Origin of the sequence: Desulfosporosinus sp. OT, assembly GCF_000224515.1 — a bacterium.
GTDB lineage: Bacteria > Bacillota > Desulfitobacteriia > Desulfitobacteriales > Desulfitobacteriaceae > Desulfosporosinus.
Map to the genome: position 1 here is coordinate 57,672 of NZ_AGAF01000278.1, position 47,303 is coordinate 104,974.

The window sequence follows — 47,303 nt, forward strand, 5'->3', positions numbered from 1 at the left end:
CTTCGATTATTATCACCATTTTAGTTGCGAGTGTTGATGCCGCGACATCCAAAGCAATTACTGCTCAAATCATTTCTCCCATTAAGGAATTGAGAGGTTGGGCCTTCATTTTTACTTTCCTTTCGATTGGCTTAACCACTCGCTTTAAAGATCTTACCTCTGTGGGTTGGAAACCTTTTGCAGCGTTTACCACAGGTGTCTTCGTTAACGTACCTCTCGGTTATCTCCTTTCAGTCGTAGTGATGGGCGGTTACTGGGCTTTAGTAAAATAGCAAATTCGGTTTAATCCAATATCATTAAATTTGATCTGATCTAATCGCAAGAAGCCCTCCCAACGTCTGGGGGGCTTCTTGTTGTCTTTCAGCGAACTCATCTTACCCAACAACCTAAATCCGACATAAACTTGAACAGTCTTGTTATATACTTATAAAGAATTCAGTTATATTTTATAGGCGATTATTTACAGTATGAGGAGGAGCTAGAGTTGAACATTTTTGACCCTAAGAATCCTATTATCAATAGAATCCTCGACTTTTGCTTTCCTGTATTGGTCACCTATTCTATTGCAATAATACTGCTAATAATATTAGATTTATTATCACATCGGTAGTCCGTAATGGTATTGTAATGTGAATATTTCAATACTGTCCAGGGAGTAGACTGAGTAAAAAAGTCTACCCTCTTTTTTATTGAAAACTCTATTTAAGGGAACAAAAAATAGTAAGCTCGTGCTACACTAAGAGTACACACGTCGTCATTTGTGCCTATGCGATGAAAAACAGCGGATGGGGGCCAAAAGTTGAAAAAAAGCTCAATTCCTTGGTGGATGCGCATTAAAGTCCATTTTCTTTTGTTTGGAGTCACTATGTCCATTCTTCCTCTGTTCTTTCTTGGGTATCTAGGTTTTACATCGGTGCGACAGAATCTACAAAAAGACATCTATGAACAGAACTTTGAGCAAGTAACCGTTCTGGCCGATGAAATGCGGGACCTCCTCGCCAATATTGAGAACAGCTTGACCCTTACGAAGGCAACAAGCGCCTACGCTCTGATTGGGAAGGATGAAACCGCACGTCAGATTATTTTGGAAACGCTTTTACAAAAAGAGTCCTTTATCGAAGAAATAAAGGTTTCAGATAAAAATTTTAACGTCATCGATCAAATCGCTTTCCAAGAAGGTATTTCCTCTTATTCCTCTGCTGCGAAAATTGAAAACCCGATCTCCCCGGAAAAGTCCTCTGCTCTGAGTGACGTGTTTTTCTCGAATGACGGACGCCCCGAGATCTACGTAACTACAACCGTTCAAGACCCCAAGACTAGGGACAGAATCGGATATTTGCAAGCGAAAGTAGACTTAAAAGGGATCATCGGCCGATATCTTAATCTACGGTTGGGTGAGGGGGAGTACGTATTTTTAGTTGATCATGACGGCAATTTAATAGGCAATACCGACACTAGTCTTGTTTCGCATCATGAGGAGATTCGTCAAAATCCTGCAGTTCAGAGTTTTCTGGAGGGGGAGGCATCTTCTCCGGGAAGTGAGTACAAAAATCTTGACGGCGTGACCGTCATCGGAGCATTCGCTTCAGTGGGTGCCCCGAATTGGGCAGTATTTATCGAACAGCCGGCCCGTGAAGCGAATAGACCAATCTTTGAATTTGCTTTGCGACTCATCGTAATTGCTATCTTAATCATGGCTCTTGTCATGATTTTAAGTATTTCTTTTGGTTTAAAGGTGGTTCATCCGATTGAAAATCTTGAGGCTCAAGTCCGACGAATCATTTTAACGGGTGACTTGGAATCCCATATTCCAATGGAGAGTTGGGATGAAATCGGGAGGCTAGTCAAATCCTTTAATCAATTATTGAATTCATTGGATCAAAAGAATGAAAACCTAAAAGACGAAAAAGAGCTGTTAACCACTGTTGTTGACGGCGTTGGTGTCGGAATGGTGCTTTTAAATCCTGAAAAGAAGATTATTTGGTGGAATACGAAGTTTGCTGAATGGTTTGGCGGTCATTTAGCAAATCTCCCGTGTGACCAAGTTGTTAACGGAGAAAGAATGGAGAGTATTCACCCCGAAAATGTCCGTAATATTTCTGTTTTTGTGAATGAGGAACGCCGCCACTTCCGTAAGATGTATTATGAGTTGTCACCTGATAATCCAGAGAATGCGGCTTACTTGTTACTACTTGACGATGTAACTCAAGAAGTCGAAATGGAAGCCCGCATGATTGAGACAGATAAAATGGCAGCCCTTGGACTTTTGGCCTCGGGAGTAGCTCATGAAATAAACAATCCCTTAGCTGTCGTTGCAGCCCATAGTGAAGACTTACTGGACCGCTTGAATGAAGAAGAGCAAGAACCAACCCGAGAGGAAATCAAGACTGGTTTTAAGATCGTCTTAGAGCAAATCGTCCGCTGTAAGCAGATTACAAATCGATTACTTGGTTTTGCCCGCAAGCGCAGCAATGGAAATGACCTCATTGATATTGGTGTTGCCAGCGTGCAAACACTTGGACTTTTAGATCACAAGACAAAACAAAAGCAGATCAAAATTGAGCTTGAAATGGGAAATAGTCTCTTTGTTCTGGGAAATGAAAATGAGTGGCAGCAAGTGGTTCTCAATCTAATCAACAACGCTTTAGATGCCTCCACAGCAGGAGGAGCGATCGAAGTTAAAGGCTATTGCGAAGGTGAAAAAATTCATTTTATGATCAAGGATTATGGCGAAGGAATTCCACAAATCAATCTCAAGAAGGCTTTCGACCCGTTTTTTACAACGAAATCCGTGGGACAAGGAACAGGCTTGGGATTATACGTAAGTTATGGAATTGTTCAGAAAATGCAAGGCGATATGGCCTTAGATAGTACGGAAGGTCAAGGAACATGTGTAAAGATAACCTTACCTCTCCATAAGGCAGGAGATTACAGCAAATGAAGCACTATCCAAAGATTCTAATCTTAGACGATGAGGAAGCTTTGCGCGCGATTATCGCTCAGCGCTTGAAGCGTAAAGGCTATGAAATAGTGGAAGCCGGCACAGCTGAAGAAGGGTTATCCCTTCTCAAAGAAACTTTAATCGATACTGTCCTGTTAGATATTAAGCTACCTGACGGTGACGGACTTATCCTTTTACCAAAGATCAAACAACTCCAACCTGATCTCCAAGTCGTGATGTTAACAGGAAATGGGACGATTGAGTCAGCCATTGAAGCCATGAAACATGGCGCATATGATTACTTGACCAAACCTTGTAACTTGTCTGAGCTGGAAATTACGTTGCAAAAAGCCCTTGAAAAACGGATGTTACTGTTGGAAAATACAGGGCTCAGACAGGTTGTGAACCGACAAACTCCAGAATTAAAAATCATCGCTGATAGCGCACCCATGGGAGCACTCCTGGAGATGACCCGTAAGGTTGCTCAAACGGATACATCAGTCCTTATCCAAGGCGAAAGCGGCGTGGGTAAGGAATTGATAGCTCAAGCAATCCATCTTTGTAGCTCAAGGGTCAACCACCCCTGCGTTCCTGTAAACGCTGGCGCAATTCCAGAGTCATTAATCGAGAGTGAGCTTTTTGGCCACGAAAAAGGAGCCTTTACAGGAGCAGGAACTCAAAAAATCGGGTTAGTGGAAATGGCTGATAATGGCACTCTCTTTCTCGATGAAATCGGTGAAATGCCCTTATCTATCCAAGTAAAGCTGCTCCGGTTTTTAGAAAGCGGGGAATTCCGACGTGTTGGAGATACGCGACTCCGCCGAGTAGATGTTCGGATTGTCGCAGCAACTAATAGAAACCTTCAGCAGGAGATCAGCCAAGGACGTTTTCGTGAAGATTTGTTTTATCGCTTAAATGGCTTAACCTTAATCGTCCCCCCGCTGCGCGAACGGCGGGATGATATCCTTCCACTTGTAAATCATTTCCTGAAAAATCAGAGCAAAAAGAAATTACTTCATCATGATTATGTTTTATTACAAGAAACGCAAGAACTATTGCTAAATTATGATTTTCCAGGTAATGTTCGTGAACTCTTTCATCTCATCGAGCGCGGACAAATCTTGTCTACAGGTGGAAGGATTGCTCCTCAAGATATTTGGGGGAAATTAGAGCAAGCTCTGAAGGCCTCCCCCTCTTTAGATTCCGACGAAGGTTTTTTTGATCTATTCCGAGACAATCGTTATCCATCCTTAGAAGACGTTGAAAAGCACTATATTTTAGCTACTCTAAAAAAAGTTAAGGGCAATAAAACCCAAGCAGCAAATTTATTAGGAATCAGTGTACGGAATCTGTATCGTAAGATACAAGGTTATGAGAACAACGATCTTCTCTAGGACCGTAAAGAAAACTTGGCTGGCGCCCACACTAAGACACTGTCTTCGCAGGGATTAGCCCTTCTTGCAGCATATAACGTAAGTTTATGCTTTCTGATAGTACAATAAAAAGGGCTCCTCCTAATTCTTGTTATTTAAATATCGGTGGCATTTTTCTAAGAAAGTTATTATGCCTTTCTCCTCAGCCAGCTTTTTATCAAGGGTCATATCCCCTCTTCCTAAGCGATCGCATAATCCAAGAAGTGCTATCTCGTCAAGGGAAACCTCAGCAGCCATTCTTTTAATATCTGCAAAAGGTAATCCCTTAGTAACGAAGAGTATTTGCATATGCCACCTTACCATTTTGGAAACTTGATTTATAAATTCCTTGTCATCACTAAGTTCCGCAAGAAATTTAGCAGAAAGCCTCTCCCCCAATTTATCATGATCGTATGCGGTTATTCTTCCTTTCGTCATCTTTGTGGTGGCAGCTTTGCCCAAATCATGGAGTAAAGCTGACCACATAAGTACTTTGGGATTTTGGCTGAGATTTTTCCGTTCCGCTGCATTATCTAAAACTAACATTGTATGGTTCCAAGCACTCCCTTCTGGGTGATGCTGCGGAGATTGAGGTACTTCCTTTAAGTCGCCCAGTAAGGTGTAAGGGTATTTTAATTCGAAGATGCCTGATTTGCTTAATTCGATAAAGTACTTTGAAGGCTTTTTGTCATTCAGCAAATGCTCATTAATTTCAATAAATATTTGCATCTATTTTGCTCCAATTAAACAGTATTTTAATCTATGGTTTCCCAAACTTCCTGTATTTAATGCAATCATTCTCTTGTCCCCCTCTTATTCTCGTACATCCACACTTACACACGAATCATCTATTGACTTGTCTATGGCGATGGTTTCAACAGATTTGTTTTTGAGAAGACTGTCAATTTAGGATGAACAGTAATACTTGACTATTTAATCATTCTAACGTACAATATGCTTAATCGCATAGTTGAAGGGGAGTAGCTCTCGCAGCAAAGTCGTCATTTCGGGATTAAAAACCCCCGGCTTTGTTGGCAACTATTAAGTTGTAAGCAAGACCTTTACCAGAATTAACTGGTAAAGGTCTTTTTTTATATATTTTTATGACTTTATATTGACCAAAAGAGAGGAGCTTAGGACATGGAATTTTTTTCACCAGACTTTATATCTGCCCTATTGTCCGTAATCATGATTGATTTAGTTCTCGGCGGCGACAACGCCATAATTATCGGCCTGGCCGCCCGTAATCTTCCCCAAAATAAGCAAAAAAAAGCAATCCTCTGGGGCACACTTGGAGCAGTGCTCATCCGAATAGTCGCTACCCTACTGGTTGTCTGGCTTCTGAAAATTCCTGGACTTTTGCTGGCTGGAGGACTTTTACTGATCTGGATGGCTTACAAACTTTTAGTGGAAGAAAAGAAAGAGCATCAAACTAAAGAATCTACCAGTCTATGGGTAGCTATTCGTACTATTATGGTCGCAGATGCAGCTATGGGTATCGATAACATGTTAGCCGTGGCTGGGGCCGCCCACAGTAATTTTCTCATCGTCGTGTTTGGTCTGCTCGTTAGTATTCCAATTGTTGTTTTAGGCAGTACTGTAGTTATTAAACTCATTGAACGTTTCCCTTTTATTATCTATCTGGGTTCCATGGTAATCGCCTATACCGCTGGGAGCATGATTGTAGAAGAACCGATCCTGCATTCCTTCTTTGCTACGAATGCCTATTTGGAATGGTTAGTTATCTCAGCTATTGTGCTGGGTGTCATCATTTCCGGCAGGCTGAAAATGCATGTTAAATTACAAACCAATCATTAAACTCATTTGATCTTTTATTATTTGAGAGGAGAAATGAATAAATTATGACTGGATTCGGAAATCAAGCCAAAACTGTCATGCTCATGAGTTTGTTAACCATTTTAGTAGTCCTAATAGGCCAAGCTTTAGGTGGGGAAAGCGGCATGGTGCTTGCTTTCCTGCTTGCCCTCGTAATGAACTTCGGAAGCTATTGGTTTAGTGATAAAATAGCTCTGTCGATGACCAGAGCCCAGTTCGTCACTAGGGAGGAAAAACCTCAGCTATACGCGCTAGTGGAAAATCTAGCTCAGAATGCCAACCTGCCTATGCCAAAGCTCTATCTAACCCCTTCTCAACAGCCTAACGCGTTTGCTACCGGACGGAATCCGGCTCACGCAGCGGTCGCAGTGACTGCAGGTCTTCTTACTCTCCTGGATCGGAATGAGCTAGAAGGCGTAATCGCCCATGAATTAGCCCATATCAAAAACCGGGACGTTTTTATCGGTACGATCGCCGCAGTAATGGCCGGTGTGATTACGACTCTAGCTAACTGGGCCCAATGGGCTCTAATGTTTGGCGGACTTAATGGTAACGATGAAGAAGAAGGTGGCGGTCTGGCAGCCCTGCCGCTTATTATCTTAGGACCGCTTGCAGCTTTACTCGTACAAATGGCTATTTCACGTTCCAGGGAATACTTGGCAGATGCTACTGCAGCCAAAATAACAGGTCAGAGTACTGGTTTGACCAATGCCCTTCTTAAATTAGAACGCGGATCGCAAATAATTCCCATGGATGTTAATCCCGCAGCCAGTCACCTGTTCATTGTTAACCCACTTAATACCAAAAGACTGCTCTCTTTATTTAGTACTCACCCGCCAATTGAAGAGAGAGTTAAACGGTTAAACAGTCTATGAACCTCGCGAACCTATACTTCTTTGAGAAATGGGGGTTACCAACTCTGTGAACTCGCTTACGCTAAAGCTGAACATCGAATAAGGAACACCCACTGATAGAAGTGGGTGTCTGAGAATTGATTAATCAAGTTATAATCACGAAGTAAGCAGAAATGATAATCTAAGCTTAGCAGCTATCATAACCAATAAAAATAAGGACGTGATCATGTGAAATTAAAACAAATGGCTGGGACTATATCGATTATTGTAATGTTATCAACACCTACATTGGCACAAGCGCAGGTTGCTTCAGGTAAGTCAGAAATACTTCTTATGGATCAGTCCCTTGTGGACGGAGTAAACCTGAAAAGTGAACAAGCAAACGTTCTCCAAGCCAAGGTTGAAACATCAGATATAAATACAACCGGCTTAACCAATGATGAAATTAAAATACAATTTAAGGCAGCGGGTAGAGAAAAACACCTCATAACTCTTCAAGAACGTGCTAAGTCGCTCGATATTGATATTACTGACCTAAGCAATGATCAAGCAAGAAAAAAGATTAAGGCAGCAGAAAGAGCAAATACTCTAACCCGCCTTTTAGCTGACGCCAAAACACTTGGCATTGGTATTGAGTCAAAGCAGTCCACCAGATGAGATTAGCTGCATTTTGTCACCTTTTTCAAAGCTGGACGAAATAATCCAGACTGCTGTAAGGATTCTCGCGTCAATCACCATTGCTTGGGAAGCAGCATTGCCAGTATCCTTCCTACCAAAGGAATTCTTATAATATTGTTGCGGTGGATCACCTTCAAAAAAACCAATAACAACATATAAACAAATGCAGAAAATAGGATTCCAATCCCCATGGTCAATCCAATTCCCAATTTTGATGTACAATTATTGAGATAAGAAAATACCGCCCTTCCCAGGTATCCCATCGCAACCCCTGCTGCTAAAATTTTGGTTATCTTCTGGACGTCGAGAAAAAAACCAATTAATTTTATAACGGAAGAGTAATGTAAGATCGTTTCCAAGATAACACCCAGGCTAATAGCTAAGATTACGCCATTTATGGCCAGCTTCGGATTAGAAGCCAACGGATAAATAAAAGCAACCGTCGTGCATTTAGCCATGATATTGTTAAGCATCGCTGTTTTCGCTTGCCCCATTCCGACTAAAACCGATTGGAGTGGTGACTGTAGATAATTCAACAAGAAAAAGGGCGCAATCAATTTTAGGAGTGGCGCCGCTGTCGGCGCGTGGTAAATCAACGTCATTAATTCCTGCGCATACAGATACAGTACAATAGTGCTCGGTGCGCCCACGATCAGAGCAACCCCGCTAGCTTGATTTAACCGACGTTTGATTAGCCTAAGATTGTTTTGAGCATTTGCTTCACTAATAGCAGGAACTAAGGTAACTCCAAGCGACTGGTTGATAAAGCCAGGGAAAAACAACAAGGGCATGACAAAGCCTGTCAACATTCCATATTGTCTTGTAATCAGGGCAGAACTGACTCCTGCCAGAGCCAGACTTTTAGTAATCACGATCGGTTGCATAGCCCGAGAAACCGAAATCACAAAACCATTACCCGTAGTAGGCAATCCGGTCTGTAATAGTTCGATTAGAATATTTTTTCCGCGAAATACTCGACTCCATCTAGGACGAGAAACCTGAAATTTCCTATGTGATATTCTGAACAGAACAATAAAAACAAGTAAGGAACATGCTTCGCCCAATACGCTGCTAAGCACTGCTCCGGCAGCCGCATATTCAATACCCCTAGGAATCAACCACTGTACCAATATATAAGTAAAACTTACCCGCACAATTTGTTCGATAACTTGCGCAAAGGCAATCGGATTCATAGTTTGTCTTCCTCTAAAATAGCCTTTGAGCACCCCAGATACTGCTCCAATAGGTATAATCGGGATCATTGCCATAAATGAATAATACGACCGCGGATCGGTCAAAAAGTAGCGTGAAAATACCTGGCCACCTAAAACCGAGAGAAACACTACAAGGACACTCAAACTTCCCGTTATGACTAAGGATATAATGAGTATCTTTTTTACTTTTGCCCCATCTCTTTGGGCATCTGCTTCCGCGACTAAGCGAGAAATAGCCACCGGCAACCCGATGGTCGTTAAGGTCATCATCAAACCCATAAAGGGCATGACCATCTTTTTTAACCCAATTCCTTCGGGACCTAGAACTCTGGAAAGAACAATTGAATTGCTGAAAACTAAGATCTTGGTTATGAAAGAGGCTACCGTTAAAACAAAGGCCCCTTTGACCAAACTTTGTTTCTTCATAAGGTTAACCTTTCTAAAAACAATGTTTGATCTATGTCTATGTAAGCCTAGGGCATTTCAAAACTATTTTCCGCCAAGTTCTCTAGGAACTCCTACTTACTCGCTTTAATATAGGTCCTATGGGGAGTTGACTAAGCCCCAGCCCCCATAGGAGCCAGACTGCAGGCCAGCTTTTGCGCAAGAAATAGATTAAAAGTAGGATACCAATAATTCGTCCGATATTCAGTGGTATCTCACGAAAGCATAGAAATTCAACTTGATAATCAGCCGTTTTCCTGCAATTGCGGATAACATTGTAAGAAATTGTGGTTAACGGTACAAAGACCAGTGGGAAAAACAAACTATTCGCGATTCCAAACAACCAAAAAGATTTTAAGTTAGGTTCCCAAAGCACAATTGTCGTGAAAAGCGTCAAGAAAACCCCACCAAGGAGCATCGAAAGAAAGCGACGCTCCCTCTTAATATATCGTCCAACAAAATAGTAACTTAGCAAGGTTATTATCGATAGAACAAAATTAAAAAACCCTAACTGAAGTTCATTTTGAGAAAATTCATAGTAGATAAGTATCAACAAAAAGGACATCACGCCTTCCCGCAAGCCACGAAAGAACATAGACCAACTCACTTGTCGCCACTCTGCTCCGATCAAAGCTCTAGCTTGAGTGAAATTACACTGAGGTTTGCGTGTATTAACTACAAATGTTCTCGTAACTGTGGTCGCTAGCATAAAGCAAATTACCATGATGCTGAATACGGCGATATACCCAGTAAAAGTCCCCAAACTTCCAATGATGGCTCCACCGAGTAACGGAGCCACCATGCCCGCTAATGCGCTCGCAACACCATTTAAACCGGAAAATTTATCTCTATTTTGATTATTGGTCCAATCATATGTGGACACGTTATAACCGAAATAATAGAGACCCTGTCCTAAACCCATTAACACTCCGAACCCAGGTGCTAAGAAAGCAATTTTATTTTTTAATAGAAGAACTAATAGAAAGAAACAAACATGAACAAGCAAACCTAAACGAATACTTATGATAATTCCTTTTTGTTTAAACAGATGAGTAGCCATGAAGAAAACAAAGGGCACAGTGGTAAACTGAAATAAATTAAAAACAGCTGCTGTCTCTAGGTTGTGCGAGATTTTCCAGAGATAAATATTGAAGAAAATATTTGATAGACTTACTCCGGTCAAAAACAAAGTATGGACCAATAATAACCTGCTTGCTTGTGAATCAAGAGCAGTGTAATTCTCTGAACTCATCCTTTTGCCCCCCTTTACAAAGCTAAGATTTCACCATTACACGTGCAGGAAACAATGTAGACCTAAGACTATCACAAGGATAAGTCTTAGGTCTAGAATAAACAAGTTATTTAGAGCGCTTGTTCCTTAACAATGTCTACGCCAGCACTCGCTCCAATTCTTGAGGCACCGGCTTCAACCATCTCCAGGACTTGCTGCAGGTTTTTTATGCCACCAGACGCTTTGACGCCCATTTCTGTCCCCACGGTTTGACGCATGAGCGAAATGTCATGCGCATTCGCACCGCCTGACCCAAACCCTGTGCTGGTTTTTACAAAATGTGCACCAGCCTTTTTTGCTAACTTACAGGCTAAGATTTTTTCCTCATCGTTTAAATAACATGTTTCTATGATAACCTTGGTGATTGCTTTAGGATTAGCTTCCCTGGCTGCTTCGACCACTGCTGAAATATCCTGGAAGACATCATCTTCACGACGTTCCTTGAGTGCACCAACATTGATTACCATATCGACTTCCATGGCTCCATTTTTCACAGCCTCTTGGGCCTCAAAGGCTTTAGCAGCCGTTGACGTGCTGCCAAGCGGAAAACCGATAACCGTACAAACTAAGACTGCTGAATCTTTAAGGAGTTTAGCTGCAAGCGGAACATAGGATGGGTTGATGCAAACCGAGGCAAAGCCATACTCTAATGCTTCAGTGCAAAGTTTTGTGATATCTTCTTGAGTAGCTATAGACTTCAAAATGGTATGATCAATTAGTTTAGCTAGTTCGTTTCGAGTCATGGTCATTTTGCTTACCCCTTTAATCTTAACAAATACCTCTTATTTTGATGCGGCAAATGTCAGTTTGTCATTAATATATTGAGCGGCATTGTCTTTATTGATCAGAGTGGTTCCCGCATCAATAAAGGCATCATATGTTTTACCATCCAGAACTCCCAGAGCTGTATCAACCACTGTTTTGCCCAGCAGTTGTGGGTCATTTAAGACAGTTGCGTCATACTTGCCGGTGGGGATTGCTTTAATAGCTTCCATTAGGCCGTCCACACCAACAATTTTTACTTTGCCGGCTAATTGGTTTTGTTCCAGAACTTGCAAAGCACCTAAAGACATATCATCATTATGGGCATAAACCAAGTTTACATCTGGATTGGCTTGGAGTAAATCCTGGAATGCTTTGACAGCTTTAGAACGAGTGTAATCACAATACGGTCCCTGGATAACCTTAATCCCAGGTTCTTTATCTACGGCTAAATGAAAACCGTCACGACGATCCATCATAACCTTGCCGCCAGCATCCCCTTGAAGTTCAATAATTTTACCTTTAGCCTTACCTTCTCCACCTAGTAAGAGCACAGCTTCTTTTCCTGCTAACTCACCCATTTTCTTATTATCCCGACCAACAAATGTAGCAACCTTGCCATCTGTCGGACGATCAACGGTCACCACTGGAATATTTGCTTGTTTAGCAGCGGCAAGTGAAGGCGCAACTGCCGTGGGATTGGAAGGGTTAAGAATTAGAACATTGATTCCTTTGGTGATTAAATCTTGAATGTCTTTATTTTGTTTTTCAATATTATTTTGAGCATCCACATAAACGAGTTTAGCACCCTTGGCTTCTGCTTCAGCCTTCGCTGCATCCATTAAGGATACATAAAATGGTGAATCTAAGGTTACTTGGGAAAATCCGATGACGACTTGTTTAGGAGCATCTTTTGGAGCATTAGTTTCAGCAGTTTTAGCAGCACCACATCCAGCAACCCCTATCAAAACAGACACCATAGTTAATGCTAACAAACCTCGTAATTTTCTCATCCTAAATCCTCCTCTTATTTATTGTCTTCTCAAACAAGAACTTGCCTATTCTAAAGTTTAATAACGCCCCCCCTTTCAAGGTAGGAATATATCAATGAGCATTTTCGCCCATGACAAACTTATTGAGGATTAGGGCAAGCACGATGATCAAACCCATAAAAATTTGCTGATAATAAGATGCCAGCCCAACCAGATTGAATATATTGGTAATAATACTCATTAATAGAACACCAGCAAACGTTCCCACTACCCCACCGACACCGCCAGCTAAACTGGTTCCACCTAGAACAACTGCCGCAATCGCATTAAGTTCTGCCCCACTCGAAGCGGTGGGCTGACCTACCGTTAACCAAGATGTCAGTACTATGCCAGCCAAGCCCGACAGAATCCCGGAAATAACGAACACTGAGATTAGATGTCGATTCACTCGTACACCAGAGAGATGAGCTGCTTCTGGATTTCCTCCTACAGCGAACAAATTTCTACCATAAGGGGTGTATTTTAGCGCAAGCGCTGCCACAATTGTGAGCATAATCCAAACTAATCCACTCACTGGAACTCTACCAATAAACCCAGCCCCTAGAAAACTAAACGATTCGGGCAGACCGTAAATTGGTTGACCATTCGTAACCAACAATGCCAAACCTCGAGCGGAAACCATCATGGCTAACGTGGCAATAAAGGATGGAATACTAAATTTCGTTGATAAAAAACCGCTGACGAAACCTAATCCCCCTCCAGCTGCCAGCGCCAGGATAATCGCCAACGGTATTGACCACCCAGCGGCCAGTAACATGGCTACCACCATACCTGACAGGGCTGCAATAGATCCAACCGAGAGATCGATGCCAGCTACTAGGATGACGAAGGTCATTCCAATCGCCATGATTCCCGTGACAGACGATTGTTGCAGAAGATTTAGAAAATTTTGGATAGTAAAAAACCTTGACGACAAGGTCGATGCAATGATGATAAAAACCACTAATAAAATCAATAAGTTATACTTCCCCAAAAAATAGCCCAAATCTAACGTTCTACTCTTTTTCGCACCAGTGCCAATACTTACATTACTCATAAACTCTTACCCTCCCGTGACCGCACAATGAAGTATGGCGTCATCTCTAAAATCTTCCTGCTGAAATTCCCCGGCAATATTACCATTAAACATAACGACCATTCGATCGCACAATTGTACTAGCTCAGCCAATTCTGACGAGGCGACGATAACTCCGAACCCCTTGTCAGATAGACCTTTGATGATTTTGTACACTTCTTCCTTAGCTCCAATGTCAATCCCTTGAGTTGGTTCATCAAAGAGCAAAATATTCGAGTTCTTAAGCAGCCATTTAGCAATAACAACTTTCTGCTGGTTACCACCACTTAAATTCTTCACTGAGGCTCGAATGGAAGGAGTAACTACCATTAATTGTTCAACTTGTTCATTCACATGTTTAAACATTGTTGAATACCTCAATAATCCAAACCAAGTATAGTTCTTAAGTGAGGGAACAACTGCATTTTCCCACACCGATAGGTTTAACAGTAGCCCTTGCGTCTTCCGACTTTCAGGAACCAAGGCAATCCCCTTCTTCATAGCTTCTGCAGGAGATCGGAACTTAACTTTCCCACCATTTATGTACAATTCACCCTTTTGTAAGGGATCCGCTCCATAGATAGCCCGTAAAATTTCAGTCCTCCCAGAGCCGACCAGACCATAAAGACCGAGAATTTCTCCTTTATATAATGAAAGATTGATTGAGGTTAACTTATTAGTGTGAATGTCTTTCATGGTTACAAGTTCTTCTATGGTTGATATAGGAACCTTTGGTTTCTTCTCTTTTGAAAGAGCATGTCCGATGATCAATTCCACTAATTGATCCTGAGTAATCTCTTTTAGCTGTTTCGTGGCAACATATTGGCCGTCTCGTAAGACAGTGACTTTGTCTCCCACTCTGAATAATTCTTCCAAACGATGCGATATATAGATAATACTGATCCCTTTATTCTTCAACTCTTGAATTACCCGTACCAACGTTTCAAACTCTTCGCTCGATAGGGTTGCTGAGGGTTCATCCATAACGATCAGCTTCGCATTAGATGCTAAGGCCTTAGCTAGTTCCACAATCTGTCGATGCCCGATACTTAAGCAACTTACCGGTTCCATAACATCAATCTTAATGCCTAAGCTATCAATTAAGGCACGTGACTTCTTCGTCAGTTCTGCCCAATCTAATAAGTAACGATATTTCCTCGGGTATTTTCCAATGAAGATATTTTCCGCAACGGAAAGGTTGGGTAAGAGAGATAATTCTTGATAGATCACTGCAATTCCCAAGCGATTACTGCTAATAGGGTTCGTGATATTGGCTTGTTTTTGGTCAAATATTATTTCGCCCTCGTCCATAGAATAAACGCCTGCTAGAACTTTCATTAAAGTCGACTTGCCCGCTCCATTAGCCCCTATCAGACAATGTACCTCTCCAGCTTCCACACTCAAATTAACCTTCTTGAGTGCTTGTACTCCTGAAAAGTCTTTGGAAATACCGCGCATTTCCAAGATCAACTTGTTTTCACCCATCGCTTCCTCCCCTTTGCTGAAATCTATACATTTGGTGCATCTGGGGCGCTAATAGTTCATAGGTCTTTTTATATTGTTTAAAATAAAATGAATAAAGTTCATAGTTAGCACGTTCTGGATAAATATCTTCGCCATAACAAACCATCACCTTTGAAGCTTCCAATAAATTCGAATACAATCCTAATCCACTAGCGGAACAAATGGCACATCCTAAAACTCCAGCCTCACTAAAGCTAGGTAGACGAATCGGGAGACCAGTTACATCTGCAATGATTTGAAGCCACAGTCGATTCTTTAATGCTCCCCCACTCGCGATAAGCTGTTGAATTTTAAAGTTTGTTGCTGAAAAGCTTTCCAAAATATTTCTAGTCCCGTAGGCTACGGATTCGAGTAAGGAACGATATAAATGAGCTCGAGTGTGGCTCAAGGTTAATCCCCAAAAGCTCCCTTTAACCAGTGGGTCACGATAAGGAGTTCGATTACCTTGCCAAGTATCCAGAACGACGATCCCTTCTGAACCGGGTGAGATTTTAGCGGCTTCCTCAGCAAGGATTTGATAAGGTTCCTCTCCTGGATGGGTAAACTTGAGATCCGCAGCAAAATGATCTTTGAACCATCTTGTTAATGAACCACAGGACACTTGACCTCCCTCTAGGAGCCACAACCCCTCCACCAAAGCATTAGGATAAGGACCCCATAATCCAGGACGATAAATTGCATCGGGTAGTTGTGCCAAGTGCACAAAGCTAGTACCCATGATAATTCCCATCTGGCCTGGTTCGACTGCTCCCATACCCAAAAGACCAATATGGGCATCGATCCCCCCCTGAAATACCATCACACCCTCTGGGATACCCAGTTCTAAAGCGGTTTCATACTGGATTTTTCCTACAGGCTGACCGACCGGAATAACTTCTATTGGTAATTTGTTCTCATAATCATCTAGACCAATTTCGGTCATAAAATCCGGCGACCACCCCCCCTCTACATCAACGTAATTCCATTTACAAGTAGCCGTACAGCGTGAGGATACCCAACGCCCAGTTAACCGATAATTAAGCCAGTCTTGTTCTTCAACAATCAAACTCGAACGATTGTATAGATCCGAACAATTTTCTTTTAACCAGAGAACCTTAGGAATCATCCACTCCACAGAATCCGACCCACCAGAGTATTGCAGGCGCGAATGTCCTGATTGATTAATTCGTTCAGCCTCTTTGACCGCACGGTTATCCATCCAGAGGATTGCTTGGGTTAGTGGCTGACCAGTGTTATCAACCGCTAGAACTGTGGAAGATGTAGAACAAATGGTTAGACCCTTTATTTGGTTCACATCTTCCACACTCGTCAAACATATTGCTAGTGCATGTTTAAAGGACTGCCACCAACTTTGAGGGTCTTGCTCGGCCCAGCCAGGCTGGGGGTAAGATGTGGGGTATTCAGCAAAGGCCATCTTCACTAAAACACCGAATTGATCAATAACGGCTACCCGAACACCTTGTGTCCCAAAATCAGCTGCGAGCAGCAGCGTAACACTGGCATCCATTTGTAATCCCCTCCTGTGTTCAGGGTAAAAATAAAACTTTATTAAAGAAGAAATCTTTATCCATTAACTTTTTGAAAATCTCTGGTCCCTCATCCAAACTTAGACGATGACTGGTAATCACGTCTGTTTGAAGCTTCCCTTCAGACATTAGCTCTAGGCTATAAGTCCATTCACGTCCTGGAAATGGATTAGAGAAAGAATTCCATGAACCTTTAACAGCTAGCTCATGCCTAAGAATAGTATTGACGGCCTTTTCGCTAAGCTCTAATTTATCGTGAGATATACCTACAAAAACGACTCTAGCTAACTTACCTGCAGAACAGACCGCCTGATTTTGAGCAATACGTGATCCTGCAGTTTCTATCACTAAATTAATACCTTTTCCCCCGGTGAGAGCACTGAGCTTTTCAATCGGGTCTTCTGTGAGACCATTAATGACCTCATCAGCGCCAACATTTTTCGCAACCGCTAATTTATCATCTTTAATATCGACCGCAATAACCCGACTAGCACCCAGGATTTTGGCAAATTGTATGGCAAAGAGTCCAATAGGACCTGCCCCGAATACTGCAACTGTTTCTCCTGAACTTAAGCCACCATTCCAAATGGCATGAATAGCATTGGCCGCCGGGTCTGTCATAGCACCAGCTTCAAATGAAACATTGTCCGGCGTTAATAGCAAATTGCCGACGGGTACATCGACATATTCAGCCATAGCTCCATCACGTCTGGAACCGAAGTAATCGTACGATTCACACAGAGAATAATGCCCAGTTGCACACCACTGGCATGATTTACAAGGAATCAAAGGAGCTACTACGACCCTATCTCCAACCTTCCATGCTCCAGCCTCGTTAACTGCAACAATTTCTCCGCTAAATTCATGACCTACCGTAAGGTTTGGACGGTAAGCACCGAAGACATTCACTCTGCCAATATCCGATCCACAAATTCCTACAGCTTTGACTTTGACCAATACATTACCCGCTTCTAGCTCTGGTATTTCAACATCTTCCACTCGAACATCTCCCGGGGCAAACAACTTAATCGCTTTGATAATCAACATCTCCTAACAGATTATTGTTCATTTTTTAATGTCTAATAGTTCAAGACATTTTTGAGCAGCAACTTCATCAATAAACAGAGTGTTAATATACCTGCCTCTTAAGGCTCCAATGATAGCCTCCGCTTTCTCTTCGCCATTAGCAACACCAATCGTATATTCCTTAGCACTAAGATCTTCTAAGGTAATTCCCACGGTTCGTTGGTTTAATTTCTCATCTGCAATTGTTCCATCTAGGCGAAAATAGCGGGAACAAATGTCTCCAACTGAACCATTGTTCAATAATTCGTCGTATTCTTCATGCTTGAAATATCCAGCCTTAACAAGGATAGATTCTTCAGACACTCGTCCAATACCAAGAAGGGCGATTCGCGCTTCTCGACCTAAATCAAGAGTTTGTTTAACATTAGAATCAGCAACGAGCGCTCTGGCCAACTCTACACTATCGACAATCGCTGGAACGGGTAGCATATATGGCACAGCATGAAAGGCTTGAACAAATCGTTCCATGATGGTTGTCGATTGGGTAGATAGATAGTTCTTAGTAACCCCGCCATTGAGCTGAACAACTTTGATATTTTCTGCCGGGTATTCTTCGAGATGGTTTACTACAAAATGTAAGGTCGTACCCCAAGATACCCCAATCACATCTCCATCATTGACGATCTCACCCAGAAAATTGCTAACAGCACGACCTAAATCATTGCGAATCGCATCAGGGTGATCAACAGTAACAGGTACTACGTAAACTTGTTTCAGATCAAAGTACTCTCGTAAAGTATCCGCTAATTCGTCAACCGATTGCAGGGTATAAACGACTTTGATTTCTACAATGCCCTCTTTATGAGCCTTATCAAGAAGGCGACTTACTTTAGCTTTTGAGATACCTTCAATTTTGGCAATTTCATCTTGTTTATAACCAAACTCATAATACATACGAGCAATTTTAACCAACAATCTGACTATATGCTTCACCTTCTTCCTTATCTCGCATTAATTGGTTTTTTCAGAATAATCTTAGTTGAGTGTATATTCTCTAAAAGTCCTCATATCCCTGCTTGATTTGAAATTAATTTCTTTAGTGTGGAATTAATTTCAATGTACATGATTCCAATAAATAAATAAAAGGCAACTCAGCGAGTTGCCTTTTTAATACTAGTCAGACTTCCATGCCGCTAGCATAACTTTTCGTTTCATACTTTCTGGAAGCATAAGTGCGCCTTAGTTGCACTAACCCCATAGTACAAATTCATCCAATTGGGACTCCCACTACTAAAAGCGGGAATGGTACTTAATACTTTCCTTCGGTAGAGTTAAAACTTCCTTCGCTGCGAAGTTTAACTCTTCATCATTAGCAGGTGCTTTGCTAAGCGTTTTGCCAAGGCCAGCACGGTAAGGGTAGGCGGTAAACCCCACGCCGTTGGGATTACAGAACAATCACAAACATATAAGTTATCATACTCGCTCTTTAAGTTGGAATCAACGATTTCCCCTATCCTTGCCGAGCCACCTGGATGGGCAGAAGTCCAGACAGTACTATACAGTCTCTTCGCTCCAGCATGCAGCAAAATTTCTCTAGCCTTGCTCTCGCCTAACTGCATTCTTTGTTTGTCAGCCTCGCTAAAATTCTTATAAACTTTTCCTCGTTTGATACTACCCCCAAGGCCATCTCTAACTTTAACCATAATCCCCATGGTTCTCTCGTGTTGCCAAACTCGGTTTGGACGTAGTGCTTGGACACTAAACAACTGATAGACAAGTTTGGGCAAGGTAAGGTCCGTGAGAACAAAACCTTCTTCTTCAAAAATCATTCCGGCAGCCATAGGTATCTCCTTCCCTGCCTCGATGCCCTCCGCCAGTCCCTGCACAATCGTGATAGGGTCACAAAAAAATCCTTCACCTGCTTTATTGATTTTACTGGCTTGAAGAATTTGGGCACTTCCAAGTCCTCCGGCAGAAAGCACTATCTTAGAAGCATATATTTTATGGTGTTCGCCTTGTACTGTTGCTTCCACACCTATTGCCTGGTTCTCATTCACAATTACGCGGGTTACTACTGAACAAGTTAGCAGCACCGCACCTGATTCAATTGCATCACTTACATAGCGATTGGCATTCCACAGGGCCTCAGAAGGAAAATGCCCTGGAGCACACAGATCCTGGTAAATAAACTTGTCCAACTTCCCCCATGCTAAACCTAGGTCAACTGCGCTTTGCCGAATTTTATGGGCAGCAGGACCAATTAATTCATCTTTCAGAGGACCTAAGGGCAATTCGCTTCTTAGTTCCTCGACTTCACTGGACAAATCGATACCAAATTTGGCAAACAGTTTCGCCGGTGGGTCGTAAGCTGTTCCGTAGTACAATACTGATGTCCCTCCGGTCCGGATTCCCCTGACCAAGGTCTTACCCTTGCCAATGAACATCATCTCTTTGTTTTTAAGCATTCTGGGTATGTTAATAGAAAGGTCTGCCTGCCCTTTTTCCAGAAGCAGAACCTTCTTGTGCTGTCTGGCCATTTGTCGAGCAACACAGGCCCCTGAAGGACCAGTTCCGACAATTATTACATCCCAAGTTTCTTTTCCTATATTTAAGCTCATCTGCTCATCCCTTTAATTTCCTTAACTCATTCTCAGCTCGTCGTCTAAACGCCGTTCAATCTCTTCATCCGTCAAATCAAATTCACGTGCGAATTCTCTTGCTTGTTCTCTCTGGGCGCAATAATACTGTTTGCGCTGCTCCCTTTTAAGTAATGGATCCTGTTTTCCAGGTCCGAAACTACGCAAGCTGCGATAAATCATATAACTGATCAATGAAGTAACCATAAGCATGAGAATACTTTGAATTGGATCTCCAAAACCAAAACCAATAATCATACTGTTCACCCCGAAAAATAAGTCTTATTCTCCCTTTCATTCTAACAAACGATGAGCCTACTTCCCTCTTTTGAATTACTACTAACGCCACGAGTCTCTCATCATCTTTTCGACTTCATCTTTAATCCGTTTTGTTTCTTCAACATCAATTTCGTACATTCCATTTACAAACTTTAGAGCATCGCCTTCTTTAGCGGTCGCCGGAATATCGCTTTTAGAAATATCTTTCATTGCTTGACCATCGATTTCGACGACCGCAAAGTCACCCTCAAAGCGGTCAATAATGATTGCCATTTAAATCCCCTCCTTTAATTGGGATGTTAGCACGAACTGGCTGCATGGGGTTGAGGCTTGACTTCTCTAAGGGGTGGCAGCATTTACAGGTGGTCTATTAGATGATATTGTCTTGCCTGTTTTCTCAAATTTAATGGTATCTCCATTGGTTGTAGCAACAACCGTTCCATCTTGGTCTGTCCGATACACTTGTACCCCTGCACCGCTTAATTTCTTTAATGTCTTTTGAGCAGGATGCCCATACTCGTTATTAACTCCGACAGATATCACTGCGTATTTAGGCTCAACAGCCTTTAGAAACGCATTTGTGGTTGAACTCGTACTTCCGTGGTGTCCAACCTTTAACACGGTTGCCGTTAAATCTTGCCCGTTTTTCAACATTTCTGCTTCTGAAGCATCTTCCGCATCCCCTGTTAACAAGAAGGAAACCTTACCAAAGGTGATCTTTAAAACAACACTATAGTTATTAAGATCTTCATATTGGTCACTATTGGGTGCTAAAAATACTCCAGTTATACCTGCAACATCGAGCTTGGTGTTAGCTTTAACTCTAATTTTCTTTGCGCCACTTGTATTGACCGCAGTAATAAAATCCTTAAACGTTCTTGTCGTTGAAGTGCCATTTGACATATAAACCTGTTTTGGCGGGAAAATGTTTATGATGGTACCAAGTCCACCAATATGATCTTCATGTGGATGAGTAGCGACTACCGCAGAAAGTTCTTTGACTCCATGGGATTTAAGATAACTTACTACCCCTGGACCGTCCTCAAGATTTCCCCCATCAATAAGAATTGCTTCACCGCTAGGGGTAATCACTAAGATGCTATCCGCCTGACCAACATTTAGAAAATGGACTTGCAGCTGACCACTTTTCCCTGTTTGACTAGTTGCAAGGCTTGGAGTCACCTCCTCTTTCGCTATACCACAACCTGAAAGAACTAATAAAAGCATGATGAGCAGCGGCAAGATAAACCGCCTTTTACGAAATACCAATTAAATAACTCCCCTCAATTTTTGCAACGGGTGCCTGGACACTCCATTCGGACTTCTTCATCTATTGGGTTTCATCCTCGTTTTTCTCAAAAAGAACTACTAATAATGGAGCGTTCATTAATGCCAATGTCCCCCATCCTACAGCGTATTGATTTACATCCAAGGGTTTTGACCTCAAATTCAATCATGGTGACACTCGTGGGGCGATACTCACAATTATAACATTTCTTTTATGGTTTGGAGGTACTGCATTAATCTATCGAAGTTACGACAATAAGCTTCCGGAATAGGGCTTGCAATTAATCCTTGATTTCTTTCAACACGATCAAAGATATTCTAACACGCAATCAAACATTCACAAACTTTGTCGCAATATTCTCGCTGAATGTCCTATCATGCTCCACGAACAGAATAGTTGGTTGGTATTCAAGCAATAGCTCTTCGATTTGTATACGGGAAATCACATCAATATAGTTAAGTGGTTCATCCCAAATATACAGATGCGCTTGTTGGCATAAACTTTTGGCAATCAGCACTTTTTTCTTTTGACCACCACTAAAAGTAGACATATCCTTTTCAAATTGAACTCTAGAAAAACCAAGTTTTCTTAAAATCGATTTAAGAAGGCTTTCGTTGATCTCGTTGTTTATAGCATAGTCAGTTAAATTGCCCTGAAGATGCGATGTATCTTGTGAAACATAGGAGATTTTAAGCTGACTTCCTTTCCTAAAAGTGCCTGTATAGTTTATATTCTTATCACAAATAAGTTTGATAACACTTGATTTTCCTGAGCCGTTTTTGCCCATAAGCGCAATTCGGTCACCTTGCTCAATAGTAAAGTCGATATCTTTGCAAATCATCCTTTCACCATAAAAAATCGAAACACTTTCAAGTTCAGCAAGTCGATTTTTATGATAAGCCAGTTGAGAAAGCTTCAGGCTGTCGGAGTCTTCAACATTTTTAAGAAGTTTAGATTCTTCATCAACAGCAGACTGCTTCCTGCTCTCGATTGACTTGGAACGTTTCATCATTTTAGCGGCTTTATGACCAACATAACCTTTATCTAGCTTGGAACCAGAATTCCTTGTTCCATTTTTTGTTTTTTCCACTTCGTGCGACCAGCTACTCGTTCGTTTGGCAGAATCCGACAAGTGAGTAATGTCTTTCCTAAGCCTTTCGTTTTCTGCAAACTCAAAACTTTCTTGCCTTTGTTTATTTTCCCACCAACTGGAGAAATTGCCTTTTTGGATTTCGATATTGGTCTTATTGATTGAAAGAATATGGTCAACGCAGTTATCCAGAAATGCTCTATCGTGTGATACCAGAATATAACCGCTTTTGGTGTTAAGGTAATCACTGACAAGTTTTCTTGCAGTCATATCCAGGTGATTGGTTGGTTCATCAATCAACAGAAAACTATTTTCCTTCAGAAACAAAGTAGCAAGCAACACTTTCGTTTGTTCGCCGTGGGATAATGAATCAAACGGACGATATAAAATATCCTCAGAAACTTCGAGCAATGAAAGTTCACGCAGCAATTTCCAATGAAGATAGTCGGGAAAAATATCGCTGATGACCTCAAGGGTATCATTTTCCTTGTTTACGACATTGAAAGGAAAATATTCAAAGCGAACATTTGCTGAAATATTACCGCTGTATTCATATTTACCAAGTAACAAATTGAGAAATGTAGTCTTACCTCTACCATTTCTGCCCGTAAACCCCAATTTCCAAGTCGTGTCTATTTGGAAACTCACGTTTTCAAATACATTATCATAACTACCGTCATAAGCAAACGTAAGGTTTGCAACATTTATTAGCGACATAATTTTATCCTCCTGAGCAAAATAATGAGCTGCAAGAAAGTTAATTCTTGCAGCTCATTAATACACAATAAAGCCAGCCCTCTATGAGGTATGGGTAAGATGTATTATTTGAGTGAAAAGAGAGTAACTTTCTTGCATAGGCACAACAAAACGAGCGTTTCAGCCACCATTTCATTATGCTTTGTATAATTAGCAAGAAAAATTACGCATCTTTCCATCTCCAATCTCTAATTGTTAGTTACATTTTAATCTATTTCCCCCAAAAATTCAACTTGGAGAAATTAAAGTGGTTAACCAAAGACAGCTGGATAATAAGTGACCCAGCCTCCGCTTAGATTCTTAACTCGAGTAAATCCGTGTTGAGTTAAAATTCGATAAGCTAAATAGCCGCGTAACCCGATCTCACAGTATACCACGATGTCCTTATCCTTAGGAAGTTCCGCTAAGTGACTGCGCAAGTCATTTATCGGTATATGCAGCGATCCAGGAATAAATTTTGCTCTGCGTTCTTCTTCGTCCCGTACATCAATGATACATAGATCTTGCGCTTTAAGTTTAGTTAGTTCATGCCACTGGATCATCCGAACATCGCCATTAATAATGTTTTCCGCCACGTAGCCGATCATGTTAGCCGGGTCCTTAGCCGATGAAAATGGCGGAGCATAGGCCAGTTCGAGTTCCTGTAAATCATAAACGGTGCCTTGGTGACGGATTACCCCAGCAATGTCATCGATCCGTTTATCAACACCCTGAGCACCGATAGCTTGAGCACCTAGGACTCGACCGTTACTTCGATCAAAGATAAGTTTTATGGATATCCTTGTTGCACCCGGATAATAACCTGCATGAGAATTAGAGTGATTTATCGCTACTTCGAAAGGAATTCCTAATTTAGTGAGCATCTTTTCATTCGCGCCGGTCGCAGCTGCCACTAAATCAAAAACCTTGGCAATAGCAGTACCTTGGGTGCCCTTATACTGACTATTCCGACCAGCGATAACGTCGGCAACAATGCGGCCTTGCTTATTGGCAGGCCCTGCAAGCGGCAAGAGCGCAGGCTGTCCTGTTACGATGTGTTTTACTTCAATGACATCGCCCACAGCATAAATATTAGGATCTGAAGTCTGCAGCCGTTCATTGACTTTGATTCCGCCTAAGTCTCCAATCGTTAGTCCCGCTTCCTTAGCTAATTTAATTTCAGGTTTTACGCCAATGGCCATAATTATTAAATCCGCTTCAATTTCTTCACCGCTCTGGAGCGTAATGACGGTCGTATTATCCTTTTTAACAAAGGATTTTACTCCGTCTTCTAAAATAAGGTTGACTCCTTTATTGAAAATATGCTCATGCAGAATAGCGGCCATTTCAAAATCCAGAGGGGCCATGACTTGATTGCTCATTTCAATAATTGTGGTACTTACCCCCCGGGCGTGAAGATTTTCAGCCATTTCTAAGCCAATAAAACCACCGCCCACGACTGCCGCTGTTTGCGGTTGCTGCTCATCGACATATCGTTTTATCTGATCAATATCCGTTACATTACGTACAACAAGAGCTTCGATATCATCGATTCCGGGAATCGGCGGACGAAGCGGGGCTGCCCCGGGAGAAAGAATCAATTGATCATAGGATTCTCGATAGACTTTGCCATTACTTTCTTGAACTTCGACGACCTTTTCTTCAGGAAAAACACGGGTAACCTCACTAAAGATTCTTACATCAATTAGAAAGCGACTTCTCATTGCTTCAGGCTTAGATACCAGAAGGGCATCCCGCTCATTGATAACTCCGCTGACATAATACGGTAAGCCACAGTTTGCATACGAAATGTGCTCTCCACGTTCAAATATAATTATTTCCGCCTCTTCATCTAAACGGCGTAAGCGTGCTGCAGCGCTGGCCCCTCCAGCAACTCCACCAACAATAAGTACTTTTTTTCCCATTACAAACTTCTCCTTCAGCTAATAAATTTGACATCCGAGTTCTCTAAATTTATGAAAATAATAACATGATTATTGGCATTTGACAATAATCATGTTATCCTTTCTTTTGGGAGCTTATTACAATCGGTCAATTGAAAGGAGAATCTTATGCCTAGGCCAGTAAAATGGAGACGGGTGGAGAATATTCCCGAGAATAAATATTTTGCACCCTGTCCAAAGGGAAAATGTGGCTGCTCTGAGGGAATTGAAGAGATTCAACTTAAAATAGAAGAATTAGAAGCCATGAGGCTTAAGGATATTGAAGAACTCACGCAAGAAGAGTGTTCTGTGAGGATGCAAATTTCCAGACAAACCTTTCAAAATATTATCGATGAGGCCAGAAAAAAGGTCGTAACTGCACTCATGGAAAATAGAGCGATCACTATTGGCGGAGGACACTACACTAAAAATGTCTGCAATTTCAAATGTATTTCCTGCGGAAATGAAACGATCACCACTTATGAGGATCACAGACCTGTGTGCCACCACTGCGGCTCAAATAAAGTCGTGTGTAACCAAAAGCAATGTATTACTCATTGTGAGAGGTAAAGGAGTGCGGCGGCCTTAGGCGTTTCTTTTCCGCTCTAGCAATCAATCCGCGCGAAAAGCACGGCTTTGTAATGGGATTATGCACTTGTGTCGTATTGGTTGGACCTTCACTGGGGCCGATCATTTACGGATTAATCTTACAATTTTTCAGTTGGCGCGCGTTATTCATCATGCTTATTCCAATGGTACTAATTTGCATTGTCAGCGGTGCTGTTTATCTGAGAGGTACAATAGAAATAACAAAACCTAAAATTGATTATCTATCTACCATACTGTCATCAATTGGTTTTGCACTTATTGTATATGGAATGAGCAGAATAGGTTCGAACTTCAATGCGCTGATTACTGCTCTGGTCTTTGCAATAGGAATATTTGCGTTGGTATTATTAGTTGCCCTTTTCTTCATCTATAACAAACTTGTAGGATATTCACGTAGCGTCCCTATGAACTGGAAGCAATTCCCACATATGAAGTGAGTAGTGTTTGATTTGATAACAAAAGGTGAGAAATAATGGCTACAAAGATTCTGTCATTCAGATTAATAAGCTGTCAATCAATGTCAACAAAATAAGAAGGAGCCTCATCTGAAGCCCCTTGAATTTATTATTCAAATAAATGACAGGCAACCCAATGGTTTGGAGAAACCTCTTTCAGCTCTGGTGAATTTAGTTGGCAAGGCTCAAACTCCTTAAAACAACGTGAACAGAAACGGCAGCCTGCGGGCGGATTAATCGGACTGGGCACGTCGCCCTTTAAAATTATGCGTTCTTTTTTCTTCTCCGGATTAATGATTGGAATAGCGGAGAGCAGAGCTTGAGTGTAAGGGTGCAGGGGGTTGGCGTAAAGCTCCTTTTTCGGCGCTATTTCCACCAGCTTGCCCAGATACATGACACCTACCCGGTCGCTAATGTGTTTCACTACGTTTAAACCATGGGCAATAAAGAGGTACGTAAGGCCAAACTCTGCTTTTAAATCATCCAGCAGATTTAAGACCTGGGCCTGAATGGAAACATCCAGAGCGGAAACCGGTTCATCACAAACAATTAGCTTGGGCTCCACCGCGAGTGCTCGAGCAATACCTACACGCTGCCGCTGGCCGCCGGAAAACTCATGCGGATAACGATTGCGCTGGTGCCGGGCTAAGCCCACACAGTTTAAAAGATAAATAACTCGCTCTTCTACTTCACTCATTGGCAGCAAATGATTAATGATAATTGGTTCAGCGATGATATCGCCAACCGTCATTCTGGGGTTTAACGAGGCATACGGATCCTGAAAAATCATCTGGATATCCTTGCAATAGGAACGTCGCTGCTTTTCATTAAGAACAGTCAGTTCTTTTCCTGCGAAAAATATTTTTCCGTTCGTTGGACTGTAAAGATTGACCAGTATTTTGCCCAGAGTTGTTTTTCCACAGCCGGATTCACCAACCAAACCAAAGGCCTCCCCTTTGGCAATGGAAAAGGACACTTCATCCACAGCTTTTAAAATGGAAACAGGCTTACCGAACCAATCAGTCTCCATGGTAAAATGTTTGGAAAGGTCTTGAACCTTCATCAAAACTTCGTTCATTTAGTGCTCAATTCTCCTTCCGAGGCTTTATCATACAGAAAGCAGCGCACCTTATGCCCATCAATCTCTTGAAGCTCCGGCATATCTTTAGTACAGCGTTCCAGGCAACTGTCACAGCGGTCAGAAAAAGGACACCCTGGCGGCATATGCAAAGGGTTGGGAACCATACCCTTGATCATATATAAACGTTGATCACTGTCATCATCGATTTGAGGAATGGATCGCATCAAACCCACTGTATAAGGATGCAGAGGCTGCGCAAACAGGCTCTTCACATCGGCTTCCTCCACAATTTTGCCGCAGTACATCACGATGACACGGTCCGCTGCTTCGGAAACCACACCTAAATCGTGGGTGATCAGCAAAACAGCCATATGAAATTTCTCCCTCATCCGATAAAGCAGCTCCAGAATTTGAGCCTGAATTGTTACGTCAAGTGCCGTAGTCGGTTCGTCGGCAATCAACAGTTCGGGCTCGCAGGAAAGTGCCATAGCGGTCATAACCCGCTGACGCATGCCGCCGCTCATCTGGTGAGGATAGTCGTAAGCACGTTCGGCTGGGGAAGGTATGCCCACCGTATCCAGCATTTCGATAGTACGCGCTAGGGCATCTTTTTTAGAAATCTTCATATGGGTCATGATATTTTCCATGATCTGATCTTTAATACGCCAAACCGGATTTAAAGAAGTCATCGGTTCTTGAAAGATCATGGAAATTTTGTTGCCCCGGATTTTTTGCAGTTCTTTTTGGCTCATCTTAAGCAAATTCTGAGAGTTAAACAAAATTTCTCCGCCGACAATCCTGCCCGGGTTTTGTAATAGTCCCATTATGGAAAGGGATGTTACGCTTTTTCCAGAGCCAGATTCGCCAACAATGGCCAGAATCTCGCCCTTATCTATGCTAAAACTGATATCATCGACTGCCCTAACAGTACCACGTTTCAGTTTAAATTCCGTTCTCAAATTCTTCACTTCCAGTAACATCCTATTCACCGCCCTTATTTTATTCTGGATTTCGGATCGAGTGCATCTCGGAGTCCGTCGCCAAGCAGGTTAAATGCCAAGACAATGATCGTGATGGCAATACCCGGGAAGATCAGTGTGTAGGGTGCTGTGAAAATAAACCCCCTGGCCCTGCCCAGCATATCACCCCACTCGGCATACGGCGGTTGAACGCCCAATCCCAAAAAGCCGAGTGCCGCAGTATCCAGCACGGCTGTGGAGATACCTAGAGTGGCTCGAACGACAATCAGGGAAATGATATTCGGCAAAATGTGCTTGAAAATAATACGACTATCCCTATTGCCGATGACCTTCGCCGCTTGAACGTAGTCATTTTCTTTGACGGAAAGAATACTGCCGCGCACAATGCGCGCATACTCTGGAATCGACACCAAACCAATAGCGATAACCGCTTTGTCTAGTCCCTTGCCCAGCGCCGCCATAAAAGCGATGGCAAGTAAAATGGACGGAATGGCCAGCATCATATCCATGATCCTCATAATGAGCGCATCCGTCCTGCCGCCGCGGTACCCAGCAATGGCACCTAACATAACGCCGATGGAAAGCGAGATCGCCACAGCCGCAACTCCCACAAACAAGGAGATCTTTGTACCGTCAAGAATTCTGCTGAACATGTCCCTGCCCAGTTGATCCGTTCCAAACCAGTGCTCGGCATTCGGCCAGATAAAGCTTTGGGTCATGTCGGAATAATTGGGGTCATACGGCAAAATCTGTTTGCCTAACAATTCGCTCCCCCATACGACCAAGGCAATCAGGGCTAGCAACCCGATGATAAACAGGCCAACGACAGCAGCCTTGTTCTGTTTAAGAGTTTCCCACATTTCTTTTAGCTGCGATTCCGGTTTTTCCACATAGTCTGCAGCCTGTATCAGATTCTCATCTGAATTCGAACTATAACCTTTTTCCATACAAGCTACCCCTCTTTTTTAGAATATTTAATACGCGGATCAAGGAATGCATAGATCACATCGACAATTAAATTTACAAGTACGAAAACAAAAGCGATGAGCAATACAACCCCCTGGACCACAGGAAAGTCCGACTTTAAAATACAGGCCACGGTATAAGCACCGATCCCTGGCCAAGAGAACACCGTTTCAGTCAACACGGCACCGCCAAGTAGGCTGCCGAGCTGGAGCCCAATAACCGTGACAATAGGAATCAATCCGTTGCGCAGGGCATGCTTGCCAATCACCTTACCTTCTGAAATTCCTTTAGCTCTAGCAGTGCGGATATAATCCTGCTGCAAGGTTTCCAACATACTCGAACGAGTCATCCTAGTAATGATGGCCATGGAATACATCGCTAGGGCACACGCCGGTAGAACCAAATGCCGCAAAGCATCTATAAAGGCGTCCATATCACCTGCGATCAGGCTGTCAACCAGATAAAACCCAGTAACATGCCCGGGCTGCAACAGCGGATTGATTCTGCCGCTGGAGGGAAGCCAATGCAATGTACCCGAAAAGAAAATAATCAGCAAAATACCCAGCCAGAAAATTGGCATGGAAACACCGACTAGGGCCAATAACATACCAGCATTATCGAAAATCGAGTTCTTTTTTACCGCAGAAACCACACCAATCAGGATACCGAAAAGGGAAGCAAGAATTATGGAAACCATAGCCAGCTCAATCGTAGCTGGAAAGCGGGAGAAAATCTCTTTAATAACGGGCATTTTGGTATAAAATGAAGTACCCAGATCACCAGTCAAGGCGCCTGAAATAAAATGAAAATATTGCAAGAAGATCGGGTCGTTTAGTCCGTTAGCCTGTCGCCACGCCTCGACGGATATCTGCGTCGCGTGTTGGCCCAAAACAATCGGAGCAGGATCCGGTGAAAACACGCGCATGATGAGAAACACAATAATCGAAACCCCAATCAATACGGGAATTAACATCAAGATTCGTTTAATGATATATTTGAGCATCTGCAACAACCTTTCAACAAAAAACAAAACCGGGAACCGGTTTGAAACCGGTTCTCGGCAGCCTAATTTTAATAAGCAAACTCAAAGTTTAGTCTTTAGATACACCAGCAAACGGCGTAACAGCCGTCATGTGAAAATAGAAATCGTGGATATTCGGTCTGTAGGCACAAAGGGTCTCTGCGTGGGAAATCGGTAGCCATGCAGCATCGGCTGCGGCAATCTTCTCCAACTGGGTGTAGATTGCATTGCGTTCAGCACCGGCAGGAGTTTCCACACCCTTGGCGATTAACTTGTTAAATTCAGGATTTTTATAGAGGGCAACATTCATTGTGGGGTCTTCGTGGGCTAATAGATACATAAAGTTATCCGGATCTCCGTTATCTCCAATCCAGCCATAGAAGCAGATATCATAATCGCCTGCTTTTAATTTTTGCTTATAAGTAGTCCAGTCAAAAGCGTCGATGGTGGCGGTAACGCCAACTTTAGAAAAATAGCCTTGCATGGCTTCGGCAAGTGCCTGTCCATTTGCGGAATTATACGGTCTCGGGTTGGTATAGGTGATTATGTGGACGGAAGTCAAGCCAGCAGCCTTGATCGTCTTGGCAGCAGCCTCTGCATCATAGGAAGCTTGAGCGATACTCTTGTCATAGCCTTCCATAAAGGTTGGTAAAACGGACGTTGCAGGTGCGGAGTAACCTTGATACAGGCTCTTAACCAGTTCCGGAACATTAACAGCCTGAGAAAGAGCTACCCGGAGCTTGGCATCGTTAAAAGGTTTTCTGGAGGTGTTGTAAGCCATATAATTGATATTCATTCCTGGGGCTTGAAATATTTTATTGCCAGCATCAGTGATCTGCTTGACCACCGTGGCATCAATACCATCGATCATATCAGCGTGCAGAGCCGAGAGGACTGGATCCGGCGCTGGTTGACGACGGTGAGTCGGCTAAAGTAGTAATCAACATTTATGAAGACTTTTGAAGTACAATAAAGATTCCACAAAGGTGGAGCCATGCCTGGCTAAAACATGGGATGTGAGCCCGGACGGTCTTACTTATACTTTTCATCTGCAGGAGGGCGTGAAATTCCAGGATGGCACCGATTTTAATGCCGATGCTGTGAAATTTAACATTGACCGTCAGCTGCCGCCGCAGGTGACGGAAGACATGACCTACGCATCGTTCGTTTATGGCTCCGTGAAAGATGTCCAGGTTGTGGATAAGAATACCGTTAAAATGAATTTGAACGCTCCTAGCACGCCATTCCTCAATAATCTTGCAATGGTTTTTGCTGCCCCTATAGTAAGTCCCAAGGCTTTGCAGGACAATAAGAACAATGTGAACCAGACACCGGTTGGTACCGGACCGTATAAATTTGTAAAATGGGCGAAGGACGAAAATATTGTTTTAGTCCGCAATGATGAATACTGGGGAACTAAGGCCCTCACCAAGAATGTGATCTTTAAATTTATTAAAGACAACTCCGCTCGCGTAGTAGCCCTGAACAACGGCGAAAAATAATTCTTTCATACCTTATCACTTTGTGCGTTTTCCTTGAATAAATTGCAGATATCGTTAACTTACTTTTCTCATTGCTGCCTGCTGCGAATGCATGGTATAGTATTTTAGTAGTAAACTGGAAGGATGAAGCACATGTTCAACAATATTCTAGACACCATTGGACATACTCCTCTAGTCAGAATCAACAGGTTAAACCCCAAACCACATATTCCACTGTACGCCAAGCTGGAGAGTTTTAACCCGACTGGAAGTATCAAAGACCGTATTGCTTTAAAAATGATTGAGCAGGCAGAAGAAAGCGGCAATCTAACTCGAGATAAAATATTAATTGAGCCTACCTCCGGTAATACGGGGATTGGCCTGGCTATGACAGGCGCAGTAAAAGGGTATGCCGTCGAAATTGTCATGAGCGAGTCGGTTTCCATTGAACGTCGTAAAATGATTGAGGCTTTTGGAGCAAAGATAATCCTGACGGAGGCTTCCCTGGGAACCGACGGAGCCATTAGGAAAGCTAAAGAGCTTTGCCTCAGCCATCCAGGCAAATACTTTATGCCAAACCAGTTTTCCAATGAATACAACAAACTGGCCCATTATTTTACTACAGCGAATGAGATCTGGGAGGATACCCAGGGAAAAGTCACCCATTTTATCTCCGCACTTGGTACATCAGGGACCATCATGGGAGTAGGAATGGGGCTAAAAAGTAGAAATCCTGCTATCCAGATAGTTGAAGCCCATCCTGTCCGAGGCCATTACATTCAAGGACTCAAAAACATGGAGGAGGCAATAGTCCCAGAAATCTACGATCCTACAAAGATTGACCGGACAGTAATGATTGAATCTGAAGCTGCTTTTTCAATGGCCAGAGCCATTGTTTTACAGGAAGGCATCTTTGTCGGCATGAGCAGCGGGGCCGCCATGCTTGCCGCACTGGAATGCATCAAAGATATGAAGGAAGGCTTTGTGGTCGTGCTGTTCTCTGACGGGGGTGAAAAATACCTGAGCACAAATTTATTCAATTCACCAGTCTGATACAATTCCAGCTTCGGAGTTCCTTATTTACATAGTGGTTTACATACTGGAATAACTTAAATGAAATCATTAACCAGGATTTGTAAAATTAGGCTCTCCAAAGAATAAAACAATATAGAATTTTGTCATTTAAAAAGCACCTCCCTACGATGTATCTAACTATTGATACAATCGTAGGGAGATATTTTTAGCACCTCTTTAAGTTTAATTAATACTCAACTCTATTACCAGCTAACGTTCATCAAACTCGCGCTATCTTCAAATCGTTGGAGAACATCCTCCCAGTTTACCAAGTTCCACCATGCCTCGACCCACTTTACTCGCTCGTTTTGATATTTGAGGTAATAAGCATGTTCCCAGACATCGACAATTAAGAGTGGAATAACTCCCCATTGGGTAAGGTTCTGGTGTTTTTCAGCTTGTAAAACTTCTAACTCTTTAAAGAATGGGCTCCAAACTAATAAGGTCCAGCCAGATCCTTCAACAGCCACTGCAGCGGCAGTAAACTGTTTCTTGAAATTATTAAAAGAACCAAAGTCTTCAATGATGCGTTCAGCTAAGCTCCCTTTAGGAGTACTACTACCTCCAGGACGCATATTCTCCCAAAAGAGGGTGTGCAGTAAGTGTCCTGATCCATGAAAAGCCAATTCGTGTTCCCAATGCTTAATTAGGGCGAAATCCCCTTTATCTCTAGCTTCTGCGAGTCTTGCTTCAGTCACATTCAAACTGTCCACATAAGCCTTATGATGGGTATCATGGTGGATTCTTACTGTAGCCTCATAGTAATATGGTTCTAATGCATTATAGGCGTAAGGCAACTCCGGTAATTTAAATGACAACTTAATCGCCTCCTTTTATTAAGAGCTTATTTACAAATAAAATATGTTATTGTGGGGTATATGAAACACACTATGTTTTATCCCGTTGAAAAGTATTGCTTACCCTCTTTATAAAAGGATAACAAAAAAAAATGCCATTATTATGACATTTTTCTTGTATTTAAAATCTATTCTTTAAACTAGAAAAGGCTATTCCTTAGCAAGGCTTCACTCCGAGCTTGTAGCCTACTCCATGTATTGTTCTGATGTAATAGGGATTAGAAACATCCGGCTCAATCTTTTCTCGAAGGCGTTTTACCAGCGAAGTTACGACTGAGGCACTTCCGTAATAGTCCGGATCCCATATTTGGCTAAGGAGTTGTTCTCTAGTAAAGACCTGATCTGGGCGATTAGACAGTAACCAGAGAAGTTCGTATTCCTTGGGAGTTAGATCAACCTCCTGGCCTCCAACCTCGGTAACTCTACTAATAGGATCAATGGTTAGCCCTGGGAGTTTCACGATATTTCGCCCCGTTTCTGGTTGACCCTGTTCTTGAACCCGACGCAATACCGCTTTTATTCGTAAAACAAGTTCTGTGCTATCAAACGGCTTAGTGATATAGTCATCACACCCCAAGATAAGTCCAGAAATCTTATCCTCATAATTTTCCTTAGCCGTTAAAATGATGATGGGGAGATTACTTTCTTTTCTTATTTTACGACAAACTTCAAATCCATCCATCCCAGGCATCATGATATCGAGCAACAGTAGATCTGGCTTGTAGTTATCGCATTCTTTTATAACCTCCGTACCTTGTCCAACGTCTTTTACGCTATAACCTTCCCGAGTCAATAAGATCTGCAAAAATTGCCGAATACTGACATCATCTTCAGCCACTACAATTTTTGTTTCGATGAATAACTACCTCCTTCTCCCAGAACACCAAATACTGCTGAAAAACAGAATTTACTTCCTATTCCTTCCATGCTATCAACCTCTATATCTCCACCCATCAATTTAACCAGTCGATTCGAAATTGTAAGCCCTGTGCCTCCCAATTCCCTTATTTTGGTCTCATCAGGTTGACTAAATCCTTTAACTAGTTTAACAAGCTTATCCTGAGGAATTCCAACACCTGTATCTGATACAATGAATTGTAAACATACCCTACTTTCAACTATCTCTTTAAGATCAACTTTTACAGTCACTTCACCATGATTCGTGAATCTTACGCTATTACCAATTAAATTGGAAAGAACCTGCTTTAACCTTACCGAATCTCCGATGAGATTTTTTGGTATTCTCTGATCCATACTATTAAACCTTACATTGATATTCTTTTGTTTTGCAACAACCTGAAACATATTAACCACTTCATCTAGTGTTGCGCGAATATCAAATGAAACTTGTTCCAAATCAACTTTACCTGCTTGGATTTTAGAATAGTCCAGAATATCATTTAACACTTTCAAAAGTAATTTAGTGGACGACTTTACGATGGTTAGATAGTCCCGTTGTTCTTCTGTTACTTCTGTCATAAGAGTTAAATCAGTCATACTAATGATTCTAGTCATGTACGTACGGATTTCATGGCTCTTATTTTCGAGAAGTTGAGTATTTGCCTCATTACTGCTTTCAACCTCTCCATTCGCTTTGAACACTGGTTTCTCTAAGCAAATCCGTTCTGTAATCTCTTTTCCCATAGGACGAATCACCCCATCATTTTCCTAACCTTTTACTCATAATCGACGATTGCATATAAAAAATGCATGGGTACTAGTACAAATATTCCTCTTTTATCCTTCATTTCCTGCAACAGAAAACAAAATCTATAATAAAAACACGCCACACCACGATGTTGACAGGATGAGGGCGTCAGATTAGCTGCAGCCTCTATGATTCTTGCTGAGCAATGAACTCCGCAAGCTTTCTTTGAAGAACTCTTAGGTCAACTGGTTTAGAAATATAATCGTTACAACCTGCCTGAAAAAACTCCTGAACGTCGTCTTTGAAAGTGCTGGCAGTTTGCATGATCACATGAAGTTCTTTCAGGGCTGAGTTCCCACGAATTCGTTTAAGGGTCGTGATGCCATCCATGACCGGCATTTGAGAGTCTAACAGGATCATACTGAAGCTTTCCGCTCGTAGCATTTCAAGTGCGATCTCTCCGTTTTCGGCGTTTTTGTATTTCAAATTTAACTGGTCAAGACAATGTCCGATCAGTTTCTGGTTCTCTACGTTATCGTCTACCACTAGAATCAGTAATTTACCTACTGCATGCTTCCTTTTTTCTAACTGAAGCCGTTCCATATCAAAATACTTTTTGGGAATCAACGCTAGCATTTCCTTTGCAGAGGAGAACTCCTTCCTAACCTTCTCCATGTCAGAAGGCTTCTTACCCAGTTCAGCATCCATGTCGGAGACCTTCAGACAAACCTCACTCATACGCAGAGTCCCAGTGCTACCTTTCAGGGAATGAGTCAGGAACTGAATGTTTTCCATCACATGATCTACTAGGGCATTCTCCAGCGCTTGTACTCTAACAGCAATATCACTCAGGCAGTCCAGTAGAATCTGAGAGGTTCCCATTTCGACTTCTGCTTTTTCAAGCCATCTTTTCATCATGTCCCTTCCGAAGACCTCCCTGCCTTGGATTACTTGACTGATAAACCCGTATAAGTCAATTTCTTGAGATGTCTTTCCGTATTTCAAAGCGTTAGTGTCCGCCTGAAAACTGACTCTATCCCCGCTACATTCCTTAAGGAAGATGACTGGAAGGAACGAAGTACGAAAATCCTGTTTCAAATCTTTAGCCAATAGCTTCATCTTGCTACTTCCAATAGACTCATACATCAGGATAAGGTCAGCACCAGCAAAAAGAATTCTATCTTTAGTTTTGGAATCGCAAGGAAGTACTTTTACGCTCAAACCATCAAAAGAACACGCTTTAACTATATTCATGACAACTTCCTCTGTCGGTTCATTCCTGTCAACCACAAGGAACATGACCCAACCACTGCTATTCGGTTCGGAAGTAACCAAGTCAGCCGGTTCTCTCTGATCCTGTTTTTGCATTTCCACAGTCCCGACTGGTATTGACACAACAAATTCCGAACCGCTTACAGTACTTCTTTCAACCCTAATTGTCCCCCCCATCAATTCCAACAGGTTTTTCGTAATGGAAAGACCTAGACCAGTCCCGCCATATTTTCTTGCATAAGAAGTTTCCACCTGATCGAAAGGCGAGAAAATGGTTTCCTGTTTTGCCTCTGGGATACCAATACCGGTATCCTCTACAATGATTTCGAGCTGTCCATTTAGGTAGGATACCTGAATGCTCACTCCACCGGACTCGGTGAATTTGAAAGCATTCCCGGTGAGATTAACCAGCACTTGCATGAGACGGTGTTCATCACCAACGATGATTTCAGGAACAGCAGGATTAATATTCACCTCCCAGGAGAGGTGTCGTTCTTGTGATTTAAGAACGAACATTTTCTTAAGGTTTTCCAGCAATTTGTGAATGAAAAAACTGCTTTGTTCAATTACTACCATGCCTGCTTCGATCTTGGAAAACTCTAGGATATTATTGACTAAGCTCAGGAGATGGTCACCGGCATTTATTATGATCTCGAGCTTTTCCAGCTTTTCAGGTTCCTTTTCCTCCTCAAACAAGAGATTGGCAAACCCTAGAATGGAATTGAGAGGTGTACGGATCTCATGGGACATATTTGCCAAAAAACTACTTTTCATGTTATTGGCTAATTCCGCCGCGTTTTTTGCCTCTTTAAGTTCAATTTCATTATAGGTTAATTCACGAATAATCAGGTTATAGGGTTCTACAATCCCGATCTTTACAATAGCCCGGTACATGAGGTAGAAAGAGAGGATTTTAAAGTAATGTCCAACCATATTAAGAATGCCATAGTTATCTGAATAAAGTGTAAAAGACAGTTCTTGCAATATCGTAAAGATCATCGCGGCAATCAGCAAAGTGTAAATCTTTTCATCAAGGTTCCTTCTGTTTTTCCAGAGAAACAAGATTCCTGCCACTAAAGTAAGGCAGATAACGTATTCACTCATGATCTTAAATTCTGTTTGTCCCTGGTTAGCTATAAAACAAACAGGGAATGTCTTCCATATATAGATAGAGGCCATAAGGATCACCGTTATCACCAAATATATTGTCATTATTCCTAGAATCCCAACTCTATTTATAATCTGATTCACTCTACTCGGCCATGCAAATGCAACTAGAAGGGTTAAACTTTCCATATATCGGGCTGCAATCCACAGCTGATTGGCATAAAAGTCGTAGTCTTTAAAAATATTCATTCCCTGATATGATAAGGTATGTAAAAGGTCGATTATCGCAATGAAAAGATAACCAATGCTAATAAATACTAGTGCCTTGTTCTTCATGTATTTGTTGGAATTCCACATAATGAGGAATAGTGTAACAGCAATAATGATGCTAAATAATTCCGCTAATGAATGAAAGAGCAAGTAATTGTCACTTTCTAAAATGTAAAGTCCAGCTATTACAGATACACCGCCAACTAAATGTGCTAGAGTTTTTCTTTTACTCTCCATAAAACACTTCCTTAGGGTAAGATTTAGCCCGATGAAATTCTTGAACATAGCCTCGGACAACAATTTATATAAGGTTCTTAATTTGATAAATGATAATAATAATCCTTCTTTCCCGAAAAATTTAGTTTCTTGCCTTAACAAATTAAAACATTCCTCTAAAACTAAAACAAATCAATTTATTAATCTAAATGGAAAACGAAAATAAGGCCAGAAACAATGTTTCCAGCCTTTACGTGGTAATCAAATTGGGATAACCTCACCTTAGTTTTTTGCCCATTTCTCGACCATATCATAAAATGCGCTTGTTTCAACAGGCTTTGTTAAGTAATCATCCATTCCCGCATTAAGACAGGTTTCCCTTACTCCTTTTAGGGCATTGGCAGTCATGGCGATTATTGGAGTGTGTTTACCTACTTTGTTCTCTAATTGTCTTATTGCTGCTGTCGTTTTGTAACCATCTAATACTGGCATCTGACAATCCATAATAATAACATCAAATTCCTGTTTTTGATAAGCATCAACCGCGGCTTTCCCATCCTCTGCCAAAACAACCTTCCAGCCTTTGCGTATTGAAAACTTTTCAATCACCATCCGAATGATCTCATCATCCTCGACAATTAGAAGTTTTAATGACTTTTGACTACAATTTCCTAAATTATGGCCATCATTTTTAGGACCGTCTTTTTCAACCTCAGGCTTTTCCAATACACAGGTGAAATAAAATGTACAGCCTTCATTCACTTTACTTTCCACCCATATTTCACCATTCATTTTTTCTGTTAACCCCTTGCATATGGCGAGTCCCAGTCCAGTCCCCCCATAATTACGGGTTGTCGAACTGTCTGCTTGACTAAAGCTTTTAAAAAGCTCACTGATTTTATCACGTGTTATTCCAATCCCAGTATCTCTAACCGAAAACTCTAATTTTATTTCTTTGTTACCAAAGTCCGCAACCTTTCGGATTACAAGATCAATTCTACCTTCATGTGTGAACTTCAAAGCATTTCCAATCAAGTTGGATAGAACTTGCCTCAATTTAAAAGAGTCCCCTATGAGATTCTCGGGTACATTACCTTCGATATGCATCTCCAATTCGATCGATTTATTGAGAGCAGCAGGACTGAAAAGCATTTCAAGATTACTAATCAACTCAGTCAATTTAAACGGTACTTTTTCAAGTTTCAGTTTTCCATCTTCAATTTTTGAATAATCAAGGATATCATTAATTACTTTAAGTAGTAACTCTGAAGATGTTATACAAACCTTAATAAAGTGAAATTGCTCTTCATCTAATTGAGACATTTGCAAAAGCTGTAAAATCCCCATAACCCCTGTCATGGGCGTTCTGATCTCATGAGACATATGTGCCAGAAAATTACTCTTGGCTATATTAGCATTTTCGGCGTCTACTTTTGCCTTGACTAGCTCAGCCTCAACCTCACAATGCTCTTGAATCTCTTCCTCTAGTATCGCATTTGTCTCTTCGAGTATAGCATTTGTTTTTACCAGTTGGTTGTTTAAGCTTTTTATTTCATCTTCGGCTTGCTGACGATGGGTAATATCAGCAAAACTCATAAGACTGGCCACTATTTGTCCACTTGTGTCTTTGACCGGAGTTCCAAAAACCTCCAGCAGGACTTTCTTGCCATCTGGATGAACTACGACCATATCATTTACATTACAGCTTTCTCCAGACATGCCCCGAATAATTGGCATTTCTTCATACGGATACGGTTCATTTGTGCCAAGTCTGAAAACTGGAAAAGCGTTAGATAAACTCCCTAAGCTGGTATCATAGGAAAAATCACGACCAATTAATTGTATTGCGCGTTTATTTGTAATAATTTCTTTTGCGGAAGGAACCTCAATCATTGATACCCCTACATTTAAGCTGTTTAGCAGTGTACTCATGAGCTTGTTTTTATTTGCTAAGTCATTTTCTATTCTCGTTCGTTCCGCTATTTCTTCTTCAAGTACGGCATTAGTTTCCTCAAGATTTGCGGTTCTAAAGGCTACAACTTCTGCAAGGTCATTATTCATTTGTTTAAGTTTATCTTCCGCGATTTTTCTAAGAGAAATATCATAAATAGTAGAGCGACTCATAATAAATCTTCCATTTTCATCTTTTATAGTCGTGCCGCTCAAAAGAACTGGAAGAAATGTACCATCTTTATGTTTAATTGTAAATTCCAACTCATTAACTGATTGACTCTTCAAAAACCGTTTAAAACTTTCCATGTAATTTGCTTTAGTGCTTGGGGTTATAAATTCCGCAAACTCCTTACCAAGAACCTCTTCTCTAGAGTATCCTAACCATTTAAGCTCTGTATCGTTGATACGAAGAATCTTTCCATTTTGATCCAAGGAGTGATAACCACAAGGTGCATTTTCATAGAGGTCTCTAATTTCCACCATTGACTTATTTAAACTATCCTCGATCTTCATTCTTTCTGAAATTTCTTCTTCTAAACCTGCATTCAACTCTTCAAGTTGCTGATTAGCTGCTTGCAGTTGTCTCGTTCTCTCAATGACCTTAAGTTCAAGTTTTTTGTTGAGACTAATAATTTCCTCTTCTGCATTGATTCGATCTGTAACATCATGAACAATGGAATATAACAATTTTGTGTCATCTATAATAATGGGGCCACTATAGACTTCCACACTTCTAATTTCCTCATTTGAGAGCTTATGTTTAAAAAAGAACATGTGTCTATTTTCATTTTTGGCTTTATGCATTTCTTCTAACACTTGTTCATGGTTAAGTATATTAATTTGACTTATCTTCATATTCAATAAATCGGTACGTCTATATCCATAAAAATCGCAAGCGGCTGAGTTAGCATCGATAATTTCTCCAGTTTCAGGGTTTATCAGAAGCATAATGGAGTGATTGTTTGTAAATAAACTAGCATATATTGAATCGCATGGGTGTCTATATTCGCGTGAATTTCCCTCGTTATTAATTACAAGGCCATCCGCAGTATTCATAAGCCTCAGTCTCCTTTAATCGATCAAGATTAATTAAAAATTCCAATGGTTGTTCATAAACTTAATATAGCATTATACGGTGTCAATTGTCATACACACACTATGTGTTTTAATAGTTTAATACGCTTTTATTGCTCTGATTGTTATTGCTGTTAATAAAATGATAACAGAAAAAAATGCCATAATAATGACATTCTTCTTGCATTTGAGATCGATTCTATTAAATCATTCTCACTTTATCTTTACATCCTTGGCTCCATCAAAAATAAAGAAATAAGTTAGGCATTACTTGAATAAACTCTAGCCATTTTACCTTAAGGCTTTGTAAAGCCATGTTTATCTTAATTGCCGAATGACCTCTTCGACATCTGGAAGTTGATGTATATCATAAACCTTTATCCACATAACTTTGCCGTCTTCATTGACAATCACATTTGCCCGTTCGGAGAATCCTTCCAATTCACGAAACAAGCCATAGGCTTTGGCGACTGCCCCATGTGGCCAGAAGTCCGAGGGGCAACTTAAGATTGGAAATCTTAAGTTCTTTGGCCCAGGCATTTTTAGAAGGGACAGGATCAACACTTAACCCCAATGGAATTGTACCAAGTGCTCCAAATCGTGCGTAATTTGTTTCTACTACATCTGAAAATTGTCGTTCCCTGCTGTTTCAAGTACCTTTACTAGATTATTTCGGTAATAAACATATACCTATGAGTAGTACTGCTGATAACACAATAAAAATGATTGATGCCTTTGTGTCGCTCATGAGTTCCTCCTCCTTTTATTGCTTACTCGATTTCCTTATGTAAATAGAATTCTACACCAATCGTTTGAATTCCTTCCTAAATTATAATTTATTTTTATTTATAACAATTTTAATACAGTGCCAATTGAGCATAACCCTTTTGGAACCATTGGCTTAAGAACGAAAACTATAAATAGAATCACAGATCCTCGACATAAAAATATCCCGCTGATTGTTCTCAGCGGGATATGTGTTCGTTAGCCTATTCCATATGATTGAGTATATTTTTGATAATAATATGACCTTTTATTCTTTCCCTTTTTTCAACCATTTAGCAACTTCAACGGTTCTTTTCGCTTGATGAAATACAGCATCCTTTACGTCTTCTACCATTTTTCCATCTTTGCCTTGTGTAACAGTGGTACCATAAGGGTTACCCCCTGCTTTAAAAATCGATTCATCTGTATATCCAGGCGAAACAATGATTGCGCCCCAATGCATCATTGAGGTATAGAGACTCTTAACGGTCGCTTCCTGTCCGCCATGAGGATTCTGGGCTGAGGACATGGCACTTACAACCTTATTCATTAGCTTCCCTTTTGACCACAAGCCGCCTTGAAGGTCAATGAACTGTTTCATCTGGGCAGCTAGATTCCCAAAACGTGTTGGAACACTAAAAACAATGGCATCCGCCCAATCTAGATCTTCTGAGGTGGCCTCCGCAATATCTTTTGTCGCTTCTACATTTGCCCTCCAAACTGGATTGTTGTTAATAGCTGCTTCTGGAGCTAGTTCATGCACCTTGAGTATACGAACTTCCGCACCTGCTTCTTGTGCAGCTTCTGCTGCCCACTTAGCCAACTGATAATTGATTCCTGTCATGCTGTAATAAATGACTGCAAATTTAACCTTTTCCATACTTATTCCCCTTTCTGCTATCACGTATAAAGAAAGTCCGGTGAATCATTGTGTTGCCTCTCGGCTTTTCAATTCTCTCCTAGAAATCACCAACTCATCAACTTCAGAGTTACTCATAACGATCGGTGATATCAAAGATATTTTATAATTATTACATTCTACGCCCTTATGTTCAAATCCTTTTTATTTTGTAAGTATTTTTATTATTAATTTTTATATATTTAATTATTCATTAATCTAACATTTACATTTCTATAAGAATCACATGTTGGCATGGAATTCGATTCTCTCTGGGCTATGCTACATACTGAAAAAACTTAAATGATAGTTCAATAATTTGGATTTGCTAAAGATTAGGCTCAGCAGAATTTAGTGCTGAGCCCATTTTGGTTTATTATCCCGCTTTAATTATTTCTTGATCCACCTGAACTATACTGATGGATCAAGTCCAAAATATGTAATCATGAATGTGAAGCAAGAAGAGAAGGTCAATACAAGACTAATATCTCACCTGTTTGCTGAACATGCGATTCTTATTTGACAAATAAAGCAGAATACTCAGTTAAAGTTAAACAATTTCTGACTGAGAATAATATCCTCACCAAGTAATACAACTATCTCTCTTAGACTTTAAGTTACGATGACAAGAGCTATGGAAGGCCAAGGGGTTTCTTGCTGAATATTATTAGTTCAAAACGGTCGGCCATTTAATTAGTGGAAAGAAAATCTAAGAAGCCGTTTCTTAAGTCTAGAGTTAAGGAACTCCTTCCTCGAAAAAGAGTATATCCCTAACGCCAGCCAAATTAGACCAAAACTAATAAAATCAACCCTAGTAAAATCTTCTTTAAACAAGAAAACACCCAGTAGAAGAGCAATGCTAGGCGAAAGATATTGAATAAATCCCAAGGTTGATAAGGGCACACATTTAGCGCCGTGTGCAAATAATAAAAGTGGTATGGCAGTTACTACTCCCGAAAGAACGGCTAATATCAAGACATTCAAAGGTAAAGCAATTAGCGAACTCGTTCCTTCCATTTGTTTATAAACTACGAACCCTAAAGCTACAGGGGCAATCATCATGGTTTCCATGGTTAAACCAATAATAGATGTAAGATTAGACAGTTTCTTAACCAACCCATATAAGCCGAAGGAAATTGCAAGTAAAAGGGCGATCCAAGGAACCTTTCCATATTGAACAGTAATGACAATGACACCTAATAGTCCTAATAACAATGAGAGGATTTGCCATCTATCGATTCGCTCTCTTAATACAATTACACCTAATAAAACAGTAAATAATGGATTAATATAATAGCCTAAACTTGTTTCTATTACATGATTGCTATTAACCGCCCAAATATAAATAAACCAATTAGTAGTGATTAGTAGAGACCCCAAAAATACACCTAATAAGGTTTTTGCGTTAGAAAAAACGTTTTTCAGATCTCTGACCCCGCCAACTATTAAAAGAATCATTGATAGAAATACGAAAGACCATATTATTCGAGAAGCAAGTATTTCACCCGCATCAATTCGCATCAAAGCTTTCCAAAATAACGGAAGAATACCCCACATCGCATAGGACAAAACAGCATAAACAATTCCTTTACGTTCAGATTTTCCACTTAAAGTCCTCATGAGTCTATTCAACAAGAAACATCCCCAATCATAGTTATCAAGTTACATTTAAACAGTAAGATTCAGAAGAATATACTTTCCAATAGCTATACGTTGATATAACCTTCTAAATAAGGCACTGCTTCACCAGACATTTTTACTGTTTCCCCTAAATTCTTACAGTTAAGCTTCCCTCAATTGTTTAAATAATCGGCCACACCGAACAAGGCATTGCTTCGTTGTCTTTATTCTTTTTTGTTATTTGGGTTAAGGTTTTAGCCAAGCGCTGTACGCTTTCAAGTAAAACGGCTTCATTGTGAGTGGTAAAACAGAGGCGAAACTCTTTATCCAAGGTAGGCACTGTATGAAAAGCTGCGCCAGGCACAAAGGAAATCCGGTTTTTTGCAGCTTCCTGGAGGACTCTCTGGGACGTGCCCGCATGTTTTAACTTACACCAAAAGTAAAACCCTCCCTCGGGTATGGTAAAATCAAGATCGTTTGCACAAGAACGCTGGAGAGCTTTTGCCATTGTGTCTCGGCGTTTTTTATATTCCCCCCGTACAGTGGTCAGATGCTCGGCCAGCTTCCCTTCATTTAAAAACATCGTCACAAGCCATTGAGCGATGTTGTTGGTATGCAGGTCAATAAACTGTTTTTCCAGAGCAAGTCTGTTGATTAAAATAGGCGGACCCGCCAGATAGCCTGTACGTAAACCAGGAAATAGAATCTTGGAGAAGGTTCCCAAATAAACGACTCCTCCGTAGGAATCTAAAGCTTTAAGAGCCTGAGGAGGCTGTTCGCCATAACACAAATCACTGTAGGGATCGTCTTCCACTATCACAAGCCGATGACGTTTGGCAAGTTTTATCAAATCTTGGCGCTCTTGTGCAGACATCACCCTGCCTGTCGGGTTTTGATAAGTAGGTATGATATATAACAATTTTGGTCGGTAGCGAATTAGAAAGTCCTCCAACAGCTCTAATGATAATTTTTCCGAGCAAGGCAAGCTTAGAACCCTTGCTCCTGCAGCCTGGAAAACCTGAATAGCACCAATAAACGTTGGCGCTTCCATCACTACATAGTCGCCTGGCTCCACTAAAACTTTGCTAAGTAAATATAACCCTTGTTGGGACCCCGAGAGAGTGAGAATGTTCTCCGTCAAAGCCGGTATGCCCTTCTCGCTCAACATTGTGGCGATTGCCCTTCTCAATGGGTTATAGCCCTCTACGGGAATATGTCCAAAATCGGCTGGGGCGACCCTTCCAATATTGTGGTTAAACAACTCGGTAAAGGTCTCCAGAGGATAAAGGGCTGGATCAGGCATACCTGCGGCCAAAGATATAGTACCATGGGCAGGAGTAGAAACTATATCTCTCAAGATTGACGCCAAAGGGTTTTGAGGATAGGCCGTAAATAATTGGGGCCAGGGAACTTCGGATAAGGACTCAACATCAGGTGCTTGCGCTACATAAGTCCCGCTGCCCACTTTTGTCCATACCAATCCCTGCTGTTCCAACTTTCGATAGGCATTGATAGCCGTTGTACGACTTACAGCAAAGAGGTCAGCCAATTCCCGCTCAGGAGGAAGCTTCATGCCCGAAGGTAGGATTTGCGTTTGGATTTTGTCAGCGATAAGTAAGGCGATTTGCAGATAGAGCGGCTGCTTATCCAAGGTATCCAATCCTGCCCTATTCAAGTATTTGGATATATCCATTTTACACTTCTCCTTGTTTTGTATCCAATTTACATTATATCTATGTAATTGGATATTTACAATATCCTTCCCACTCGTTAAGATTTAAGAAATATTAAAGGCAGGTGGAATTATTATGCAGCGATCAAATCTACTAGCAGGTAAAAGCGAATTAATGGAAGAAGTATGGGTAGCACTCCGCGAGTGTACTCCCGTGGTGCTCGGGGTAGTGCCCTTTGGTATCACCTGCGGGATAATGGGGCTTACGGCAAGAATGTCAGGATTAGAAACTATTTTAATGTCTGTCTTTGTTTTTGCCGGCGCGTCACAGTTCATTGGCATTACCATGCTAGGCGCAGGCGTAACGGGCTGGGGAATTATTATACTTACTACCTTACTGGTGAACTTACGTCATTTGATCATGGGATCATCCTTGGCACCCTATATGACTAGACTGCCGTTTCCTCTTCAAGCACTCTTGGCCTTTTTTTTGACCGATGAAGCCTATGCCTTAACCATTAGCCGAATTCACAAGGCTAGGTACAGTGTACCCTACCAATTGACCGTAAGCACTGTGCTTTATCTGGTATGGGTTTTGGCTACTGGAGCGGGGGTAGTTTTGGGCAGTTACATATCTGACCCCTTAACTTGGGGACTTGATTTTGCCATGCCGGCTACGTTTCTAGTATTGCTAGTACC

The 47,303-nt window shown here is 41.4% G+C and carries 39 protein-coding genes and 2 pseudogenes (1 of these 41 only partly in view); 11 read left to right on the top strand and 30 right to left on the bottom strand.

The window, feature by feature from the left end; translation table 11 throughout:
* The 3 genes from DOT_RS27080 to DOT_RS27090 all read left to right on the top strand — a co-directional run.
* On the top strand, positions 1 to 272 hold the 3' end of the coding sequence (locus DOT_RS27080; protein ID WP_009624844.1) for a putative sulfate exporter family transporter. 1,084 nt of this gene lie to the left of the window's left edge; the window shows 272 of its 1,356 coding nt (coding positions 1,085-1,356); the start codon falls outside the window, past its left edge; its stop codon occupies positions 270 to 272.
* Positions 273 to 799: 527 nt separating this feature from the next.
* Positions 800 to 2,941 (top strand): ATP-binding protein, encoded by a 2,142-nt coding sequence (locus DOT_RS27085; RefSeq protein ID WP_009624845.1) that lies wholly within the window; start codon positions 800 to 802, stop codon positions 2,939 to 2,941.
* Positions 2,938 to 4,335: a sigma-54 dependent transcriptional regulator gene (locus tag DOT_RS27090; protein WP_009624846.1), complete on the top strand. Its 1,398-nt coding sequence runs from the start codon at positions 2,938 to 2,940 to the stop codon at positions 4,333 to 4,335. The genes DOT_RS27085 and DOT_RS27090 overlap by 4 nt, the downstream gene beginning before the upstream one ends.
* A 120-nt stretch (positions 4,336 to 4,455) precedes the next feature.
* On the opposite strand, the gene DOT_RS27095 is transcribed toward DOT_RS27090, so the two are convergent.
* Positions 4,456 to 5,082 (bottom strand): HD domain-containing protein, encoded by a 627-nt coding sequence (locus DOT_RS27095; RefSeq protein ID WP_009624847.1) that lies wholly within the window; start codon positions 5,080 to 5,082, stop codon positions 4,456 to 4,458.
* Positions 5,083 to 5,493: 411 nt separating this feature from the next.
* On the opposite strand from DOT_RS27095, the gene DOT_RS27100 reads away from it, so the two are divergent.
* The 3 genes from DOT_RS27100 to DOT_RS27110 all read left to right on the top strand — a co-directional run bounded on the left by DOT_RS27100 (position 5,494) and on the right by DOT_RS27110 (position 7,700).
* The gene (locus DOT_RS27100; RefSeq protein ID WP_009624850.1) at positions 5,494 to 6,171 is read left to right on the top strand and encodes a TerC family protein; all 678 of its coding nucleotides are present in this window, start codon (positions 5,494 to 5,496) and stop codon (positions 6,169 to 6,171) included.
* Between the two features lie 44 nt (positions 6,172 to 6,215).
* Positions 6,216 to 7,064 (top strand): zinc metalloprotease HtpX, encoded by an 849-nt coding sequence (locus DOT_RS27105; RefSeq protein WP_009624851.1) that lies wholly within the window; start codon positions 6,216 to 6,218, stop codon positions 7,062 to 7,064.
* Positions 7,065 to 7,271: 207 nt separating this feature from the next.
* Complete coding sequence (locus DOT_RS27110) at positions 7,272 to 7,700, top strand: hypothetical protein (RefSeq protein ID WP_040413559.1); 429 nt, start codon at positions 7,272 to 7,274, stop codon at positions 7,698 to 7,700.
* A 74-nt stretch (positions 7,701 to 7,774) separates the two neighbouring features.
* Here DOT_RS27110 and spoVB read toward each other — a convergent pair whose 3' ends face one another.
* The 15 genes from spoVB to DOT_RS27185 all read right to left on the bottom strand — a co-directional run bounded on the left by spoVB (position 7,775) and on the right by DOT_RS27185 (position 25,567).
* The gene (spoVB, locus tag DOT_RS27115) at positions 7,775 to 9,361 is read right to left on the bottom strand and encodes a stage V sporulation protein B (protein ID WP_009624853.1); all 1,587 of its coding nucleotides are present in this window, start codon (positions 9,359 to 9,361) and stop codon (positions 7,775 to 7,777) included.
* Positions 9,362 to 9,443: 82 nt separating this feature from the next.
* Positions 9,444 to 10,631, bottom strand: coding sequence for an MFS transporter (locus DOT_RS27120; protein WP_009624854.1), 1,188 nt, complete (start codon positions 10,629 to 10,631; stop codon positions 9,444 to 9,446).
* A gap of 110 nt (positions 10,632 to 10,741) precedes the next feature.
* The gene (gene deoC, locus DOT_RS27125; protein ID WP_009624855.1) at positions 10,742 to 11,413 is read right to left on the bottom strand and encodes a deoxyribose-phosphate aldolase; all 672 of its coding nucleotides are present in this window, start codon (positions 11,411 to 11,413) and stop codon (positions 10,742 to 10,744) included.
* A 39-nt stretch (positions 11,414 to 11,452) separates the two neighbouring features.
* Positions 11,453 to 12,445 carry a substrate-binding domain-containing protein gene (locus DOT_RS27130; RefSeq protein WP_009624856.1) on the bottom strand — a complete coding sequence of 331 codons (993 nt, stop codon included), beginning with the start codon at positions 12,443 to 12,445 and terminating at the stop codon, positions 11,453 to 11,455.
* Between the two features lie 91 nt (positions 12,446 to 12,536).
* The gene (locus DOT_RS27135) at positions 12,537 to 13,520 is read right to left on the bottom strand and encodes an ABC transporter permease (protein WP_009624857.1); all 984 of its coding nucleotides are present in this window, start codon (positions 13,518 to 13,520) and stop codon (positions 12,537 to 12,539) included.
* Positions 13,521 to 13,526: 6 nt separating this feature from the next.
* A complete protein-coding gene (locus DOT_RS27140; RefSeq protein ID WP_009624858.1) occupies positions 13,527 to 15,023 on the bottom strand; it encodes a sugar ABC transporter ATP-binding protein in 1,497 nt (498 codons plus the stop codon).
* Positions 15,016 to 16,569 carry an FGGY-family carbohydrate kinase gene (locus tag DOT_RS27145; protein ID WP_009624859.1) on the bottom strand — a complete coding sequence of 518 codons (1,554 nt, stop codon included), beginning with the start codon at positions 16,567 to 16,569 and terminating at the stop codon, positions 15,016 to 15,018. The genes DOT_RS27140 and DOT_RS27145 overlap by 8 nt, the downstream gene beginning before the upstream one ends.
* A 19-nt stretch (positions 16,570 to 16,588) precedes the next feature.
* Positions 16,589 to 17,587, bottom strand: coding sequence for a galactitol-1-phosphate 5-dehydrogenase (locus DOT_RS27150; RefSeq protein WP_242833923.1), 999 nt, complete (start codon positions 17,585 to 17,587; stop codon positions 16,589 to 16,591).
* 66 nt (positions 17,588 to 17,653) lie between these two features.
* Positions 17,654 to 18,568 carry a sugar-binding transcriptional regulator gene (locus DOT_RS27155; RefSeq protein ID WP_242833924.1) on the bottom strand — a complete coding sequence of 305 codons (915 nt, stop codon included), beginning with the start codon at positions 18,566 to 18,568 and terminating at the stop codon, positions 17,654 to 17,656.
* 401 nt (positions 18,569 to 18,969) lie between these two features.
* Positions 18,970 to 20,232: a GMC oxidoreductase gene (locus DOT_RS27160; RefSeq protein ID WP_009624862.1), complete on the bottom strand. Its 1,263-nt coding sequence runs from the start codon at positions 20,230 to 20,232 to the stop codon at positions 18,970 to 18,972.
* Positions 20,233 to 20,253: 21 nt separating this feature from the next.
* Entirely contained in the window at positions 20,254 to 20,508 is a 255-nt protein-coding gene (locus DOT_RS27165; protein ID WP_009624863.1) for a hypothetical protein, read from the bottom strand.
* Between the two features lie 81 nt (positions 20,509 to 20,589).
* Positions 20,590 to 20,802, bottom strand: a complete 213-nt coding sequence (locus DOT_RS27170) for a DUF3006 domain-containing protein (protein ID WP_009624864.1) — start codon at positions 20,800 to 20,802, stop codon at positions 20,590 to 20,592.
* A 66-nt stretch (positions 20,803 to 20,868) separates the two neighbouring features.
* Complete coding sequence (locus tag DOT_RS27175) at positions 20,869 to 21,798, bottom strand: ComEC/Rec2 family competence protein (RefSeq protein WP_009624865.1); 930 nt, start codon at positions 21,796 to 21,798, stop codon at positions 20,869 to 20,871.
* 347 nt (positions 21,799 to 22,145) lie between these two features.
* Positions 22,146 to 23,624: an Lsa family ABC-F type ribosomal protection protein gene (locus DOT_RS27180; protein WP_009624867.1), complete on the bottom strand. Its 1,479-nt coding sequence runs from the start codon at positions 23,622 to 23,624 to the stop codon at positions 22,146 to 22,148.
* Between the two features lie 290 nt (positions 23,625 to 23,914).
* Positions 23,915 to 25,567, bottom strand: a complete 1,653-nt coding sequence (locus tag DOT_RS27185) for an FAD-dependent oxidoreductase (protein ID WP_009624868.1) — start codon at positions 25,565 to 25,567, stop codon at positions 23,915 to 23,917.
* 147 nt (positions 25,568 to 25,714) lie between these two features.
* Here DOT_RS27185 and DOT_RS27190 point away from each other — a divergent pair, with 147 nt between their 5' ends.
* Together DOT_RS27190 and DOT_RS27195 are read left to right on the top strand one after the other, a co-directional pair.
* Positions 25,715 to 26,155, top strand: coding sequence for a DUF134 domain-containing protein (locus tag DOT_RS27190; protein ID WP_009624869.1), 441 nt, complete (start codon positions 25,715 to 25,717; stop codon positions 26,153 to 26,155).
* 71 nt (positions 26,156 to 26,226) lie between these two features.
* Positions 26,227 to 26,631, top strand: a complete 405-nt coding sequence (locus DOT_RS27195; RefSeq protein ID WP_009624870.1) for a membrane protein — start codon at positions 26,227 to 26,229, stop codon at positions 26,629 to 26,631.
* Between the two features lie 127 nt (positions 26,632 to 26,758).
* Here the strand turns inward: DOT_RS27195 and DOT_RS27200 are convergent, their stop codons facing one another.
* From DOT_RS27200 to DOT_RS27220, 5 genes and pseudogenes are all read right to left on the bottom strand, one after another.
* Positions 26,759 to 27,727, bottom strand: coding sequence for a dipeptide ABC transporter ATP-binding protein (locus DOT_RS27200; RefSeq protein WP_009624871.1), 969 nt, complete (start codon positions 27,725 to 27,727; stop codon positions 26,759 to 26,761).
* Positions 27,724 to 28,710 (bottom strand): ABC transporter ATP-binding protein, encoded by a 987-nt coding sequence (locus DOT_RS27205; protein ID WP_009624872.1) that lies wholly within the window; start codon positions 28,708 to 28,710, stop codon positions 27,724 to 27,726. The genes DOT_RS27200 and DOT_RS27205 overlap by 4 nt, the downstream gene beginning before the upstream one ends.
* Before the next feature lie 14 nt (positions 28,711 to 28,724).
* Positions 28,725 to 29,657 (bottom strand): ABC transporter permease, encoded by a 933-nt coding sequence (locus DOT_RS27210; protein ID WP_040413560.1) that lies wholly within the window; start codon positions 29,655 to 29,657, stop codon positions 28,725 to 28,727.
* A 5-nt stretch (positions 29,658 to 29,662) separates the two neighbouring features.
* The gene (locus tag DOT_RS27215) at positions 29,663 to 30,679 is read right to left on the bottom strand and encodes an ABC transporter permease (protein WP_009624874.1); all 1,017 of its coding nucleotides are present in this window, start codon (positions 30,677 to 30,679) and stop codon (positions 29,663 to 29,665) included.
* 88 nt (positions 30,680 to 30,767) lie between these two features.
* Positions 30,768 to 31,574, bottom strand: a pseudogene (locus DOT_RS27220) (ABC transporter substrate-binding protein); the annotation flags it as partial.
* 2 nt (positions 31,575 to 31,576) lie between these two features.
* On the opposite strand from DOT_RS27220, the pseudogene DOT_RS27225 reads away from it, so the two are divergent.
* Positions 31,577 to 32,193, top strand: a pseudogene (locus DOT_RS27225) (ABC transporter substrate-binding protein); the annotation flags it as partial.
* Between the two features lie 138 nt (positions 32,194 to 32,331).
* Positions 32,332 to 33,231, top strand: a complete 900-nt coding sequence (locus tag DOT_RS27230) for a cysteine synthase family protein (RefSeq protein WP_009624877.1) — start codon at positions 32,332 to 32,334, stop codon at positions 33,229 to 33,231.
* A gap of 224 nt (positions 33,232 to 33,455) precedes the next feature.
* Here DOT_RS27230 and DOT_RS27235 read toward each other — a convergent pair whose 3' ends face one another.
* The 9 genes from DOT_RS27235 to DOT_RS27275 form a co-directional block, all read right to left on the bottom strand.
* A complete protein-coding gene (locus DOT_RS27235; RefSeq protein ID WP_009624878.1) occupies positions 33,456 to 34,070 on the bottom strand; it encodes a superoxide dismutase in 615 nt (204 codons plus the stop codon).
* A gap of 196 nt (positions 34,071 to 34,266) precedes the next feature.
* Positions 34,267 to 34,947, bottom strand: a complete 681-nt coding sequence (locus DOT_RS27240) for a response regulator transcription factor (RefSeq protein WP_009624879.1) — start codon at positions 34,945 to 34,947, stop codon at positions 34,267 to 34,269.
* A complete protein-coding gene (locus DOT_RS27245; RefSeq protein WP_009624880.1) occupies positions 34,947 to 35,753 on the bottom strand; it encodes an ATP-binding protein in 807 nt (268 codons plus the stop codon). The genes DOT_RS27240 and DOT_RS27245 overlap by 1 nt, the downstream gene beginning before the upstream one ends.
* 190 nt (positions 35,754 to 35,943) lie before the next feature.
* On the bottom strand, positions 35,944 to 38,643 hold the full coding sequence (locus DOT_RS27250) for an MASE3 domain-containing protein (protein ID WP_040413570.1): 2,700 nt from the start codon (positions 38,641 to 38,643) through the stop codon (positions 35,944 to 35,946).
* A 261-nt stretch (positions 38,644 to 38,904) separates the two neighbouring features.
* Positions 38,905 to 41,631, bottom strand: a complete 2,727-nt coding sequence (locus tag DOT_RS28095; RefSeq protein ID WP_009624882.1) for a PAS domain S-box protein — start codon at positions 41,629 to 41,631, stop codon at positions 38,905 to 38,907.
* 336 nt (positions 41,632 to 41,967) lie between these two features.
* Complete coding sequence (locus DOT_RS27260; protein ID WP_202798728.1) at positions 41,968 to 42,189, bottom strand: redoxin domain-containing protein; 222 nt, start codon at positions 42,187 to 42,189, stop codon at positions 41,968 to 41,970.
* A 493-nt stretch (positions 42,190 to 42,682) separates the two neighbouring features.
* Positions 42,683 to 43,294, bottom strand: coding sequence for an NAD(P)H:quinone oxidoreductase (gene wrbA, locus DOT_RS27265; RefSeq protein ID WP_009624886.1), 612 nt, complete (start codon positions 43,292 to 43,294; stop codon positions 42,683 to 42,685).
* Positions 43,295 to 44,005: 711 nt separating this feature from the next.
* Positions 44,006 to 44,932 carry an EamA family transporter RarD gene (gene rarD, locus DOT_RS27270; RefSeq protein ID WP_009624887.1) on the bottom strand — a complete coding sequence of 309 codons (927 nt, stop codon included), beginning with the start codon at positions 44,930 to 44,932 and terminating at the stop codon, positions 44,006 to 44,008.
* Between the two features lie 181 nt (positions 44,933 to 45,113).
* Positions 45,114 to 46,625: a PLP-dependent aminotransferase family protein gene (locus DOT_RS27275; protein ID WP_009624888.1), complete on the bottom strand. Its 1,512-nt coding sequence runs from the start codon at positions 46,623 to 46,625 to the stop codon at positions 45,114 to 45,116.
* Positions 46,626 to 46,740: 115 nt separating this feature from the next.
* On the opposite strand from DOT_RS27275, the gene DOT_RS27280 reads away from it, so the two are divergent.
* Positions 46,741 to 47,303: AzlC family ABC transporter permease (locus DOT_RS27280; protein WP_009624889.1), on the top strand; the 563-nt coding region annotated here is incomplete at its 3' end.

Excerpts from the sequence above, each read along its gene's own strand:
- DOT_RS27090 (WP_009624846.1), top strand. The coding sequence starts at position 2,938 with ATGAAGCACTATCCAAAGATTCTAATCTTAGACGATGAGGAAGCTTTG.
- DOT_RS27095 (WP_009624847.1), bottom strand. The coding sequence starts at position 5,082 with ATGCAAATATTTATTGAAATTAATGAGCATTTGCTGAATGACAAAAAG.
- DOT_RS27100 (WP_009624850.1), top strand. The coding sequence starts at position 5,494 with ATGGAATTTTTTTCACCAGACTTTATATCTGCCCTATTGTCCGTAATC.
- DOT_RS27105 (WP_009624851.1), top strand. The coding sequence starts at position 6,216 with ATGACTGGATTCGGAAATCAAGCCAAAACTGTCATGCTCATGAGTTTG.
- spoVB (WP_009624853.1), bottom strand. The coding sequence starts at position 9,361 with ATGAAGAAACAAAGTTTGGTCAAAGGGGCCTTTGTTTTAACGGTAGCC.
- DOT_RS27120 (WP_009624854.1), bottom strand. The coding sequence starts at position 10,631 with ATGAGTTCAGAGAATTACACTGCTCTTGATTCACAAGCAAGCAGGTTA.
- deoC (WP_009624855.1), bottom strand. The coding sequence starts at position 11,413 with ATGACTCGAAACGAACTAGCTAAACTAATTGATCATACCATTTTGAAG.
- DOT_RS27130 (WP_009624856.1), bottom strand. The coding sequence starts at position 12,445 with ATGAGAAAATTACGAGGTTTGTTAGCATTAACTATGGTGTCTGTTTTG.
- DOT_RS27135 (WP_009624857.1), bottom strand. The coding sequence starts at position 13,520 with ATGAGTAATGTAAGTATTGGCACTGGTGCGAAAAAGAGTAGAACGTTA.
- DOT_RS27140 (WP_009624858.1), bottom strand. The coding sequence starts at position 15,023 with ATGGGTGAAAACAAGTTGATCTTGGAAATGCGCGGTATTTCCAAAGAC.
- DOT_RS27145 (WP_009624859.1), bottom strand. The coding sequence starts at position 16,569 with ATGGATGCCAGTGTTACGCTGCTGCTCGCAGCTGATTTTGGGACACAA.
- DOT_RS27155 (WP_242833924.1), bottom strand. The coding sequence starts at position 18,568 with ATGTATTATGAGTTTGGTTATAAACAAGATGAAATTGCCAAAATTGAA.
- DOT_RS27160 (WP_009624862.1), bottom strand. The coding sequence starts at position 20,232 with ATGAGCTTAAATATAGGAAAAGAAACTTGGGATGTAATAATTGTCGGA.
- DOT_RS27165 (WP_009624863.1), bottom strand. The coding sequence starts at position 20,508 with ATGATTATTGGTTTTGGTTTTGGAGATCCAATTCAAAGTATTCTCATG.
- DOT_RS27170 (WP_009624864.1), bottom strand. The coding sequence starts at position 20,802 with ATGGCAATCATTATTGACCGCTTTGAGGGTGACTTTGCGGTCGTCGAA.
- DOT_RS27180 (WP_009624867.1), bottom strand. The coding sequence starts at position 23,624 with ATGTCGCTAATAAATGTTGCAAACCTTACGTTTGCTTATGACGGTAGT.
- DOT_RS27185 (WP_009624868.1), bottom strand. The coding sequence starts at position 25,567 with ATGGGAAAAAAAGTACTTATTGTTGGTGGAGTTGCTGGAGGGGCCAGC.
- DOT_RS27190 (WP_009624869.1), top strand. The coding sequence starts at position 25,715 with ATGCCTAGGCCAGTAAAATGGAGACGGGTGGAGAATATTCCCGAGAAT.
- DOT_RS27195 (WP_009624870.1), top strand. The coding sequence starts at position 26,227 with ATGGGATTATGCACTTGTGTCGTATTGGTTGGACCTTCACTGGGGCCG.
- DOT_RS27200 (WP_009624871.1), bottom strand. The coding sequence starts at position 27,727 with ATGAACGAAGTTTTGATGAAGGTTCAAGACCTTTCCAAACATTTTACC.
- DOT_RS27205 (WP_009624872.1), bottom strand. The coding sequence starts at position 28,710 with ATGTTACTGGAAGTGAAGAATTTGAGAACGGAATTTAAACTGAAACGT.
- DOT_RS27210 (WP_040413560.1), bottom strand. The coding sequence starts at position 29,657 with ATGGAAAAAGGTTATAGTTCGAATTCAGATGAGAATCTGATACAGGCT.
- DOT_RS27215 (WP_009624874.1), bottom strand. The coding sequence starts at position 30,679 with ATGCTCAAATATATCATTAAACGAATCTTGATGTTAATTCCCGTATTG.
- DOT_RS27230 (WP_009624877.1), top strand. The coding sequence starts at position 32,332 with ATGTTCAACAATATTCTAGACACCATTGGACATACTCCTCTAGTCAGA.
- DOT_RS27245 (WP_009624880.1), bottom strand. The coding sequence starts at position 35,753 with ATGGGAAAAGAGATTACAGAACGGATTTGCTTAGAGAAACCAGTGTTC.
- DOT_RS27250 (WP_040413570.1), bottom strand. The coding sequence starts at position 38,643 with ATGGAGAGTAAAAGAAAAACTCTAGCACATTTAGTTGGCGGTGTATCT.
- DOT_RS28095 (WP_009624882.1), bottom strand. The coding sequence starts at position 41,631 with ATGAATACTGCGGATGGCCTTGTAATTAATAACGAGGGAAATTCACGC.
- DOT_RS27260 (WP_202798728.1), bottom strand. The coding sequence starts at position 42,189 with ATGCCTGGGCCAAAGAACTTAAGATTTCCAATCTTAAGTTGCCCCTCG.
- wrbA (WP_009624886.1), bottom strand. The coding sequence starts at position 43,294 with ATGGAAAAGGTTAAATTTGCAGTCATTTATTACAGCATGACAGGAATC.
- rarD (WP_009624887.1), bottom strand. The coding sequence starts at position 44,932 with ATGAGGACTTTAAGTGGAAAATCTGAACGTAAAGGAATTGTTTATGCT.
- DOT_RS27275 (WP_009624888.1), bottom strand. The coding sequence starts at position 46,625 with ATGGATATATCCAAATACTTGAATAGGGCAGGATTGGATACCTTGGAT.